Source organism: Rhodovulum sp. HP10 (genome assembly GCF_047553435.1).
Lineage (GTDB): Bacteria > Pseudomonadota > Alphaproteobacteria > Rhodobacterales > Rhodobacteraceae > Rhodovulum.
In genome coordinates, this window is record NZ_CP180201.1 from 1,071,071 (window position 1) to 1,126,233 (window position 55,163).

A 55,163-nucleotide genomic window follows, 5' to 3' on the forward strand; every position below is an offset into this window, starting at 1 on the left:
CTGGGACAGACCGGGTCGCTGTCGATTGCGGCCTCCCTGGCCGACAGCGCGCTGGATCTGATGGTGTCGCTCGGGGCTCTGGCCGCGATCTTCTATGCTGCACGTCCGCCCGATGACGACCATGCCTTCGGGCACAGTGCGGCCGAGGATCTTGCCGCGCTGGGACAGGCCGTGTTCATCCTGGCCTCGGCCAGCATCATCGCCTTCGCGGCGATGACCCGGCTTCTGGCCGCCGATCCAGAACCGCTGTCGCAGGAAGGCCCGGGGATGGTCGCCATGGCCGTCTCGATCGTGCTGACGGCATCTCTGGTGCTGTACCAGCGCCGGGTCGCGCGGAAGACGGGCAACCGGGTGGTGGAAGCCGACTCGCTGCACTATCTGGGCGATCTGCTGCCCAATATCGGGGCGATCTTCGCGCTCTGGGCCTCGGCCAATCTGGGTCTGGCGCGGATCGACGCCGTGATCGCTCTGGCAGCGGCCGGCATGCTGGCGGTCGGCGCGCTTGGCATCGGCAAGGGCGCCTGGGACGCGCTGATGGACCGCGCCGCACCGCCCGAGACCATCGCGCGGATCGAGGCGCTGGCCGGGGACTGCACCGGCGTGCGCGGTTTTCACGACCTCAAGACCCGGCGCTCGGGGCCGCGCCTCTTCGTCAACCTGCATATCGAGCTGGACGGCGCGCAAAGCCTGAACGACGCCCATGCCATCGGCGCGCGGCTGAAACATGCGATCCTCGAGGAATTTCCGGGCGCGGATGTGATCATCCATTTCGACCCGGCGACCTGAAGCCTGACCTCAGGTGGCGCCGCAATCGGGGCAGCCGGACCGGGGATGAAGCGCGATGGTGCGGCTTTCGCCATAAAGCGCGTCATAGATCAGCATCCGTCCGCCAAGCCCCTCGCCCGCGCCGGTGACGGTCTTGATCGCCTCGACCGCCATCATCGCACCGATGACGCCCGGAAGCGCGCCGACCACACCCGCCTCGGCACAGCTCGGCGCCAGCCCGGGCGCAGGCGCCTCGGGAAAGATGCAGCGATAGCAGGGCGTGCCATGGGCCGGGTCGTACAGGCTGATCTGGCCCTCCCATTGGGCGATGGCTCCGGCGATCAGCGGCTTGCCCAGACGCGCGGCCATACGGTTGACCAGATAGCGGGTCTCGAGATTGTCGGTGCCGTCGAGGATCAGATCGTAATCGGGAAAGAGCGCCTCGGCCGTGGCCTCGTCGAGCCGGCGCCTGTAGGGACGCACGGTGACGAAGGGATTCTGAGCCAGAATGGCCTTTTGCGCGGAAAACACCTTGGGCATGCCCAGGCGCGTGTCGGTGTGGATCACCTGGCGCTGAAGGTTCGAAAGATCCACATCGTCATCATCGACGATGCCGATGGTCCCGACCCCCGCCGCCCCCAGATAGAGCAGCGCAGGCGATCCGAGCCCACCGGCACCGATCACCAGAACCCGCGCCTCCTTGAGCTTGCGCTGGCCCGGTCCGCCGATCTCGCGCAGCATGATATGGCGGGCATAGCGATCGAGCTCGACCGGCTTCAGCGGCCCCTTGGGCGCCATCGGCACCACCTCGCGCGCGACCCGCCGCTTGAGCGCGCCGAGGACACCGCGATAGGCCAGGACCAGCAGCCCGACGACACCGAGCGCCGCCCAGCCCTCGGGTGTGCCACCGATGGCGTGGCGCAGGGCATGGCCCTCGGGCATGGCGATCTGCACGATCAGCACGGCCGCGTAAAGCCCCGCGATCATGCCCCAGCGCAGCTGGCGAGAAAGCCGCAGGAGCATCCCCAGCGACCAGAGAGCCAGCGCAAGGCCAAGAACCAGCCCCATCAGCCGCGCCCCGTCGAGCCGAAACCGCCTGCGCCGCGCAGGGTCTCGTCAAGCTCCCCGACCACCTCGAAGGCGGCCTGCACCACGGGCGCCACGATCATCTGCGCGATCCGCTCGCCATGGCGGATGGTGAAGGGCTCTGCTCCGAAATTGACCAAAAGTACCCCCAGCGGTCCGCGATAGTCGCTGTCGATGGTGCCGGGCGTGTTCGGAAGCGTGATCCCGTATTTCAGGGCCAGCCCCGAGCGCGGACGGATCTGCACCTCGAACCCGGCCGGGAAGGCCATCCGGAAGCCCGTGGGCACGATCCGCCGCTCCATCGGCGCGAGGGTCAGACCCTTGTCCCTGATATCGGGCGGCAGGTTCGCGCGGATATCGGCCCCGGCCGAGCCCGGCGTCTGATAGGCGGGCAGCGGCAGGTCGCGATCGGCCCAGTCTTCCCAGACGATTTGCAGACGCGGGCTCATGCCAGGGCCTCCGCGATCCGATGCGCAAGCCGGGCCGCCACTTCGGCCTTGGGCAGGCGCGGCCAGGTCTCGACGCCCGCCTCGGTGATCAGCGACACCTCGTTCTCGGCCCCGCCCATGATGCCGGTCGCGGGCGAGACGTCATTTGCGAGGATCCAGTCGCAGCCCTTGCGCGCGCGCTTGGCCTCGGCATGGGCCACGACGTCATGGGTTTCGGCGGCAAATCCCACCACAAGGCGCGGCCGCCCCTCGGCCCGCCCGGCGATGCGGGCCAGGATGTCGGGGTTTTCGGCGAAGTCAAGCTTCGGCGCCCGCCCCGAGCCGTCCTTCTTCATCTTCTGTCCGGCAGCATTGGCGACATGCCAGTCGGCGACGGCGGCGGCACAGACCGCTGCATCGGCCGGAAGCGCGGCCTCGACCGCCTCCAGCATCTCGCGCGCGGTCTCGACCCGCACGAGATCGACCCCGCCCGGCGGCGGAACCGAGGCCGGACCGGTGACGAAAACCACCTCGGCGCCCAGCGCCACCAGCGCCCGGGCCAGTGCCGTGCCCTGCGCACCCGAGGAGCGGTTGGCGATATAGCGGACCGGGTCGATGGGCTCATGCGTCGGGCCCGAGGTCACGACGATGCGGCGCCCGGCAAGCGGCCCCGCGCCCAGCGCCGTCCCGATCGCGTCAAGGATCTCGGGCACCTCGGCCATCCTCCCCGGCCCGTATTCGCCGCAGGCCATGTCGCCCTCGTTCGGGCCGACGAAACGGATACCGTCCGCTTGCAGCAGCGCCAGATTGCGCCGGGTCGCGGGATGGGTCCACATCCGCACATTCATCGCGGGCGCCAGCAGAACCGGCTTGTCGGTCGCCAGCAGCAGGGTCGAGGCCAGATCGTCGGCCAAACCGCCCGCCATCCTGGCCATCAGATTCGCCGTTGCTGGCGCCACCACCACCAGATCGGCCGCACGCGAGAGCTGGATATGCCCCATCTCGGTCTCGCGGGTCAGATCGAAAAGGTCGCGATGCACCGCCTCGCCCGCCAGCGCCGAGACCGAAAGCGGCGTCACGAAGCGCTCGGCCGCGGCCGTCATCACCGGCGTGACGGCCGCCCCCCGCTCGCGCAGGCGGCGGATCAGGTCAAGCGTCTTGTAGGCGGCGATCCCGCCCGCGATGATCAGAAGAATGCGTTTGCCGGAAACCATGCCGCCCGCGCCCCGTTCGCTGTTCCGTCTGCCTTTGGAAACCACGTCTTAGGCCGCAGACGGGGGCGAGACAAGCAAAGCCGCCGCGTCGCTAACCGCCGGTCAGCGCCGCGCAGGGATCGTCGCGCTCGGCCGCACCGGTGACCAGCCAGTAGTCATAAGGCGGCACGCCGGTGGCGGCGACCTCGATCTGCCCGACCGAAATCAGCCGCGCGCCCTTTGCGACGAGGGCAAAGGCCGCCGGCAGTCCCCAGTCGATGCGGGCATGCCCGTTGCCCGCGATCACCGCGACCGGCCCGCCGGTCTCGTCCAGCGCCTGCCGTGCGGCCCGCGCCAGCGCCGCGTCGCGCAGCCGCTGCGCCTCGACCATGCCGGGCAGAAGAGGCTCGGGCAGCGCGTTGCAATGAGCCTCGCGCTGATCGCGGATCCGCGCCTCCAGCTCGGCCGCAGGCAAGGGGGTATCAAGCCCATAGATCCCCGCCGCCGCCCCGAAGACTGCGGCCGCACCGTCGCTCACCGCCCGGCGCACCTCGTCGCGGGGCAGCGCCGCACCATAGATGCGCGCCTCGGGCGCGGCCGAGAAGATCGGGAAATACATCGCGAAATCGGGCCAGCCCGATGCCTCCCAGCCCAGCGCCTGGCCCAGCGCCACGCCGTCGAGCCGAAGCCCCGGCGTCACCTTCGCCGCCTGCTCGGGCGTCAGCATCTCGAAGACCAGCGCTTTGGGCGCCAGCGCCCGGATGGCCGCGGCCTGGTTGGCGTGCTGTTCAGGATTGTCATGGGTCTCGCCCAGCACCACCACATCGGCGGCCGGAAGCGAGACGAAAGCCGCCGGGCCGATTTCCTCGGCGCCAGCGGCAGTGGCGGTCAGGGCCGCGGCCAGCGCGGCGATTCTAGCAACATGTCTCACGCGAGGAAGTGAAACACCTCGGGCGACTGGGCTTCAAGGCTCTTGCGCATCTTGCCGAAGGCCGCGGCCTCGAGCTGACGCACGCGCTCCTTCGACAGTCCCAGCTCGTTGCCGAGACTTTCCAGCGTGCGCGGGTCGTCGCGCAGCTTGCGCTCCTTGACGATGAAGCGTTCGCGGTCGTTCAACTGGCCCATGGCATGGACCAGCCAGCCGCGCAGCTGCGCCCGGTCGCGCCCGTCCTCGACCAGATCGGCCGCCTGCGCACTGTCATCCTCGATGGTCTCGATCCATTCGCGGCCCTCGTCATCGGTCGATTGCGTCGCATTCAGCGAGAAATCCGAGCCCGACAGCCGCCCTTCCATCATCTCGACATCGTGCAGCGGCACGCCAACCTCGGAGGCGATCATCTGGCGCAGCTGGTGACGGTCGAGCGTCTCGCCCCGGCCCGCCGCCTCGCGTTCCAGCCGGGCCTGAACCCGGCGCATGTTGAAGAACAACGATTTCTGGCTCGAGGTCGAGCCGGTCCGGACCATCGACCAGTTCCGCATCACATAGTCCTGGATCGAGGCCTTGATCCACCAGACCGCATAGGTCGAGAAGCGCACGCCGCGGTCGGGGTCGAACTTGTCGGCCGCCTTCATCAGCCCGAGACTCGCCTCCTGGATCAGGTCGTTCATCGGCGCGCCGTAGCGCTTGAATTTTGCCGCCATCGAGATCGCCAGCCGCATATAGGCCGTGATCAGACGATGCAGTGCGGCTTCGTCGCGTTCGTCGCGCCAGGCATAGGCCAGCCTCAGCTCGGTCTCGGCGTCCAGAAGCTCCGCCTTCATCGCCTGACGCGACAGCGAGTTCGCATCGTATCCGTCAAGTGCCATGGCATGTTCCCGTCAGACAGAGATTTATCATTCCCTAAACTATACGCGCGCGATCTGGTTCCAGATCACACAAGAGCTTGAACTATTCGAAACATTCCCGCGCCGCTTGTGTGCATCTTCGCACAGAAGCGGCAGCGATCCGAAACCCCGATCCCGCCCATCACGAAAACGCGTTTCGAACCGGGACCGAAGCGGGATAGGCTCGCGCCATGACCTACGTTCTGTTCATAGGCGATCGGACCTATTCCAGCTGGTCCCTTCGCGGCTGGCTGATGCTGGAGAAATTCGGCCTGCCCTTCAGGGTAGAAGAGGTCGGGCTCTATACCGGAACGCTCGCCGCCGATCTGGGCCCGGTCGCGCCCGCCCGGCTCGTGCCGGCGCTCATGATGCCCGGGGGCGAGCCGCTTGGCGACACGCTGGCCATTGCCGAAACCCTGGCCGAGCGCCACCCCGAGGCCGGGCTCTGGCCCGAGGACGAGACCGCCCGGATGCGCGCCCGCTGGCTGGCGGCCGAAATGCATTCGGGCTTTGCCGACCTGCGCGCGCATTGCCCGATGGCGCTGATACGGTCCTATGACAGCGTCCGGCCGCCGCCCGAGGTGCTGGCGGATCTCGACCGGCTGCAGATGCTCTGGTCCGGCGCGCAGGAGCGCTTCGGCGCAGGCGGCCCCTGGCTTTTCGGGCGCTATTGCCTTGCAGATGTCTTCTTCGCCCCGGTCGCGGCCAGAATCGCGACCTATGGCCTGCCGGTCGGCGATGCGGCCGCAGCCTATGTCGCCCAGCATCTGGCCGACCCGGCCTTCCGCCGCTGGCGCGCCGAGGGGCTGACATACCGCTACACGCCCGAGCCCTATGCGATGGATCTGCCGCATCTGCCCTGGCCGGGCCCCGAGCCCGTGCCGGCCCGGGCCGTCCCGCATGGCCCCCCGATCAATGCCGCCTGCCCGCTCACCGGCCGCCCCCCGAGCCATTTCCTCGAAATCGAAGGCACCGTCATCGGATTTGCCAGCCTTCGCGCCCGCGACATGGTCGCGAACGACCCCGAGGCTTTCCCCGACGTCGCTGCCATTTACCATTCGGTAACCAAGGAGGCGTAGCCGTTTCCCGGTTCGAACCGGAGAGCGCGAGATGGTAGCCCGTGCCTATACCGTGGCCTTCGACGGGATCGAGGCGCGGATCGTCGAGGTGCAATGCGCCGTGGCGGCGGGCCTGCCCGCCTTCTCGGTCGTGGGCCTGCCCGACAAGGCGGTCAGCGAGGCGCGCGACAGGCTGCGCGCGGCGCTGGTGGCGATGGGCGTGGCGCTGCCTTCGAAACGGATCACCGTCAATCTCTCGCCCGCCGACCTGCCCAAGGAGGGCTCGCATTTCGACCTGCCGATCGCGGTGGCCCTGCTTGCCGCCCTCGACGTCATCCCGCGCGACATGGCCGAAGGGGTGGTGGCGCTGGGCGAGCTGTCGCTCGACGGGCGTCTGGTGCCGGTGATCGGAGCCCTGCCTGCGGCGATGGCCGCAGCCGAGGCCGGGCGCGCGCTTCTGTGCCCCAAGGCCTGCGGCGCCGAGGCCGCCTGGGTCGGGGCGACACAGGTGCTGGCCGCGCCCGACCTTGCATCGGTCGTGCGCCATTTCACCGGTCAGGCGCCGCTTGCCCCGGCCGAGCCGGGGGAGATCGCCCCCATCGCGGCCGCGCTCGACCTGTCCGACGTCAAGGGACAGGAGCGCGCCAAGCGCGCGCTCGAGATCGCGGCCGCAGGGCGTCACCATCTGCTTCTGGTGGGCGAGCCCGGTTCGGGCAAGTCGATGCTCGCGGCGCGGATCCCGGGCATCCTGCCGCCGCTTTCGCCCGCCGAGGCTCTTGAGACCTCGATGATCCAGTCGCTGGCGGGCCTGCTCGACGAGGGCGGCATCTCGCGCCAGCGCCCGTTCCGCGACCCGCATCACACCGCCTCGGTCGCGGCCATCGTCGGCGGCGGTCGCGGCGCCCGCCCCGGAGAGATCAGCCTTGCCCATAACGGCGTGCTCTTCATGGACGAGTTTCCCGAATTTCCGCGCCAGGTGCTGAACACGCTGCGCCAGCCGATCGAAACCGGCGAGGTCGTCGTGGCGCGCGCCAATGCCCATACCCGCTATCCCTGCCGGTTTCTGCTGGTGGCCGCGGCCAACCCCTGCAAATGCGGCTACCTCGCCGATCCCGCCCGCGCCTGCGCCCGTGTTCCGCAATGCGGCGAGGACTATCTCGGCCGGATCTCGGGTCCGCTCATGGACAGGTTCGATCTGCGCGTCGACGTGCCGCCGGTGGCGTTCCGGGATCTCGATCTGCCCGCCTCCGGCGAAAGCTCGGCCGAGGTCGCCGCTCGGGTCGCGGCCGCACGCATGCGTCAGAGCGCGAGATTCGCGCATGCCCCCCGCACGCGGGTCAATGCAGAGGCCGAAGGCGTCCTCCTGGAAGAGATCGCCGCCCCCGACGCCGAGGGCCGGGCGCTTCTGCTGCGCGCGGCCGAACGCTTCCGGCTGACCGCCCGCGGCTATCACCGCGTGCTGCGCGTGGCCCGGACCATCGCAGATCTGGACGGCACCGACCGGGTCGCCCGCCCGCATGTGGCCGAGGCGGTGAACTTCCGCCTCGGCATAGGAAATCTTTAGCAGCGCGCAGAAATGGCCCCGCGCCCGGGGCAACCCCTGCCTACATCGCAGAGAAGGTGGCGAAGGTGACGATCGCCACCGCCGCCACGCCCATCGCGATCAGCAATCCAAGCGGCAGGCGCGCAGATCCGGCCTGCCGTTTGCCCTGCGCGACGGCCAGCCCGCCCCCCAGCGCAAGAAGCGCAAGCCCAAGGAAGGCGCCGATCCATTCCATTCTGGCCAATGTCGTCGACATGGGTGCCGCCGCGACAGGAAAGATCGTCGCCAGATCGAGAAGGTAAACCGCCATGAAGGCAGCACCGGCGAGCGCCGGATAGATCCCCACCCGTCCGGTCCTCAGAACGCGATAGGCCAGGACCAGGCTCCCGAGACCGAGCAGCGTCAGGAAGACGTTGAATGAGGCCAGGACAGGGACGCCATATCCCGGGAAGCTGCGGGTTTCGACAAATCCCCCCGGCACCATCAGGGTCAGGTTCAGGGTGCTCAGGACGAGAAGGGCCGCGAGACCGCGTATCTTGGTCATGTGTCTGTCATTCCGGGTTATCAGGAGGAAGAAGAGGCGCCATCAGAAGAGAAAAGGCGCGCTCGGAAAAACGTGCCTCCTCGCCCTCGGCCAGGTCGGAGGCGTTCATCGCGAACCAATGGTCGACGGTGATGAGGATGTTCAGGGCGACATCCGCGAGCAGCCCGAGGGGAAGGTCGTCCCGCACCGCTCCGACCGATTGCCCCGCGGCAAGCACGCGCTCGATATGGCCTCGCAACAGCGCAAGCGGCCCGGCGAAGGCGCGCTGTGCGGCAGCTTCCCGGTGCAGGGTCCTGAGCAGCGAGGCCATGCATTCATCGCCCTGAAGCGCCCCGGCCAGCCGACGGCACAGGGCCGCAATCTGCGTCCAGTAGGTCTCGCGGTCGGCCCCGGCAATCGCTTCGGCATTCCCGCCGAGCGTGCCGAGGGGCGCCAGACGGCGTTCGAGTGTGGCCCGGAACAGGTCGCCCTTGTCGGCGAAGTAGTGATAGGTGCGTCCTTTGCTTTCTCCCGCTGCCGCGATGATGCGGTTGAGGGAGGCGTTTTCGAACCCATGGTCGCAGAACTCCAGCTCTGCCGGGTCAAGCCAGCATGCACGCGCCTGATCGCTCAGTGCGGCGAACCTGGTACGACTGGCTGGAATGGGCAGGGACAATCAGGCTCCGACAGGATGAGGAAATCAGGGATGCTGCCACATTTAGACCACCGGTCTAAAAATGTCAAATCGGCGGCAACCCGGCATAGAACCGGGATTTGCGACAGGTCATTGTGGGGACAGAGCAGGCGACGCACCCAGGGCGGGATGCCGCGGTCTTTCAAGGCATGGCGGAGGCAACAGACATGGCCGCCGCGCCCGTCCCCTGCAGGCTGCCCGGCAACGCGCCGGCGCCGGCGCCGGTGAAATCGCTGCCGCAGCGGCGGTCATTAAGAGCTTTGGCATTCCGGAACGGCACAAACCCTGGCGCTCCGTCCACAGGCGGACCTGCCCCACGGACAGCTTCCTTTGCCCTCGCCCCCCGAGTTCGCCCGATGGCGCGGGGCCCCTTTGGGCGGATACCGTCGAAAAACTCGCCGAATGGCTTCAAGAGGCCAGAACGGCGAAAAACCACTTCGCAGACACGCCGGGCCGTAAATTCCGTTCTTCAAGAGGTGAACGCTCGGAACGGTTTCCTAAATGCAGAAAGTGATTTTATGCCAGCCGAAGTTTTTCAACGGAACAGGCGGTCAGCAGAGATCTGCACCGACTCGGTGCTTCGCCGGAGGATGTCCGGTTCGTCCTGCGGTCGCGGGCGGCGCCAGGCTTGGGCATGCTCCACCAAAAGCATCACGACCTGCCCCCCCTCCGGCGCCGAGATCCGCAACGCCGCCCGTCCGATAGGAAACCGGACAAGGCGGAAGAACGGGTCGATGCCGATCCACGAAGGCGGCAACGCGATACCGCTTCAGCCGGCGCGGCGGGCCTCGATCGCCTCCCAGATCAGAGCAGCTATATTGGTCTTGTCGAAGCGCTCGAGCTCCTGGATGCCGGTCGGCGAGGTGACATTGATTTCGGTCAGATGCTCTCCGATGACGTCGATACCGACAAAGATCTGCCCGGCCTCCTTAAGGGTCGGACCGATGGCGGCACAGATCTCGAGATCGCGCGGCGTCAGTTCGGCCCGTTCGGCACGCCCCCCGACATGCATGTTGGACCGCGTCTCACCTGTGGCCGGCACCCGGTTGATCGCTCCGACAGGGGAACCGTCAACGAGTATCACCCGCTTGTCCCCCCTGCTGACAGCCGGAAGGAATTTCTGCGCGATCAGCGGCTCGCGATTCATGCCGGCGAAAACTTCATGCAAGGAGGCGAGGTTGCGGTCATCCGGACCAAGCCGAAAGATCCCGGCGCCGCCATTGCCGTAAAGTGGCTTGAGGATGATGTCGCCATGCAGATCCTTGAAGGCGCGCAGCGTCTCCAGATCGCGGGCGATCACAGTCGGCGGGATCAAATCTGGGAAACGCAGGACCAGCAGTTTTTCGGGAAAATTCCGCACCCAGAACGGGTCGTTCACGACCAGAGTGCCGGGCGTCAGCATCTCGAGAAGATGCGTCGTCGTGATATAGCCCATGTCGAAAGGCGGATCCTGCCGCAGCCATACGACATCGAAGCCGCCGAGATCGAGCTCGCGCTCTTCGCCAAGGGTGAAATGATCGCCCCTGACCCGACGCACCTCCAGCGGCCAGCCCCGCGCCATCACCCGCCCGTCGCTCCAGGACAGCCGGTCCGGGGTGTAGTAGAACAGGCTATGCCCGCGCGCCTGAGCTTCCTCCGCAATCCGGAACGTACTGTCCGCATCGATATTCACGGCCCCGACCGGGTCCATCTGAATGGCTACCTTGAGCGGCATTGCGTTCTCCCTCGCCCGGCCTTCCCAACCGCCGCCACCCTGGGCGATGCGGCATCCGCTCTGGATGACCGAGGCGCCTGGAATTTGCAACCGCGCTCAGGCGCAGAACGCGTTCTCGAGAATGTCGACTTCGCCGAAACCGTTCACAAGCGCAACGTCGAAACGGATATCGGTCAACTGCCCGCCGGGTTCGCCCGCAAGATATTCCTGCGCCGCCGTCATGACACGATCCATCTGGCGCCGCGTGACCCGCTCGGCAGCACGGGCGAAACTGCGGCTTTTCTTGACCTCGACGAAGACGAGCGCGTCGCCATCACGGGCAACGAGGTCGATCTCGCCGCCCGCCCCGCGCCAGCGCCGGGCCACGATCGCCATGCCGCGCCCCTCATACCCACGGGCAACGCAGTCCTCGGCAGACCGCCCGGCGTGATAGGAAACCGTTCCGCTCATCCCGTTCCCTCCGGCTTGGCAGCATGCCGTTCTCGCAACAACGCCGCCTGGTAAACCCGGCGCCGCGGCAGTTCGAGCGCCGCCGCCACTTCGGCCACCGCGTCCTTCACGGAAAGACGCGCCAGCGCCTCGTCAAGCGCCGCGTCGAGATCGTTCTGCTCGACAGCCCTGACAGGAGCCCGTCCGACCAACAGCACGATCTCGCCGCGAACCTCACGGTCGCGAAAGGCCTCTGCCAGTTCGGCGAGACTGCCACGCGAGACCTCCTCGAATCGCTTGGTCAATTCCCGGCAGACCGCTGCGTCGCGATCTCCTCCGAGAGATACCGCCATTTCTGCTAACAACCGGCTAATGCGTTTGGGAGATTCATAGAAAACCAGCGTCGCGGGCACATTCGAAAGCTCGTCCAGCATCCGGCTGCGCGCGCCCGACTGGGCAGGCGGAAACCCCGCGAACAGCACACGATCACTTGGCAGGCCCGCCACCACCAGCGCGGCCAGCATCGCCGAAGGTCCGGGGGCGGCATGCACCGCGACCCCGGCCGCGATCGCGGCCCGCGCCAGCGGAAAGCCCGGATCGGACACCATCGGCGTGCCCGCCTCGCTGACACAGGCGACCGACTTGCCTGCGGCCGCCATTTCAACCAGGGCATCGCGCACCGAGGCTGGGGAATGGTCATGATAGGCAATCAACGGCCGCTCGCCGAGCGCAATGCCATGGATCTGCATCAGATGACGCGCCGTGCGGGTATCCTCTGCCGCGATAGCGTCGGCCGACGCCAGAACATCGAGCCCCCTGAGCGTGATGTCGCGCGCGGCACCGATCGGCGTGGCCACGAAATAAAGCCCGGGGGCCAGCGGATTTCGGAGGATCTCCAAGGATTCTTTTACCTGTCTGACGTTTACTTGCCCCGTCGATCCGCATAGGGTCGCCGACGAGATCGCCCCAGCGAAGGAGACGTCCATGTTCGCCGTTTTTCGCGCCTGCCGCAAGCGGTTGCCAGCGGTTCGGCCGAGGGTTCTGGCATCGGTTCTGGGTCTCGGCGCACTCGCTCTGCTTGCGGCCTGCCAGCCCGGAGGTATCGGCGGCGGCCCGTCGATCGACGGATCGAAACCGGTTCCGGTGGCACTGCTGGTGCCGGGCGGCTCGGCCAATGCGGGCGACCAGGTTCTGGCGCGCAGCCTCGAAAACGCCGCACGTCTCGCGATTTCGGATCTCAAGGGTGTGAAGGTCGATCTTCGCGTCTATGAAACCGCAGGCAATCCCGATATCGCCGCCAAGGTCGCCTCCGAGGCCGTCTCGGACGGCGCCAAGATCATCCTCGGCCCGCTCTATGCACAATCCGCAAATGCGGCCGGCCTGGCCGTCGCACGGCGCGGCGTCAACGTGCTGAGCTTCTCGAACAACCCCGAGATCGCCGGCGGCAACGTGTTCGTGCTGGGACCGACCTTCGAGAACACAGCCAACCGTCTGGCGCGCTACGCCGCGGCACAGGGCCGGACCAATGTCATGATCGTGCACGATCCCGATGTGGCGGGCGAGGCCGGGCGCGCGGCAATCGCCTCGGCCGTGGCCCGCAGCGGCGGATCGGTCGCCGCGACCGGCAGTTACGAGCTGTCGCAAAACGGCGTGGTCCAGGCCATCCCCTCCCTCGCGCGCAAGGCGCGCGACTCGGCCGCACAGGCTATCTTCTTCACCGCCAGCACCGCCGGCGCCCTGCCGCTGCTGGCGCAACTGCTTCCGGAAAACCGCGTAGATCCCGCCAAGGTGCAGTTCATCGGGCTGACACGCTGGGACATCCCGCCCTCCACCCTGGCGCTTCCCGGACTGCAGGGTGGCTGGTTCGCCCTTCCTGATCCCGGCGTTTCGGACCGGTTCGAACGGCGCTACACGGCCGCCTATGGCGAGCCGGCCCATCCCGCGGCGGGCCTTGCCTATGACGGCATCGCCGCGATCGGCGCCCTTGCCAGCCAGGGCCGCAGCGACGCATTGTCGGTTTCCGCCCTGACCCAGCCTTCGGGCTTTGTCGGCGTCAACGGCGTGTTCCGCCTGCGTACAGATGGAACGAACGAGCGGGCCTTGGCCGTGGCCGAGATCCGCGACAACCAGGTGACCGTGATTGACCCCGCTCCAAGAAGTTTCGGCAGCGCAGGCTTCTAGCCCGTCCAGAGCCCGCAAGACGACCCAGGCGCCGGACAGCCTGATCTGCCCGGCCTCCGACATTTTCGATCAGACGGCCTTCGAGGCCGAACTGACCCGGCTGACGGATCAGGGCATCGACTCCAAGGCCCTGCGGGATGCCGTTGTGCATTACCTTTCCGAGGCCCGGCAGAAGGGGCGCGGCGCGATCGCTGCAGCCTTTGCCGACAGGCCATTTGACGCCGGCCCGACCGTGCGCGCCTATACCTGGCTCACCGACTGCCTGGTCCGCGCGACCCTGAGGGTCTCCGGCGAAGTCCTGCACCCGCGGCCCAACCCGACCGAAGGCGAACGGCTCGCCGTATTCGCGGTCGGCGGCTACGGCCGAAGCGAGATGGCGCCGCATTCCGATGTCGACCTGCTGTTTCTGATCCCCTACAAGCTGACCCCCTGGGCGGAAAGCGTGATCGAATCCACGCTCTACATGCTCTGGGACCTAAGGCTGAAAGTGGGGCACGCCTCACGCACGGTGAAGGACTGCCTGCGACTGGGGCGCGAGGATTACACGATCCGCACGGCCCTGCTGGAAAACCGCCTTCTCGGCGGGCATGCGCCGCTGGCCAGGGCCCTGGACAGCGCGCTTTGGGACGATCTCTTCAAGGGCACGGCGGCCGAATTCATCGAGGCCAAGCTGGCCGAACGCTCGGAACGTCACCGCAAGCAGGGTGGCCAGCGCTACGTGCTGGAACCCAATGTGAAGGAGGGCAAGGGCGGGCTGCGCGACCTGCAATCGCTCTACTGGATCGCGAAATACGTCTATCGCGTCGACCGCGCCTCTCAACTGGTCAAGCTGGGCTTCTTCACTCGCGACGAATTCACCGGTTTCGTCGCGGCAGAGCGGTTTCTCTGGGCCGTGCGCTGCCATCTGCACCTGATCGCGGACCGCGCGATCGACCAGCTGACCTTTGACATGCAGGTCGAGGTGGCGGCGCGGATGGGCTATGCCGATCATGGCGGGCGCCGCGCGGTCGAGCATTTCATGCAGGACTATTTCCGCCACGCCACCACCGTTGGCGACCTGACCCGGATCTTCCTGACCAAGCTCGAGGCCGCCCATGTCAAGAAGGAACCCGCGCTGATCGGGCTGTTCCGGCGCCGCCGGAAGGTGCCGAAAGGCTACGAGATCGTCCAGAACCGCATGAATGTCTCGGACCCCAAGGCATTCCTGGCCGACAAGCTGAACCTGCTGAAGATCTTCGAGGAAGCGCTCCGGACCGGCACGCTGCTGCATCCCGACGCGATGCGACTGATCCAGGCCAATCTGCGGCTGATCGACGAGGATGTCCGCAACGCCCCCGAAGCACAGCGGATCTTCCTCGACCTGCTGCTCAAGCACGGCAACCCCGAACGCTCGCTCCGGCGGATGAACGAGCTTGGCGTGCTCTCGGCGCTGATCCCGGAATTCGAGCCCATCGTGGCGATGATGCAGTTCAACGTCTATCACAGCTACACGGTGGACGAGCACACGATCCAGTGCGTCTCGACGCTCGCCCAGATCGAGCGCGGCGAACTGATCGAGGAACTGCCCATCGCCAGCCGGATCCTCAAGGACGGCCTGAACCGGCGGGTGCTGTATGTCGCGCTCCTGCTGCATGACATCGGCAAGGGCCGCCCCGAAGACCATTCGGTGCTGGGCGCGCAGATCGCGCGCAAGGTCGCGCCGCGGCTCGGGCTCAGGCCGGAGGAATGCGAAACCGTCGAATGGCTGGTGCGCTATCACCTGCTGATGTCGGACATGGCCCAGAAGCGCGACCTGTCCGACCCGCGCACGGTGCGCGATTTCGCCAAAGCGGTGAAAACCCGCAAGCGGCTCGACCTGCTGACGGTGCTGACCGTCTGCGACATCATCGGGGTGGGCCCCGGCACCTGGAACAACTGGAAGGCCCAGCTGATCCGCAGCCTCTACTGCGAGACCGTGCGCGCGCTGGAAGGCGGGCTGGAGGATGTCAACCGCGACCGCCGCGAGGCCGAGGCCCGGCGCGCGCTGCGCGAGGCGCTTCCGGACTGGGACGCGAAGGAGCTGCGGGCCGAGATCGGCCGCCATTACGGCCCCTACTGGCAGGGCCTGCCGACCGGAACGCATGTGGTGATGGCGAGGCTGCTGCGGGGCATCAGCGACGACGAGATCCGGATAGATCTGGCCGAGGATGCCGACCGCGACGCCACCCGGGTCTGCTTTGCGCTTTCGGACCATCCCGGCATCTTCTCGCGGCTGGCCGGCGCGCTGGCGCTGGTCGGCGCCAACGTGGTCGACGCGCGCACCTATACCACCAAGGACGGATACGCCACCGCCGCCTTCTGGATCCAGGATGGCGACGGCTCGCCCTATGACGCCTCGCGGCTGAGCCGGCTCAGCCAGATGATCGAGAAGACCCTGATGGGCGAGGTCCGCCCGCGCGAGAAGCTGGCCGACCGCGACAAGTTCAAGAAGCGCGAGCGCAGCTTCCGCTTCCCGACCTCGATCACCTTCGACAATGACGGCTCGGAGATCTACACCATCATCGAGGTCGATACCCGCGACCGGCCGGGGCTGCTTTACGACCTGACCCGGGTCTTCGCGACCAGCAACATCTATATCGCCTCGGCGATGATCGCGACCTATGGCGCGCAGGTGGTCGACAGCTTCTATGTGAAGGACAGCTTCGGGCTGAAGCTCTATGCCAGATCGCGGCAGGAGTCGCTTGAACGCAAGCTGCGCGAGGCGATCGTGAAGGGCACCGAAAGGGCGAACAGCTAATGCGCCCGATCCGGCTGGTGTCGGGCTTTATGACCGTCGGCGTCTGGACCCTGGCCAGCCGCATCCTGGGCTTCGCCCGCGACATCCTGATCGCCGCCTATCTCGGCACCGGCCCGGTGGCCGAGGCCTTCCTGGTGGCCTTCTCGCTGCCCAATATGTTCCGCCGCTTCTTCGCTGAAGGGGCGTTCAACATGGCCTTCATTCCGCTCTTCTCGAAGAAGCTCGAACGGGACGAGGGCGCGCTCGACTTCGCCCGCGACGCCTTCACCGGGCTTGCGACGATCCTGATCGGCTTTACCCTTCTGGCCCAGATCGCGATGCCTGCCCTGGTGCTGGCCATGGCGGGCGGCTTCGCGGCCGACCAGCGCTTCGACATCGCGGTGGTCTATGGCCGGATCGCCTTTCCCTATATCCTGTTCATCTCGCTGGCCGCACTCCTGTCGGGCGTGCTGAACGCCACCGGCCGCTTCGTCGCCGCGGCGGCGGCACCGGTCCTGCTGAACATTCTCCTGGTCGGCGCGATGCTGCTGGCGGCCGAAATGGGCTGGCCGGTCGGCGATGCGCTGGTCTGGACGGTGCCGCTGGCCGGGATCGCACAGATGGCGCTGGTCTGGGCGGCTGCCGCGAAGGCAGGCTTCCGTCTGACCTTCCGCCGCCCCCGCCTCACGCCCGAACTGAAGCGGCTGGCCATCATCGCGGCGCCGGCCGCACTGGCGGGCGGCGTGGTGCAGGTCAATCTGCTGATCGGACGTCAGGTTGCCAGCTTCTTCGAGGGCGCCGTAGCCTGGCTCTCCTATGCCGACCGGCTCTACCAGCTGCCGCTTGGCGTGGTCGGCATCGCCATCGGCGTGGTGCTCCTGCCCGATCTCTCGCGCCGTCTGGGCGCAGGCGACACCGCGGGCGGGCGCGACGCCTTCAACCGCGCGGGCGAATTCGCCCTCGCCCTGACCCTGCCCGCCGCGGTCGCCCTGGCCACGATTCCGGGGCCCATCGTGGCGGTCCTGTTCCAGCGCGGCGCCTTCGACCAGGCCGATGTGGCGGCCACGGCACTGGCCGTCGCGGTCTATGGCGCGGGGCTGCCGGCCTTCGTGATGCAGAAGGTCCTGCAACCGCTGTTCTTCGCGCGCGAGGATACCCGGCGCCCGTTCCACTATGCGCTCGGCGCGCTCGCGGCGAATGCGGGTATCGCCATCGGGCTGGCCCCGGTCTTCGGCTATATCGCCGCCGCCTGGGGCACGACGCTCGCGGGCTGGGCCATGGTGGCGCTGCTCTGGCGCGGATCGCGGCGCTTCGGTGCTGCCGCCGAACCCGATGCGCGGTTCCTGCGCCGGGCCGGCAGGATCGCGCTGGCCTCGGCGCTGATGGGGGCGATCCTGTGGCTCGCGGCCCGGGGCGCAGAGCCCTGGCTGGCCGGGGGCGGGCTACGCTATCCGGCCCTGGCCGGGCTGGTGGCGCTGGGCATCCTGTCCTATTTCGGGCTGGGCCACCTGCTGGGCGCGTTCCGGCTGTCGGAATTCCGCCGGGCGATGCGCCGTCAGCGCTGACGGATCTTCGCCCGCACCCGGGCCCAGCCGCCGGGGCTGACCACGAAGGACAGCAGGAAACCGGTGCAGAACCCGGCCAGATCGGCGACCCAGTCGAGCCCGCCGCCGAACAGCAGGCCGAACAGAAGCTGGATGCCCAGAAGCAGCCCGATCAGGGTGAAGGCCCGGTACTGGGTCGGGCCGGTCCCCGCGAGCCGCACCCACATCAGGAAGGTGAAGGCGCCGATCAGCCCGTAGACAGCAGGATAACCGCCGATCAGCGGCATCGGCGTATCGAGCAGAAGCCCATAGGCCAGCGCGCCGACGATGGCCGCACCGAAAAAGACCAGCAGCACCGCCCAGGCCCGGAACACCTCGCCCACCATCTTGCCCAACGCCAGGATGAAGACCACGACGAAGACCGCATGGGTCAGGCTGGCATGGATGAAGGGATAGGTGACGAAGCGGATCATCTGGTCGGCGGGAAACTGACCGCTCTGCAGCATCCAGTCGAGAACCTGCCCCGAAAAGCCGTAATCGCGGATCGCCTGCAATCGCCAGCCGACCGCGGCAGGTCCGCCCACGAGCCCGCTCGCCCCGAGGCTCAGGACCGCCTCCATCGCGATGACCGGCAGCGCCAGCAGCCAGACCACGGCGGGCAAGGGATTGATCGGCGGAGCGTTCGGATCGGACTGCATGCGACACGGGCCTCGGTTGACGCTGTTCCCCCGCATCGGTAAGCGAACGAAGCGTGAAATTCCAGACGGAGATGAACCGATGGCCGAGGTGGTCCACACACCGCGAGTCTTTTCCGGCATCCAGCCCTCGGGCGGGCTGACGCTGGGCAATTACCTGGGCGCGCTCAAGCGCTTTGGCGAAACCCAGGACCAGGGCGACATGCCCACGATCTACTGCATCGTCGACATGCATGCGATCACCGTCTGGCAAGACCCCGAGAAACTGCGCCACGCCACGCGCGAGCTGACGGCGGGCTTCATCGCCAGCGGCATCGACCCGAAGAAATCGATCCTGTTCAACCAGTCGGCAGTGCCCGGCCATGCCCAGCTGAGCTGGATCTTCAACTGCGTCGCGCGGCTCGGCTGGATGCAGCGCATGACCCAGTTCAAGGACAAGGCGGGCAAGAATTCCGAGAACGTGTCGTTGGGGCTGTTCGCCTATCCGGCGCTGATGGCGGCCGACATCCTCGTCTATCATGCCACCCATGTGCCGGTCGGCGAGGACCAGAAGCAGCATGTCGAGCTGACCCGCGATATCGCGATCAAGTTCAACAACGACTATGGCACCGATTTCTTCCCGGTCCCCGAGCCGGTGATCGAGGGCGCCGCGACCCGGGTGATGTCCTTGCGCGACGGCACCAAGAAGATGTCGAAATCGGACCCGTCCGACATGAGCCGGATCAACCTGACCGACGATGCCGATGCCATCGCCAAGAAGATCAGGAAGGCCAAGACCGACCCCGAACCGCTGCCCGAGACCCTCGAAGGGCTGGAAGGACGGCCCGAGGCGCGCAACCTCGTCAACATCTATGCCGCCCTTTCCGGCAAGACCGCAGCCGAGGTCGTGGCCGACTATGCCGGCCAGCAATTCGGCAGCTTCAAGCCCGCGCTTGCCGATCTGGCGGTCGAGCGGCTGTCGCCGATCTCTTCCGAGATGAGCCGCCTGATGCAGGACCCGGCCGGGATCGACCGCATCCTCGCCGATGGCGCCGAACAGGCCGATGCCATCGCCGCCCCGATCGTGCGGCGCGCCCGCGAGATCGTCGGGATGATCGGCGCCTGATCTACGCATATACGCACATATCGCCTGGATTTTCCGGCGATATGTGCGGCCTCTTCGGGATGCTATCTTTCGCAACGAAAGGAGACATCCCATGACCCCTCTTCCCGCCGGAACCCGCATCGGCCATATCCACCTGAAGGTCGCCGATCTCGACCGCGCCATCGCCTTCTATTCCGGCGTTCTGGGCTTCGAGCTGACCCAGCGCTACGGGCCGGGAGCGGCCTTTTTGTCGGCAGGCGGCTATCATCACCATCTCGGTCTGAACACCTGGGAAAGCCTCGGCGCCACGCCGCCCCCGCCCGGCCATACCGGGCTTTACCACAGCGCGATCCTGTTTCCCGACCGCGCGAGCCTTGGCGCCGCGCTGGCCCGGGTGCTGGCGGCCGGCATCTCGCTGACCGGCGCGGCCGATCACGGCGTGAGCGAGGCCGTCTACCTGAACGATCCCGACGGCAACGGGGTCGAGCTTTACCGCGACCGCCCCGAGGCGGACTGGCCGCGCGATGCCGAAGGCCGGCTCCGGATGGTGAACCGCCCGCTCGATCTCGACGCGCTGCTGGCAGAGGCCGGTCGCGGAGACGATGTCGAATTCACAGAACCGAAACAGGCCTGACACAAAACGGAATCGCTTGCCGCCGAGGGTCGGGAAGCCGGGTTCCGCCAGGTCCGGTTGGCCCGGGGGCCGCCCCGCAATCCCCAAGTCGGTGCATTCGCCCGTTGCGCCCGTCCCTGCGGAATACGGATCCCGAAGCGCCCCCGGCCGTCCCGCCGGGGGCGTGTTTCCCTGCGCGGGGGCGCCGCCGACCGCACGTCGTCCCTGCGACGTGCTCCGATCTGGACGGCTCTCTGCCCCGGGTCTAGGGTGCGCCAAAATTTTCCGAAAAGAGGCGCCGTCATGGCCACAGGTACGAATATCCGAACCTATTACAACGGAACCTGGCACAGGAGCGACATTCCGGTGATGTGCGCGGCCGATCACGGCGCCTGGCTGGGCACCACCGTCTTCGACGGCGCGCGCTATTTCGAGGGCATCGCGCCCGATCTTCAGGCCCATTGCGACCGGATCAACCGCTCGGCCGAGGCGCTGATGATCACCCCCACCATCGACGGGGCGGACATGACCGAGATCGTCCGCGAGGGGCTGAAGACCTACCCCGCCGATGCCGCCGTCTATATCCGGCCGATGTATTGGGCGCTCGAGGGCGACTCGCTGGGGGTCGCGCCCAAGCCCGGCGCCACCGGCTTTGCGATCTGCCTCGAAGAGATCCCGATGGCCGCGCCGGGCAGCGCCACCACGATGACCACCACCCGCTTCCGCCGCCCGACGCTGGACTGCGCCGTCGTCAATGCCAAGGCGGGCTGCCTGTATCCCAACAACGCGCGGATGCTGGCCGAGGCGCGGGCCAAGGGCTTCGGCAATGCGCTGGTCGCGGATGCGCTGGGCAATGTCGCCGAGACCGCGACCGCGAATGTCTTCATCGTGAAGGATGGCGAATTCTTCACCCCCATCGCCAATGGCACCTTCCTGGCCGGGCTGACCCGCAAGCGGCATATCTCGAACCTGACGGCGGCGGGCTACAAGGTTCATGAGGCGGTTCTGAGCTTCGAGGATGTGCGCCGCGCCGACGAGGTGTTCCTGTCGGGCAACATGATGAAGGTGACCCCGGTCAAGGCCTTCGACGACGTGCAGTACCAGCCCGGCCCGCTGACCGCGAAGGTCCGCGAGATCTATTGGGACTGGGCGCATTCGGCCGCCTGAGTCCCGCCCAGTCGAAAGCGTGAACCGGGACGGTCGCGCCATGGGTATTTGAACCAGGAAGAAGACCGAAACGCGGGCCCGCCGGCAACCGGCCGGCCCGCAGCAGGGGGAGTTGCCAGCGCCGGGCCGGTCGGTCATGCTTAGGCGCGGTTCCCGGAGGAGGACCCGATGCGCAAATTTCTTGTGGTTCTTGACGACAGTCGCGAATGTCTGAACGCGATGCGTTTTGCCGCGCTCAGGGCCGCGAAGACCGGCGGCGGGGTGCAGATCCTGTCGGTGATCGCCCCCGAGGAGTTCAACCACTGGATCGGGGTCGGCGATCTTATGCGCGAGGAAGCGCGCGAACGGATCGAGGCGCATTACGAGGTCTTCGCGAAATGGATGCGCGACCGGCAGGGGATCGACCCCGAACTGGTAATCCGCGAAGGCGAGGCGGTGCCCGAGATCCTCGCCCAGATCCGCGAAGACCCCGAGATCGGCGTGCTGGTTCTGGGAGCGGGCACCGACAGCAAGGGGCCCGGGCCGCTGGTGACCCAGCTTGCGCGCAGCTCGGGCAGCCTGCCCGTTCCGGTCACGATCGTGCCCGGCGGGCTCTCGAAGGAGCGTCTTGAAGCGGTGTGCTAAGCGATCGCTGGCCGGGCGTTGGCAGATATGTTAGAATTGCTCTAAAGTTGACAAATCGCCCGGTCGAGCGCATATCCGAGCGCAAAGCTAAGGAATAGGCACATGTTTATCCAGACCGAATCCACACCGAACCCTGCCACCCTGAAGTTCCTGCCCGGACAGGCGGTTCTGGAGACCGGCACGGCCGATTTCCCCAGCGCCGAGGGCTCGGCGAACTCGCCGCTCGCGACACGGATCTTCGGCGTGGAGGGCGTGCGCGGGGTCTTCTTCGGCACCGATTTCGTGACCGTGACTAAGGCCGACGCGGTCGAATGGGACCATATCAAGCCCGCGATCCTCGGCGCGATCATGGAGCATTTCCAGTCCGGCCAGCCCGTGATGACGGGTGAGAATGCGGATGCGGGCCATGCCGAACATGACGGCCCCGACGAGGATATCGTGCGTCAGATCAAGGAGTTGCTTGATACGCGCGTACGCCCGGCCGTGGCCCAGGATGGCGGCGACATCACCTTCCACGGCTTCGACCGGGGGGTGGTCTATCTGCATATGCAGGGCGCCTGCGCCGGCTGCCCCTCCTCGACGCTGACGCTGAAGATGGGCATCGAGAACCTGCTGCGGCATTACATCCCCGAGGTTACCGAGGTCCGTCCCGTCGCCGACGCGATGTGATGGGCGGCAGCATCGCTCCGATCCTTGCCTTCGACACCTCCGGTCCCCATTGCTGCGCGGCCCTGCTTCGGGATGGCGAGATCGTTCTGAGCAGACATCTGGAGATGGCGCGCGGCCAGGCCGAGGCCCTGATGCCGCTTCTGGAAGCCGTTCTCGAAGACGCCGGCCTTGGCTGGAAGGATCTGGCCGGGCTTGGCGTCGGCGTCGGTCCCGGCAACTTCACCGGTATCAGGATTTCGGTGGCGGCAGCACGCGGGCTGGCGCTGGCGGCGGGTCTGCCCGCCATAGGTGTCTCGATGTTCCAGGTGCTGCGCCGCAGCGCCCCCGGCCCCGACGCGGATCTTCTGAGCCTCGAGGCGCCGCGCGGTCTGGCCTATGTCCAGCCGCTGCGGGCGGGGCGGGCCGGGCCCGCGCGGATGATCGACCCCGAAGCCCCGCCACCTCTGGCCGAGATCGGGGCCGAGGGCATCGCCCATGTCACGGGCTTTGCCGCCCGACGGCTCGGCACGGCCTTCGGCACCGGCTGGCACGAGGCGGTGCCGGTCGGGATCGCCCCGGCGATCGCCCGGGAGGCGGCCGCGCTTCTGAGCGGCGGCGAGCTTCCGCCCCGCCCCGCCCCGCTTTACGTGCGCCCCGCCGATGCAGCACCTCCCGCCGACCCGCCGCCGGCCATCCTGCCATGACGCCGGCTGCACTGGCTGCACTGCATGCCCGCTGCTTCACAACGCCGCGCCCCTGGAGCGCTGCCGAATTCGAGGCGCTCCTGGCCACGCCCGGAACCTTTCTCTGCGGCGATGCGCAGGCCGTGGCCCTTGGCCGGGTCGCCGCCGGAGAGGCCGAGTTGCTGACCATCGCCGTCGCGCCCGAATGCCGAAGAACCGGGCTGGGCCGGGCAAGGCTGGCCGAATTCGAGCAGGCAGCGCGCGCCCGCGCGGCACAGGAGGCCTTTCTCGAGGTCGCCACCGACAATGCCGCCGCCTGCGGACTGTACCGGGCGGCGGGCTTCGAGCTGGCCGGTTGTCGGCCCCACTATTACGCCACCCCCGACGGCCGACGCATCGACGCTCTGGTCATGCGCAAGGCCTTCTCGTCGCAGGGTTGAAATCCGGTTGACGCCTGCCCCGGCGCGCGGCCTTAATCGGTATGGGCAGATGGCCATCGCCTCCCAACGGCCCGCCTTGCCTTCTGGCCGACACAACAATCGGGAGACAGCACGAGATGACGAAGATGCAGCAGACCATGGCGGCCGCGGCCGCTCTGGCCTTGACGGCCGGCACCGCGCTGGCCGATCCGGCGCTGATTTACGACGTCGGTGGCAAATACGACAAGTCCTTCAACGAGGCCGCCTTCACCGGCGCCGAGCGCTGGAAGGCCGAGACCGGCGGCAGCTATCGTGAGATCGAGCTGCAATCCGAGGCCCAGCGCGAACAGGCCCTGCGCCGTTTCGCCGAGGCCGGGCTGAACCCGATCGCGATGACCGGCTTTGCCTTCAAGTCGGTGCTTGAAGAGGTCGCGCCCGACTATCCCGACACCAAATTCGAGATCATCGACGAGACCGTCGAGGCCGCCAATGTCCGCTCGATTGTCTTTTCCGAACATGAGGGCAGCTATCTGGTCGGGATGATGGCCGCGATGGCGTCTGAAACGAACACCGTGGGCTTCGTCGGCGGCATGGACATCCCTTTGATCCGCAAGTTCGCCTGCGGCTATGCCCAGGGCGCGAAGGCGGTCGATGCCGATGTGACCGTCCTGCAGAACATGACCGGCACCACCGCCGATGCCTGGGCCGACCCGGTCAAGGGCAGCGAGCTGGCCCGCGCCCAGATCGGCCAGGGCGCCGACGTGATCTTCGCGGCGGCCGGCACCACCGGGCTGGGCGTGTTGCAGGCAGCAGCCGATGAGGGGATCCTCTCGATCGGGGTCGACAGCAATCAGAACCACCTGCATCCCGGGCAGGTTCTGACCTCGATGGTCAAGCGCGTCGATCTGGCCGTCTACGAGGCTTTCAGCGCCGGGGCCGGGATGGAGACGGGCAGCTTTCGCCTTGGTCTGGCCGAAGACGCCGTGGGCTATGCCATGGACGAGAACAACAGGGACCTGGTGAGCCCGCAAATGGTCGCGGCGGTCGAGGCCGCCAAGGCCAGGATCGTCTCGGGCGAGACCGTGGTGCATGATTACATGTCCGACAACAGCTGCCCGGTGAACTGACCGCCATGGCGGGGGCGGCACTTTCCGGCGCCGATGCCACCGTCCCGGCGCTGGAATTGCGGGGCATTTCCAAGGCCTTCGGGCCGGTGCAGGCGAACCGGAACATTTCGCTCCGGGTCCGGCGCGGCTCGATCCACGGCATCATCGGCGAGAACGGCGCCGGCAAATCGACGCTGATGTCGATCCTTTACGGCTTTTACCGGGCCGATGCGGGCGAGATCCTGATCGGTGGCCAACCGGTCCGGATCACCGACAGCCAGGATGCGATCCGCGCGGGCATCGGCATGGTGTTCCAGCATTTCAAGCTGGTCGAGCCCTTCACCGTGCTCGAGAATATCATCTTGGGCCGCGAAGAGGGGGCGCTTCTGTCCCGGTCGCTGGACAAGGCCCGGCGCATCCTGCGCCGGCTTGCCGCCGATTACGGGCTGGAGGTCGACCCCGATGCCCGGATCGAGGATCTGGGCGTCGGCATGCGCCAGCGGGTCGAGATCCTGAAGGCGCTCTATCGGCAGGCCGACATCCTGATCCTCGACGAACCGACAGGCGTGCTGACGCCATCCGAGGCCGACCACCTTTTCCGGATATTGGAAAACCTCAAGTCGCAGGGGAAGACCATCCTCCTCATCACCCACAAGCTGCGCGAGATCATGGCCGCGACCGACACGGTTTCCGTCATGCGGCGCGGGGAGATGACCGCCACCCTGCAGACGGCCGAGACCAGCCCCGCCGAGCTGGCCGAACGGATGGTCGGCCGAAAGGTTCTGTTGCAAACGGACAAGTCTCCGGCCCGGCCGGGGCGCCTTGTGCTGGACATCGAAGGGCTCTCGGTGATCGATGCCGAGGGTGTGCGCCGCCTCTCGGACGTCTCGCTTCAGCTTCGCGCGGGCGAGATCCTCGGCATTGCCGGCATCGCCGGAAACGGCCAGTCGCATCTGCTGGAGGTGCTGGGCGGCATGCGGCCCGCAACCGGCCATGTCCGGATCGAGGGCAAGGAGATCGACCTGTCCGGGCCGCGCAGCGACGCTCGCGCACGGCGCGCGGCCGGCATCGCCCATGTCCCCGAGGACCGGCAACGCGAGGGGCTGATCCTGCCCTTCCACGCCTGGGAAGATTCGGTCTTCGGCTATCACACCGATCCCGCACTCCGGACCCGGCTGCGCCTGATGGACAATGCCGGCATCCGCGACCGCGCCGAAGCCCAGATGGCGCGGTTCGACATCCGCCCGCCCGATCCCGTCCTTGCCGCGCAGAACTTTTCCGGCGGCAATCAGCAGAAGCTGGTTCTGGCACGCGAGATCGAGCGCAATCCCGCTCTTCTGCTGATCGGCCAGCCGACCCGGGGTGTCGATATCGGCGCCATCGAGCTGATCCACCGCCGCATTCTCGAGCTGCGCGACGCGGGTAAGGCAGTGCTGCTGGTCAGCGTCGAGCTGGACGATATCCTGGGCCTTTCCGACCGGATCGCGGTCATCTGCGGCGGGCGGATCATGGGCGAACGGCTGGCCGCCGAGACCGACGAGACCGAACTGGGCCTGATGATGGCCGGGCTCGGCGGAGAGGCCGCCTGACATGAACACGATACCGAAATGGGCCGATCTGGTCCTGATCCCGCTGATCAGCCTCGCGATCGCGGCGCTGCTTTCGGCGCTGGTGATCCTCGGCATCGGCGAAGACCCGGTGGCCGCAGTGAAGATGATGGTCTCGGGGGCGCTCGGCTCGACCTATGGCTGGGGCTACACGCTCTACTACGCGACCAACTTCATCTTCACCGGGCTTGCGGTTGCCGTCGCCTTCCATGCCGGTCTGTTCAATATCGGCGGCGAGGGGCAGGCAACGCTGGGCGGGCTGGGCGTGGCGCTGGTCTGCCTCGCCCTGCCCTGGCCGCATTGGGCGCTGGCGCTGCCTGCGGCCGCGCTGGGCGCCGCGCTGTTCGGCGCCGCCTGGGCCGCCATACCGGCCTGGCTGCAGGCCCGGCGCGGCAGCCATATCGTCATCACCACGATCATGTTCAACTTCATCGCGGCCTCGCTGCTGAATTACCTTCTGGTCAACGTCCTGCGCCCGGCGGGCGCGATGGACCCCTCGAGCGCGCGCTTCGGCGAGGGCACCCATCTGCCGACGCTGCATGATCTAGCGGCGCCCTTGGGCATCGCCTTCTCGAAGGCCGCGCCCGCCAATATCAGCTTCCTGCTGGCGCTGGCGGCCTGCCTCGCGGTCTGGCTGCTGATCTGGCGCACCCGTCCCGGCTATGAGATCCGGGCGCTCGGCCATTCCGAACCGGCAGCGATCTATGCCGGCATCCATCCGCTGCGCACGGTGATGTGGGCGATGCTGATATCGGGCGCGTTGGCCGGGCTGATGGCGGTCAACACCGTGATGGGCGAGGCCGAGCGGCTGGTCATGAACTCGGTCGGGGGGGCGGGCTTCATCGGCATCGCGGTCGCGCTGATGGGCCGGAACCACCCTTTGGGCGTCCTGCTCGCCGCGATCCTGTTCGGTTTTCTCTATCAGGGCGGCGCCGAGCTCGCGCTGTGGACCGACATCCCGCGCGAGCTGATCGTGGTGATCCAGGCGCTGGTGATCCTGTTTACCGGCGCGCTCGACAACATGGTGCGGATGCCGCTGGAACGGCTGTTCCTCGCCCTCGGCAAAGGGCGGGCGTGATGGATCTTGCAACGCTGCTGCAGGTGCTCGATTCCACCATCCGGCTGGCCACGCCGCTCTTGCTGGCCTGCCTCGCCGGGCTGTTCTCGGAACGCTCGGGCATCTACGATATCGGGCTCGAGGGCAAGATGCTGGCCGCGGCCTTCGGCTCGGCCGCGACCGCGGCGGTGACGGGCTCGGTCTGGCTGGGGCTTCTGGCCGGGATCGGTGGGTCGATGGTCCTGGCCGGGCTTCATGGGCTCTCGGCAATCACCTTCCGGGGCAACCAGCTGATCTCGGGCGTCGCGATCAACTTCCTGGCGGCCGGTCTGACCGTGGTGCTGGCCCAGGACTGGTTCCATCAGGGCGGGCGCACGCCCTCGCTGTCGGGCGGCGCGCGGTTCGAGGCCATCGCCCTGCCCTTGGCCGAGACGCTGCGCCCGGTGCCCGTCCTGGGTCCCGTCTATGCCGAGCTGATCTCGGGCCATACGCTGCTGGTCTATGTCGCCGTGGCGCTGGTTCCGGCCAGCTGGTGGGTGCTGTACCGGACGCGCTTCGGTCTGCGGCTGCGGGCCGTGGGCGAGAACCCCGAAGCGGTCGATACCGCGGGCGTCTCGGTTCCCGCCACGCGCTATGCGGCGGTCGCGATCTGCGGCGCCCTCTGCGGGCTGGCGGGGGCCTATCTGGCGACCTCGTTGCAGGCGGGGTTTTCCAGGGACATGACCGCCGGGCGGGGCTATATCGCGCTTGCCGCGCTGATCTTCGCGAAATGGCGGCCCTGGCAGGCCCTAGGGGCGACCGTCCTGTTCGGGCTGCTGCAGGCGATGGCGCTGCGCTACCAGAATATCGAGCTTGCCGGGATCGCATTTCCGGGGCAGGTGATGGACGCGCTGCCCTATATCCTGACCGTGGTGATCCTGGCAGGCTTCGTCGGACGCGCCGTCCCTCCTCGTGCGGGCGGCGAGCCCTATGTCAAGGAGCGTAAAATCTGACCCTGCCGGGCCGCGCATCCTTGCCAGGACCGGCAAAGGCGCTTTAGGGACCGGTCATGCAGATCTACCTACCCATCGCCGAAGTATCCGTGAATGCCTTCCTGCTGCTGGGGCTTGGCGGGATGGTCGGTATCCTGTCGGGCATGTTCGGCGTGGGCGGGGGGTTCCTGCTGACGCCCTTGCTGTTCTTCATCGGCATTCCCCCGGCCGTCGCCGTCGCGACCCAGTCCGCCCAGATCGTCGCCTCGTCGATCTCGGGGGTGCTGGCGCATTTCCGGCGCAAGACGGTCGATCTGCGCATGGGAACGGTGCTTCTGGCCGGAGGCATGGCAGGCGCGGTGCTGGGGGTCTGGATCTTCAACCTGATGCGCGGCATCGGCCAGGTCGATCTGCTGGTCAAGCTGTGCTATGTGGTCTTCTTGGGCATCATCGGCGCCCTGATGTTCGTCGAGAGCCTCGCCGCCATCAACCGCACCCGCAAGGGCGTCGCGCGCAAGCGCAAGCAGCGGACCTGGTTCGACGCCCTGCCCTTCAAGATGAAGTTCCGCACCTCGGGGCTGTATCTCTCGGCGATCCCGCCGCTGATCGTGGGCGCCTTTGTCGGTGTGCTGTCGGCGATCATGGGGGTCGGCGGCGGCTTCATCATGGTGCCCGCGATGATCTACCTGCTGGGCATGCCGACCAAGGTGGTGATCGGCACCTCGCTGTTCCAGATCATCTTCGTCAGCGGCTTCACCACAATCCTGCATGCGACGACCAACCATACCGTCGATCTGGGGCTGGCGCTTCTGCTGCTGATCGGCGGCGTCGTGGGCGCGCAGATCGGCACCGGCATCGGGCTGAAGATGAAGGCCGAACAGCTTCGCATCCTGCTGGCGGTGCTGGTTCTGGCGGTCTGCGCCAAGCTTGCGCTCGACCTGCTGATCGAACCGTCCGAGCTTTACTCCATCGCGGACCGGGTGCGCTGATGCTGCGTCGCCTGCCCCTTCTGCTGCCGCTTCTGCTGCTGGCCGCCCTGCCCGCCCGCGCCGAAAGCGTGGTCGCGGGCCTCAGCCAGACCCGGGTCTCGATCACAACCAATTTCGCGGGCTCCGAGATCCTGATCTTCGGCGCGGTCAAGCGCGATGCCCCGCCCCCCGAGGCCCCGCCGCTCGAGGTGGTGGTCACCGTCGCCGGCCCCTCGACGCCCGCGACCGTGCGCAAGAAGGACCGCCGCGCCGGGATCTGGATCAACACGGAATCGGTCCGGATCTCGGCCGCGCCCAGTTTCTATGCCGTGGCCACGACCGCGCCCCTGGACCGCGCGCTGTCGCAGACCGAGGATCTGCGCCACCAGGTCTCGATCCCCCGCGCGATCCGCTCCGTGGGCGTCACCGAGGAAACCCCCGAGGCGCAGAGCTTCATCGACGCGCTGATCCGCATCCGCTCCGAGACGGGGCTGTATCAGGAACTGCCCGGCGCCGTCGAACTGGACGAACAGACCCTGTTCCGAACCTCGATCGCGCTTCCCTCGAACCTGACCGAGGGCGAATATGCCACGCGGATCTTCCTGACCCGCGGCGGCGAGGTCGTCGATGCCTATGAGACCACCATCGGCGTGCACAAGGTCGGGCTCGAGCGCTGGACCTATCTGCTGGCCCATGAGCATCCGCTGGCCTATGCGATCCTCTCGCTTGCCATCGCCATCGCCGCGGGCTGGGGCGCATCGGCGGCCTTCCGGATGATGAAAAGCTGATCAGCCGCGCCCGATATAGGGCATCGTCGTCGCCATCACCGTCATGAACTGGACATTGGCCTCGGGCGGCAGATCGGACATGTGCAGGACCGCGCGCGCGGCATGGGCGACATCCATCGTGGGCTGCACCGGCCGCCCCTCGGCCCGCGCCCGTTCGGTGAGATCCTCGACCAGCGCGGTGCGGGCATTGCCGATATCGATCTGGCCGCAGGCGATGCCGAAGGGCCGGCCGTCGAGGCTGAGCGTCTTGGTCAGCCCGCTCACCGCATGCTTGGTGGTCGTGTAGCAGACCGAGCCCTCGCGCGGGACATGGGCCGAGAGAGAGCCGTTATTGACGATCCGCCCGCCCTGCGGCGCCTGCCCCCGCATCCGGGCGAAGGCCGCGCGGGCAGCCAGGAACATGCCACCGACATTGACCGACAGCACCTGTGCCCAGTCTGCCGGGTCGATCTCGTCGATCGGACCCGACGGGCCGAAGGTGCCGGCATTGTTGAACAGCACATCCAGCCGCCCGGCCCAGGCCATGAAGGCGTCGAAGGCGGCGTCAACCGCTTGGGCATCGGTCACGTCGGCGGGCAGCGCCAGCGCCGCCTCGCGTCCTGCCGCGATCTCGTCCAGAAGATCGGCCCGGCGCGCCAGCAGCCCGACCCGCCAGCCATAGTCCAGAAACAGCTCGGCCGCGGCGCGGCCGATGCCGCTGCTGGCGCCGGTGATCAGGATCGTCCTGCCGGTCATGGGCGGGCCTCCTCGGCGGTCAGGGTCAGGGGTGCGGGGGCGGCCGTCAGATCATCGGCGCTCAGCGTCCCGGAGGGTCGCGCCAGCCGGTAGCGCGTGACCCAGAGCAGCCGCTCTTCGGCGCGGGTGATCGCGACATAGGCGAGCCGCTTCCAGAGCGGCTGGCCCGCCTCGACCCGCCCCGCCCGGGCAGCCGCGTAAAGATCGGGGGCGAAGACCTGCACCGCCGGCCATTGCGAGCCCTGCGCCTTGTGGATCGTCACCGCCGCCCCGTGCAGGAAGGCCGCGCCCATGGTGGCGGCATAGGGGATGAAGGGCTCTTCCTCCTCGGGCATCTCGATCTTGACGATCGAGGCCACCGACAGCCGCGGGTCCTCGGCGCCGATCACATGCATGATCGAAAAGCCCGGCTTGCGGCCGGGGCCGACATAGATCACCTGCGCGCCCTTGATCAGCCCGCGCGCCTCGAGATCGATCCGCTTCTTGCGGTGCTTGAGCGGCAGCTCGATCCCGTCGCAGATCAGCGGCTCGCCCGGCAGAAGCGCATCGGCCGGCGCGCCATGGGCATGGCGGAAGGCATGGATCAGCCGGATCCGTGTCGCATTGCGCCAGACCAGCACCGGCGAGCGCGCCATCAGATCGGAATCGACCCGGGGTGCCAGTTCGACCCGGCTGTCGCGGGCAGCAGCCTGTTCGACCATCCGCTCGAAGCGGTCGAAATCGACCTCGGGGTCGGCCAGCGCATGGGCCAGATCGAGGATCGGGTTATCGGTCTCCTGACGGTGGATGCGGTGCAGTTCCATCGTCTGCGGTCCGGCCAGCCGGTCGAACACCATCTTGCCCGACTGGTTGACCGGCGCCAGCTGCGCCGGATCGCCGAACAGCACGAGCGCGGGGAAAAGTTCGCGCAGATCGTCGAACTGGCGTTCGTCCAGCATCGAGGCCTCGTCGACGAAGCCGATATCGAGCGGGTCCTCGCGCCGTTTCCAGCCATTGATGAAATCACTGCCCTTGAGCCCGGCCGCAGCCAGCGCCCCGGGGACCGACGCGACCGAGGCATAGAAGGCCTGCGCCCGGTCGAGCGCGGCCTCGGTCAGCCCCTCGATCTCGGGACGTTCGCCCTCGCCGGTCAGCCACTCGGCGATCTTCTCGTATTCGGGGTCGTAGACGGGGGTGTAGATGATGCGGTGGATCGTGGTCGCCGGCACGCCGCGCTGGCGCAACACGCTGGCCGCCTTGTTGGTCGGCGCCAGCACTGCCAGGGTCCGGCGTTCCTTGCGGCGCTTGCTCTCGTAATCGCCCGAGACGATCTCGACGCCTGCCTCGACCGCAGCGCGCACCAGCTCGGCCAGCAGCAGCGTCTTGCCCGACCCGGCCTTGCCGGTGATGGCCAGAACACCGGTCTTGCCTTCGGTCCGGTTCGCGAGGCAGCCCTCATCCAGATCGACGCCGAAACCGCGCAACAAGTCCGTCACGCGGTCATGGGCTTCGGCCTGATCGTCGGAAAAGCGCAGCTCGGGCAAGGTCATGAGCGCAGCCTACAGGCCGCGCCCGGCAGGTGCCAGCGCGATCAGGCGACGGCAAGCTCGCGCGGGGCCGTGGTCGGCGCCGAGAACGAGGCCCGGAACCAGTCGAGCGAGGTCTCGCGGCCGATGCCGAGCCGGGCCAGGGTGCGCGGCCAGGCCGCCTCCTGCATCTCCCAAAGGCCAAGTCCGATCAAGTTGCGGCCGTGACCCGCCCTGCCGATCACGTCGGGTTCGACCCCCATCAGGCGATAGATCCGTTCCATCCGCAGATCGAAGACGGCAACGAAATGCCGGACCGCGAAATGGGCCATCACCTCGCCCGCGCCGAGAACCAGCCCGGCGGTCACCTCGCGTCCGGCATCGGGCGCAAGGCAGAAGCGGGTGCATTCCCAGATCAGCGGGCTTTCGATGCGGACGCCGCCGGTGACATGAAGGAAATGCTCGTTGACCATCGTCCGCCCGGTGGTCGGTAGAAACCGCATCGACCCGCCATGTTGGCCATCCGCCTGTTCCCAGATGACATAAAGCGGGTTGAGCCCGTCATACTGGTCGCGCTCTTCCCCGCTGTCATCGACCGTCACCGCCCAGCCGAGACGATCGTGGAACTGTCGCGCCCGATCCCGGAACATGGTGTCGCGCAGAAGCGGAAACTTGTGAAGGTCGACGCCGTAGATGTAACGCAGCATGATTTTTAGCCCTCTGCCGATCACTTTATCGGGTCAGGCTAAGGAGCGCTTGGTTACCAACGCGCTAAACAGAAGCGCGCCGGGGTCACGTTGCTTCGATATTTTTTAATTTCAACAAGGGCTTAATAATAAGACCACGATCAGACCACGATCAGACCCGAGCTCAGGGCGCGGGCGACGGCATGCGTGGTGTTGAGCGCACCGAGCTTGTGCCGCGCGGTTTCGACATAGACCCGCAGGGTATGCTCTGAGATCGACAGCTCCTGCGCGGCCTGCGCCCGGCTCATGCCCTTGGCCAGAAGGGTCATCGCACTCAGCTCCCGCGGCGAAAGCGCAGCGCGCGGCGCCGGATCGGACCATTGCTCGAATTCCAGCGCCTTCTTGTTGAAATCATGCGCAATCAGGATCAGGTCGCGCAGGTTGACCTGCTTGAACATCTCCCATTCCGCGTCCGAGCAGCTGTCATTGACGGTGAACAGCGCGAACTGGCCCTTAGGTCCGTGCAGCGGGATCGAGACGCCCTGATTGCCGAGCCCGTAGGACATCGCGTCGCGCAGGAAGGCCCGCGCCTGTTTCGAGGACCAGTCCAGCTCTTTCCAGTCGACCGGATGAAACCGGCTGTAACAGCCGAAGATCACCGGGTCGATCATCAGGTAATCGCATTCGAGATAGCGGTCGACCCATTCGGTCGAGTAGGTGCCTGCGCCATAGCGTTCGCCGACGCTGTTGACCCAGTGATAGACGATGTGCAACACGCCATAGCGGTCGCGCAGATCCTCGGTGACCCGATAGAGATCCTCAAGCGTCGTTGCCCGTTGCAAACGGTCCAGGAACGATTCTAAGCCTCCTTGCATCACATGAATCTGCATCACCCCACGCCGTCATCGACGACGCTCTCTCCCCAACCTGACCTCGTGCACGACCTGCCTCGAGGGAGGAAATCTCGACCGCGGCCATAGCCTGACAGGTGAGAAGCTCCTCGGACAGTGCTGTCAGTCCGTTCTTTCTCGCGTAGTTCTTGAGGTCGCCAAGAATGTCGATCAGCCATTCGTGCTTCATGGTCGTTGTCCATTCCTAGTGGTTAATGAAACGTTAAAATAACTCTAGCATAGGACATAAAACCGAGAAATTCGCGTATTTACCCTCCCCGAAAATGGGGAGGGGGCCTGAAGCCAAGCTATTGTTTTCTGGAAAGCGGCAGACCGATTCGCATCAGGAGACGCGAGACTCGCAGAAAGCACGCAATGCGTGCTTTCTGGAATCAATCACAACCTTAAATTGAAATCAAGCCGAGGGGCCGGCCTCCAGCACATCGGCGAAAGTCCGCAGACCGGTCCGCGGCGCCTGAACCAGAACCGACATGTTCCCGGGCTTGTGCTCGTTGCGCAGCATCTTCAGATGCGCCTGCGGGATCTCGGCCCAGGGGAAGACCTCGGACATGCAGGGATCGAGCCGGCGCTGACACATCAGCCGGTTCGCCGCCGCGGCCTGCTTGAGATGGGCGAAATGGCTGCCCTGGATGCGCTTCTGATGCATCCAGACATAGCGCGCATCCATGGTCAGGTTGAACCCGCTGGTGCCCGCGCAGATCACCACCATGCCGCCGCGCTTGACCACGAAGGTCGAGACCGGGAAGGTCGCCTCGCCGGGATGCTCGAACACCATGTCGACATTGACGCCCTTGCCGGTGATCTCCCAGATCGCCTTGCCGAACTTGCGGACCTCGCCGAACCAGGCCTTGTATTCGGGCGTGTTGACCTTGGGCAGCTGGCCCCAGCAGTTGAAGTCCTTGCGGTTGATGACCCCCTTTGCGCCCAGATCCATGACGAAGTCGCGCTTGCTCTCATCCGAGATCACGCCGATGGCATTGGCACCTGCGGTGTTAATGAGCTGGATCGCGAAGGAGCCGAGCCCGCCCGAAGCGCCCCAGACCAGCACGTTCTGGCCGGGCTTGAGCTCATGCGGATGGTGGCCGAACAGCATCCGGTAGGCGGTGGCCAGCGTCAGCGTGTAACAGGCCGACTCCTCCCAGGTCAGGTGCCTGGGTCGCGGCAGAAGCTGCTGGGCCTGGACCCGGGTGAACTGGGCGAAGGAGCCGTCGGGTGTCTCGTAGCCCCAGATCCGCTGGCTGGGCGAGAACATCGGATCGCCGCCATTGCATTCCTCGTCATCGCCATCGTCCTGGTTGCAGTGGATCACGACCTCGTCGCCCACCTTCCAGGTCTTCACCGCCGATCCGACGGCCCAGACGATCCCCGAGGCATCGGACCCCGCGATGTGAAAGGGGGCGCCATGACCGTCGAAGGGAGAAACCGGAATGCCGAGGCCGGCCCAGATGCCGTTATAATTGACGCCGGCAGCCATCACCAGGACCAGCACCTCATGGCTGTCGATGACGGGGGTCTCGACCACCTCGGCCTGGAAGGACTTGTCGGGCTCGCCATGACGCTCGCGCCGGATCGCCCAAGCGTACATCCTGGGCGGAACATATCCCAAAGGCGGCATCTCGCCGATCTCGTAAAGCTCTTTCTCGGGCGCGTCATAGGGCGCGATCGACGGGTTGGTATCGAGTGCCATGGGGGCCTCCATGTCGGTCCTTGCTCTTCGCCGCATCGCAGAATCGAACGGCTCTTTCCGCTGAAATAGATCTGGTCGCGCAACTTTTCAACGTAATTTGCCGCCTTCCTGGTAATTTTATGTCTCCTTCGATCCGACGATGCCGCGACGCAGCGAATTGACATCGCCAGATTCTTTCCCTTATCTGCTATACAGTGAAATATTGTTGCAAACCGATCTGCGAGCCGAGCCATGACCGAGACGACCAAAGACCGACCCTGGCTGTTCCGCACCTATGCCGGCCATTCGACCGCCGAGGCCTCGAACGCGCTTTACCGGTCCAACCTCGCCAAGGGGCAGACCGGGCTGTCCGTGGCCTTCGATCTGCCGACCCAGACCGGCTATGACAGCGATCACGAGCTGGCCCGCGGCGAGGTCGGCAAGGTCGGCGTGCCGATCGACCATCTGGGCGACATGCGGACGCTGTTCGACCGGATCCCGCTGGAACAGATGAACACCTCGATGACCATCAACGCGCCCGCGCCCTGGCTGCTGGCGCTCTATATAGCCGTGGCCGAGGAACAGGGCGCCGATGTCTCGAAGCTGCAGGGCACGGTGCAGAACGACCTGATCAAGGAATATCTGAGCCGCGGTACCTATATCTGTCCGCCGAAGCCCAGCCTTCGCATGATCACCGATGTCGCGGCCTATACCCGCGAGCATCTGCCGAAATGGAACCCGATGAACGTCTGTTCCTATCACCTGCAGGAAGCGGGCGCGACACCCGAGCAGGAGCTGTCCTATGCGCTGGCGACCGCGACTGCGGTGCTCGACGATCTGCGCGGGAAGGTGGCGCCCGAGGACTTCCCGGGCATGGTGGGGCGGATCTCCTTCTTCGTGAATGCGGGCATCCGCTTCGTCACCGAGATGTGCAAGATGCGCGCCTTCGTCGAGCTCTGGGACGAGATCTGCCAGGAACGCTACGGCGTCGAGGACCCCAAGCACAGGCGTTTCCGCTACGGGGTGCAGGTCAACAGCCTCGGCCTGACCGAGCAGCAGCCCGAGAACAACGTCTACCGCATCCTGATCGAGATGCTGGCGGTGACGCTGTCGAAATCTGCCCGCGCCCGCGCCGTGCAGCTTCCGGCCTGGAACGAGGCGCTGGGCCTGCCGCGCCCCTTCGACCAGCAATGGTCGATCCGGATGCAGCAGATCCTGGCCTACGAGACCGACCTTCTGGAATACGAGGACCTGTTCGAGGGCAACCCGGCCGTCTCTGCCAAGGTCGAGGAGCTGAAGCGGAACGCCCGGGCCGAGCTCGCCCAGATCGACGCGATGGGCGGCGCGGTGGCCGCGATCGAGCATATGAAATCGCGCCTCGTCGAAAGCAATTCCGACCGCATCGGCCGGGTCGAGACCGGCGCCACGGTGGTTGTCGGCGTGAATGCCTGGACCGAGGGCGAGCCCTCGCCGCTGACCTCGGGCGAGGATGCGATCATGGTGGTCGACCCGGATGTCGAGGCCGACCAGATCGCCCGGCTGACCGCCTGGCGCGAGAACCGCGACAGCGCGGCGGTCGAGGCCGCTCTGGCCGCGCTGCGCGAGGCGGCCGCGACGGGGGCGAACATCATGCCGCCCTCGATCGCAGCTGCCAAGGCCGGCGCCACGACCGGCGAATGGGGCGACGTGCTGCGCGCGGTCTTCGGCCAGTACCGGGGCCCGACCGGCGTCGCGAAGAACCCCTCGAACCGGACCGAAGGGCTCGACGAGATCCGCGCCGAGGTCGACGCGCTGGCCGCACGGCTCGGACGGCGGCCGAAGTTTCTGGTCGGCAAGCCCGGGCTCGACGGCCATTCGAACGGCGCCGAGCAGATCGCGGCCCGCGCCCGCGATTGCGGCATGGACATCTCCTATGAGGGCATCCGCCTCACGCCCTCGGAAATCGTGGAGGCGGCCAGGGCCGAAGGCGTTGACGTCGTCGGGCTGTCGATCCTGTCGGGCAGCCATATCCCGCTGATGGAGAGCCTGATGCGGCTGATGAAGGAGCACGAGCTGACCCATATTCCGGTGGTGGTGGGCGGCATCATCCCCGAGGAGGATGCAAGGCGGCTGCGCGCGATGGGCGTGGCCAAGGTCTACACGCCCAAGGATTTCGAGCTGAACCGGATCATGTTCGACGTGGTCGGCCTGATCTCGCCCGAACGGGTGGCGGCGGAATAGCCAGCGGCTATAACGGGGCTCTCAGCGGTTGAGGAGACCCCCATGAGCCTTCATATCGGCGCGAAGCCCGGCGAGATCGCCGAGACCGTCCTGCTGCCCGGCGACCCGCTGCGCGCGGAATGGGCGGCCCGGACCTTCCTGACCGACCCGGTCTGCGTCAACCGGGTGCGCGGCATGCTGGGCTTCACCGGGCTCTGGCGCGGCCATCGGGTGACGATCCATGGCAGCGGCATGGGGATGCCCTCTATGTCGATCTATGCCAACGAGCTGATCCGCGAACATGGCGCGAAGACGCTGATCCGGATCGGCTCGGCCGGCGCGATGCAGGACCATGTCGAGCTGCGCGACATCGTTCTGGCGATGACAAGCTCGACGCTGTCGACGCCCTCGCGCGGCACCTTCCGCGAGCTGAATTTCGCGCCTTGCGCCGATTTCGGGCTTCTGGCGGCGGCGTACGGGGCGGCGCAGGCGAAGGGCGCCCGGCCCCATGTCGGCGGGATCTATTCGGCCGATGTCTTCTATGACGAACGCCCCGATCTCAATGCCGAGCTGACCCGACATGGCGTTCTGGCGGTCGAGATGGAGGCGGCCGAGCTGTATATCCTGGCCGCGCGGCACGGAGCGCGGGCACTGACGGTGCTGACGGTGTCGGACCATCTGCTGAGCGGGGCGGCGCTTTCGGCCGAGGACCGGGAAACGGGCTTTGGCGAGATGGTCGAGATCGCGCTGGAAGCGGCGTTTACCTGACCATGTTTCCCAGAGCCGGAGGCAGCGCCTCGGGCTGGCGTTGCGGTTTGGGTATTTTCACCAGGAAGAAGATCAGAGCCCGTGCGAGCGGTCGTAGGGCGCGGGTTCGGGCGGCGTCCAGCCGTCGAGCGCGCCCGGAGCGGGGGCGAAGATCTCGACGCCCAGCGGATGGCAGCGCGCATGCTCCGTCGAATTGCCCCTGCAATCGCCCCAGGGGCAGGCACTGAGCGCGCAGAGAAGGTCGATCTCGGCGAAAAGATCAAGGTGGTCGCCCGGCCGGACAGGGCTTGCCTTGGTGAAATAGCGCTGGCTGTCGCGGGTGAAGCCCGTGCACATGAAGACGTTCAGCACGTCATGGATATGGGGCTCGGCCGCCGCCGGGCTGAGGCCGGTGTCGGCGGCGACCGCCCGGATCAGGTTCGAATGGCAGCAGCGGTGGAAGGGCGCGCCACCGAGCCGGGCATTGGTATAGGGATCGCAGCGGGTGCCGATCACGTCATGGACACCCGCGCCATCGGCATCGATGCCGTACCAGCCGAGGCTGTCGGCGATCACGGTGGCCATCGGGCGCAGATGCGGAAAGCCCGACCAGAGCCGGTCGCCGGTGGTGACATGGGTGCCGTGCAAGGCCCGGGTCTTGCCGGAATAGAACCTCTCGGACAGCTCATGGGCGTTCCAGAGGTTCAGATCGCCGACCTGTGGCCCCTCGATGCAGGAGATCCGCAGCACATGGCCCGCCGGAACGCGGAAGGCCCGGGCGTCGCGCGCGGGGATCCTGAGCTGCGCAAGCGGGGTCATGCCAGCCCGGAGCCGGTCATAAAGCGCCATGGGCGGCGCGGGCAGGCTCTCGGGCGGGTAGCAAACGACCGGGGCCGCGGCCCGGCGCCGGGCGGCATCGGCGGGCTCGGATAGAGGCTCTGTCGGCATCGGGGGCTCCTTATTCAACCGGGCGGCCGAGTACCGCAATGGCGAGCCCCAGCACGGCCAGGGCCGCAAAGCCCGCGGCACGGCCCCCCTGCCCCGCCCGGCGCGCGGCCAACGCCGCGATCACGGCTTCCAGCGCATAGTAGAGCGCGAAGGCCCGCGAGGCATAGGAGATGATCGCGAAGACATCCGCCGTCCAGGTCAGCACGATACCTGCCGCGACCAAGACCGCATAGGCCGCGCGGTTGCCGATGAGGCCCTTCGAGCGTTCGGCGACCAGCCCGCCCGCGCCGGTGGTATCGGCGACCGAGGCGCTGAACTGCGCGGCCAGTGCCGCCACCGTCAGCACCAGCGGCAAGAGTGGCGAGACCGCGGATGTCATGCCGATGATCGCGGTATCGTCGAGCGCGCCCGTGCCCGGCGCGAAGCACAGGACCAGGAGCGTGACATAGACCAGATAGATCGCGGTCGAGACATATTGCGCGCCCCGCATCGATCGGATCCTCAGATCCGCGTCATACTCGGCACCCAGATAGCGCGAGGTCTCGAAGCCCTGCACCGTCACGATCAGCCCGAAGAACAGCGTCAGCGCGGCCCAGGGGCTCACGCTGGCGAGCGTCAGCACCGGGCCGGTCGTGGCGGCCGTCTCGCCGAAGAAGAGCCCGAGCCCGACCAGCAGCCCGCAGATCGCCGCGAGATTGAGGCTGACCGCGTATTTCTCGAGCCCCTCGAGCGCCTTGAACCCTTTGGTGAGGCCGGTCGCGAGGATCAGCAGGAAGACCGCCGTGGTCACCCCCCGCGCGGCCAGCGGCGTATCGAAAGGGGTCAGGCGGACCGCGAAGGCGCCCAGAAGGTTCAGGTAATAGGCAACCGAGATGACGTAGGAAAAGGCCAGCATCCAGCCTGCCGCCATTTCGGTCAGGGCACCGAGACGGCCGGGCGGGCTGCCATGGGCGCCCGCGGCGATGCTGTAGCGGATCGCGCCGCCGAAGCCGAAGGCGATCAGGGCCAGAACCGCCATCGCGGCGGGGGACCAGATCCCGAGGCTCTGGTTCAGGATCGGCCCCAGCACCAGGAAGCCAGAGCCGATGATCGAGGCAAGCGGCGTCACCATCGCCCGCCAGAACCGCCAGCGCCGCATCGGCGGCGACAGGATCAGGAGTAGTCCCGCCGCCGCCGTGCCGAGGATCAGGATGTCGCGCAGCACCTGGCGCGCGCGTCAGACCGCGCGCTCGACCATCATCTTCTTGATCGAGGCGATGGCCTTGGCCGGGTTCAGCCCCTTGGGGCAGGTCTTGGTGCAGTTCATGATGGTATGGCAGCGATAGAGCTTGAACGGATCTTCCAGCGCATCGAGCCGCTCGCCCGTCGCCTCGTCCCGCGAGTCGATGATCCAGCGATAGGAGTGCAGGAGCGCGGCCGGGCCGAGATACTTGTCGCCGTTCCACCAGTAGGAGGGGCAGGAGGTCGAGCAGCTGGCGCACATGATGCATTCGTACAGCCCGTCGAGCTTCTTGCGGTCCTCGATCGACTGGCGCCATTCCTTGGCAGGCGTGTTCGATTCCGTTTCCAGCCAGGGCATGACGCTGGCATGCTGGGCGTAGAAATGGGTGAGATCGGGCACCAGATCCTTGACCACCGGCATATGCGGCAGCGGGTAGATCTTCACGTCGCCCTTGATCTCGTCCATGCCGCGGGTACAGGCCAGCGTGTTGACCCCGTCGATATTCATCGCGCAGGAGCCGCAGATGCCTTCCCGGCAGGAGCGGCGGAAGGTCAGGGTCGGGTCGATCTCGTTCTTGATCTTGATCAGCGCGTCGAGAACCATCGGCCCGCAGCTGTCGAGATCGACGAAATAGGTATCGACCCGCGGGTTCTCGCCGGTATCCGGGTCCCAGCGATAGATCCGGAAGGTCCGCAGGCTCTTGGCGCCCTCGGGCTTCGGCCAGGTCTTGCCCTTGCGGATAGTCGAGTTCTTGGGGAGCGTGAGTTGGACCATCGTTTCACCTTCCAGTCAGGTTTGCGAAGCGCAAGGTTTCGGCGGTTGTCCGCGTCCCTTGACCTTGAACGCATAAGACAGAATTTCCTCGTTGACCTCCGGAGGGTTCGTCTGGGTGAACCCGTGGAAAATCGTCTCTTCGTAATCGACCTTGCCCAGCCATTTCGCGGGCTTGGGCAGGGCGATCGGCGTGATAGAGCGCTCGAAGCACCAGCGCGCCAGACGCACATCGACGAATTTCTGGCTGTCGCGCATGAACTCGAAGGACGGGAAATCCTCGGCATGCATGATGGCCGCGCAGGTCGCGATCTGATCGACGACAATGGCACTCTGCAGCTTCGAATGAAAGCGGAACCCCTGACGGAAATCGGCGATGCGGTCCCGGTCATAGGAGAGTGCGCGCACAAGTTTGCCCCGGCGCATGAGGTCCCAGCGGGTCAGATAGAGCGAGCCGTGATATCCGCCCAGGTGCCCGCGACCGAAGGGCATGAACAGGTCCAGCGTGCGTTCAACGAATTCCGGGGGATAATCGATATCGTCATCGACCATCAGCACATAATCCGCGCCGGACACATCCGGGTAGAACTTTCCGGTATCCTTGGTATCGGCCTCCGGAACGATCTGGTTCACATTTGCGAAGGCCGCAAGCTCCTCCAGCGGCGCCTCATACTGGTTCAGAACCAGATTGAGCCGGTCCACCTGCGGCGCAAGCTGGGCAACGGCCTTCGCCAGCCCCGCACGCCGCGGCGGATAGGTTGCCATATTTGCCACAATCCTCATGGCTGCACCTGCTTTCGTTCATAGGTCTTTATCCGGGCGCAAACCTGCTCTGCGCTCATCCGGACGGGCTCCCGCCTGAAGGCAACTGGCGGCGTCCCACATGCCACACCCGTCGCAACATAGCCCAGGTCCGCCCGAAGCACATGAGAACTGTCGAAGGTCCCGATGCGCGGCGCCCTGGCCACGGCATGGGGAACGCTCTTGCGGCAGTTTCCTACGACAAGCATCCCGGAGACCAAGGCCTTCTCCGCGCGATCCGGCGAGACGGAACCGGCATCGCTGCGTTGCGGCAGGACGGACACCGCGCGAGCCCCGTGCCCCGCGGCTTCCGGCGCCGGTGCAAAGGACCGGTCGCCCCGGATCATGTCCGGGCGCAGATCCGGGCAGGGCCGACAGAAGCGAATATCTCGGGTCATGCTTCAGAAATTCCCACGGGAATCACCTTCCGCACTCGAAGGGCTGACCGGCACGCGGGTTCCTGAGAGCGTATTCCTGAATTTCTCTGGTCACAACGTCATGACGCTTGGTCGTAAAACCGGTATAGATAGTCTCTTCATGCTCCACCAGACGAAGATACCCGGCGGGCCGAGGCAGACAGACCTGGGTGATGCCGTTCTCGAAACACCAGCGCGCCATGCGCACGTCGATAAATTTCTGCGCCGACCGAACGCTTTCGAAATCGGGGAGATTCTCGGGTTTCGAGATCATCACGCCCGTTCCGAGTTCATCCACGACAATCGCCTGCGGCAAACCCGCATCGACTTTCACGGAATCCCGGACCTGACCGCGACGGCGGAAGAGCTCCTTGCGGTAACGGTTCAGACCGCTCAGCGTCTTCTGTCGCAACTGCGGCTTGCGGTACACCGCACCGTAATAGCTCCCGACGAGGCGCCCGGGGCCAAGGGCCCGCATCGCCGCGATACTGTCCTTCACGTAATGCTCGGGAAAGACGATGTCGTCATCCAGCAGGAACACCCATTCCGCGCCCCGGTAATCCGGAAGGAACTTACCGGTGTCCTTGGTATCCTCGTCCGGACGGATCGCATTGACATTGCCGAAGGACAGCAACTCCGCCGGAACGGAGGCATATTCGTTCAGAACGACATTCAGCACATCAAGCTGCGGAGCAATCCGCGCCACCGTCGCCAGCATGCTGCGCTGCCGCGGCGGGTAGGTTGCCATCGTGCCGACGATCATGCCTTAACCTTCCATCCCTGAAACGATGCCCGGAAAACCGAAAGGGGCCGCAGCTACCGGCCCGGTTCCTGGCCGCCCCGACGGGCAAGGCGGCCAGTGTCGCTCAATACACCCGCGCCTTGGGCGCGATCTTCTTCATGTCGATACCGCCCTCATCGGTGGTGCTCAGCGGGTCGAGATGAACCGGCCGGTAGGCCAGTTCGACCTTGGTGCCCTCAACCTTGGCCAGCGAGTGCTTGCGCCAGTTGACGTCGTCACGGTCGGGATAGTCCTCATGGGCATGCGCCCCGCGGCTTTCCTTGCGGGCCTCGGCCGCGACCACCGTGGTCAGGGCGTTCGGCATCAGGTTGGTCAGCTCGAGCGTTTCCATCAGGTCCGAGTTCCAGATCAGCGACCGGTCGGTGACCTTGATGTCCTCGAGCTTGCCCGCGACGGCAGTCATCTTCTCGACGCCATCGGCCAGCGACTTGTCGGTGCGGAAGACGGCCGCATCGGCCTGCATCGTCTTCTGCATCTCGAGCCGCAGCTCGGCCGTCGCGACCGAGCCCGTGGCATGGCGCAGCCCGTCGAACCGGCCCAGCGCCTGGTCGATCGCCGCTTTCGGAGGCGCGGGCACCGCGGTTTCGGGATCGACGATCTGGCCCGCGCGGATCGCGGCGGCGCGCCCGAAGACGACAAGGTCGATCAGCGAGTTCGACCCCAGCCGGTTCGCGCCATGGACCGAGGCACAGCCCGCCTCGCCCACGGCCATCAGCCCCGGCGCCACGCGGTCGAAATCGCCCTCGACCGGGTCCAGCACCTCGCCCCAGTAGTTGGTCGGGATGCCGCCCATGTTGTAATGCACCGTCGGCAGCACCGGGATCGGCTCCTTGGTGACATCGACGCCCGCGAAGATCCGGGCCGATTCCGAGATGCCCGGCAGGCGCTCGGCCAGGGTTTCGGGCGGTAGGTGGCTGAGGTTCAGGTGGATGTGGTCCTTGTTCGGCCCGACGCCCCTTCCCTCGCGGATCTCGATGGTCATGCAGCGCGAGACGACATCGCGCGAGGCCAAGTCCTTGTAGGTCGGCGCGTAGCGTTCCATGAACCGCTCGCCTTCCGAGTTGGTCAGATAGCCGCCCTCGCCGCGCGCGCCCTCGGTGATCAGGCAGCCCGCGCCGTAGATGCCGGTCGGGTGAAACTGCACGAATTCCATGTCCTGCAGCGGCAGCCCGGCCCGCGCGATCATGCCGCCGCCATCGCCGGTGCAGGTATGAGCCGAGGTCGCGCTGAAGAAGGCCCGGCCATAGCCGCCGGTCGCCAGCACCACCATCTTGGCCGAGAAGACATGCATCGTGCCGTCATCGAGCTTCCAGGCCAGGACGCCCCGGCATTGCCCGTCCTCGGACATCAGCAGGTCGATGGCGAAATACTCGATGAAGAACTCGGCCTTCTGCTTGAGGCTCTGGCCGTAAAGCGTGTGCAGGATGGCATGGCCGGTCCGGTCGGCGGCGGCACAGGTGCGCTGCACCGGCGGGCCTTCGCCGAATTCGGTGGTATGGCCGCCGAAGGGACGCTGATAGATCCGCCCCTCTTCGGTGCGCGAGAAGGGCACGCCGTAATGTTCCAGCTCGTAGACCGCCTTCGGGGCCTCGCGCGCCAGGTATTCCATCGCATCGGTATCGCCCAGCCAGTCCGACCCCTTGACGGTGTCGTACATGTGCCACTGCCAGTGGTCGGGGCCCATATTGCCGAGGCTCGCGGCGATGCCGCCCTGGGCCGCGACCGTATGCGACCGGGTCGGGAAGACCTTGGTCACGCAGGCGGTGCGCAGGCCCTGCTCGGCCATGCCCAGCGTGGCGCGAAGACCGGCGCCGCCGGCCCCCACCACAACCACGTCATATTCATGCGTCTCGTATTCGTAAGCGGCCATGTGTCCTGCTCTCCGTTGTCTCAGACCGCGATCCGCACGACCGCGTACACGCCCGCCGCCATCACCGCATAGCTCAGGCAGGTTGCCCCCCACAGCAGCGCCTTGCGGGTCATGCCGTCACAGTAGTCCTCGATCAGCATCTGAACGCCGCGGCGGAAATGCAGCATGCCCGCCGTGATGGTCAAGAGCGCGACGACCGCCGGGAACGGCCGCGAGAAGGTGGCGATCACCTCGTCATGCGGGGCCCCGAGCGAGGTGCCGACAAAGAACACGAAAAGCGGCACCAGCAGCGTCAGGCCGACGCCGCTGACATTCATGGACCAGTGGTGATGCGTGCCTGCCTTGGCGGCGCCGAGCCCCTGGGCGCGCTTGCGGTCGGTGATATAGCGCATGATGCGGGCCTCCCTCAGAAGATCCAGAGGATCAGGACGGTCAGGACGGTCAGCACGCCCGAGCCGATGATGCAGGCCCAGCCGAGCTTCTCGGCGGTCTCGAGTTCGAGCCCGTAGCCGCTGTCCCAGATGATGTGCCGGATGCCCGCCAGCGTGTGATACCACAGCGCCCAGAGCGAGCCGAACATCACCAGATTGCCGAGCCAGGAGGTCAGCACCCAGTCGGCGCGGGCAAAGGCCTCGGGTCCGGCCCCGGCGGCCAGCAGCCACCACACGATCAGCACCGCGCCGAGGATCAGCGCATTGCCGGTCACGCGGGTCAGGATGGAGGTCACCGAGGTGAGCTGCGGGCGGTAGATCTGAAGGTGGGGGGAAAGCGGGCGGTTTCCCCGTTCGATGTCAGCCATGGGGTCCCTCTCGTGCTGGGGCTGTGCTGTCGGGCGATGTGATAGCGGATTTTGGGGCGGAGTCACGCTGTGAACACCGAATTGCGCAGGTTTTTCCGCTGCAAGCGCAAAAAAAATGGGTTTTGTGATCACGGTTCAACAGCTCGTGATCACAGTTTCAGATCTGATCCTTGTGGTCCGAGATGCAGCGCCAGCGAAAGCGGTAGCTCCCCTTGTCCAGGCGCCGCACCAACAGCAGGCGGCAGGTATCGGCGCCGCTGTCATAGGTCAGGAACTTGCCTACCCCCACCGCGTGGTCCTGTCCGTCGAAGGACAGATTGGCAAAGCCCGTGGCGCCGCCCCGGACAGTCAGCGGGATAATGCGCCCGTCGCTGGCCTCCACGTCCCAGGTCTGAAGCAGGGGCAGATCGAAGACGCCGAAGCTGACATGGGCGATGACGGCGGTTGCGTCGTCGAGCGGCCGCGCCGCCACGGCCGCCACCCGCGCCGCCTCGGTCACGATGGCCGCGCGCGCTGCGGTGTCGGTCGTATCCCCCACGATCCGGTCCATGCCATCGGCGATCCGGGCCAGTTGGGCCACGGCTTCTTCGGCGGTCCGGGGCACAGGGTCGTGAAGGAAAGCGTAAAAGCCCAAGGCCGCCAGGCCCATGGTCGCGGCGCCGCCGACAAAGGTTCCGATCGAAGCAAGCCTGTTCAACATCCGCATAAAGGAAAACGAGGGCCCGAAGACCCTCGCATCCTATCACGAACCGGCCATCTTCCCTATACCGGCATCAACGCCCAGTAATCGAGGTCCAGCAGAACCTCGGGGCGGTACTTGCCGTCCTCGCCGCGCAACTGCCCCGGCACACCGCCTGCCTTGACCGCCACCAGCCGCAGCCGGATCGCGCCGACGCCCGGTGCCGCGGTCTCGGCCTTGTCCAGCACCTCGGACCAGGCGCGCACGGTATCGCCCGCGAAACAGGGATTGGCATGGGCGCCGCCATTCAGCCCGACGATCATCTGCGCATTGGCCAGCCCGTTGAAGGACAGCGCACGGGCCAGGCTGATGACATGGCCGCCATAGATCAGACGCCGCCCGTCCTCGCGGAAAGTGGCGTCGAAATGCACCTTGGCGGTGTTCTGCCAGAGCCGGGTGGCCTGCATGTGCTCGGCCTCCTCGACGGTCACACCGTCGACATGGTCGATCACCTCGCCGATCCCGTAATCGGCCATCCGGTGCGGCTCGCCCGCCAGGGTGAAATCGTAGCCGGTGAAATCGAGCCCCTCTGGCAGCACCAGATCGCCCGCCGCCACCACCTTGGCCAGGTCGGGCATCACGGTCTCGGGCGCGGGGGCCTCGAGGTCGCGCTTGCGCACCATCACCCAGCGCACATAGTCGAGCACCAGTTCGTCGCGCTGATCAAGCCCCCGGGTCCGGACCCAGACCACGCCTGATTTGCCGTTCGAGTTCTGCCTGAGCCCGATCACCTCGGATTCGGACCGCAGCGTGTCGCCCGGCCGGACGGGACGGTGCCAGCGCCCCTCGGCATAGCCGAGATTGGCCACCGCATTCAGCGAGATGTCGGGCACGGTCTTGCCGAAGACGGTATGGAACGCGATCAGATCGTCGAGCGGAGCCGCCCCCAGACCGCAGGCCGCCGCGAAGGCATCCGAGGAATAAAGCGCATGCCGCGCCGGATAGAGCGCGTGATAGAGCGCGCGCTCGCCCCCCGACAGGGTGCGCGGCACCGCATGCGGGATCACCTGGCCGACCGCGTAATCCTCGAAGAAGCGCCCCGGATTGGTCTTGGCCATGGCTCAGAGTTCTCCCAGTTTCAGGTCGGGGCTGTAGTCGCCCTCGACATCCTTCACCACCGCCTGGGCACAGCGCATCTTGCCGCTCGCCGGGTCATGGGCATAGGCGGGCGAGCCGTGAAGCTCCCAGCCCCCGGCCAGCGCCGCGCTCACCCTGTGGCAGAAGACGGCGGTGTCTTCATCGGTCAGCAGCCGGTAGACACGCATCACGACACCATCGGCAGCGGCGGGACGCCGGCCCAGAAATGGACGAGGATGATCGCGACATACAGCGCGATGGCGATCCCCCCGAGCCGCAGGTCTCCCTTGAGCGAGCCGCCGGTATAGCGGGTGACGCCCTTCTCGGACCGGTTGATCAGCACGATCTCGGCCACCGCCCAGGCACCGAGCCCGCCGAAGAGAACGATCGAGGCAAGGTCCCAGTTCACCAGCAGATGCGCCACCGCCCAGGTGAGGAAGCCGTACAGCATCGGGTGGCGGAACCATTGCCGCGCATGGCTTTTCGAGCTGCCGACGCCGAATAGCGCGACCGCGCCCAGCATCAGCGTGTTGTTCACATGGATCAGCCAGGACGGCCCGGCAAAGCGCTGCGGCAGCCCCGCCGTCTGGTAACCGATCACCATCAGCACGACCGAGACCACCAGCGGCACCGCGAAGAGCGCCTTCGAGGCCATGCCCAGCCTGTCGTCCAGCATCGCGCGGACGCCCGGGAACAGCCGCTTGAACAGATGCGCAAAGCTCCAGAGAGCCACGCCGAGGATAAGAAGAAACATCAGACCGCCTCCAGTTCTGCAATCGCGGCCGCCTTGGCCAGCGTCTCCCTCGCCGTAACGATATGCAGGTTCTCGACAATGCGGCCATCCACCACGGCGACGCCCTGCCCGGCCCGTTCGGCCTCCTGGAAGGCAGCGATCTGGCGGCGGGCAAGCTCGATCTCGGCCTCGGTGGGGGCGAAGGCGGCATTGGCGACGGCGATCTGCGCCGGGTGGATCAGGGTCTTGCCGTCAAAGCCCAGATCGCGGCCCTGCGCGCATTCGGCCGTCAGCCCGGCCTCGTCCTTGAAGGCGTTATAGACCCCGTCGACCGCGACGATGCCATGGGCGCGCGCGGCCAGCAGGCAATGCGTCAGGCTCGTCATCAGCGCCAGCCGGTCGGGCCGGAACCTGCAGCCCAGCTCCTTGGCCAGATCGTTGGTGCCCATCACGAAGCCCTCGAGCCGCGGATGCGCAGCCAGCGCCGCGGCGTTCAGGATGCCCTTCGGGGTCTCCATCATCGCCCAGAGCGGCACATCCGGGATCGCTGCGGCCAGGTCGTCCAGCTGGGCCGTGGTCTCGACCTTCGGCAGCAGCACCGCATCGGCCCCGGCGCCCGCGATGGCCGCGACATCATCCCGCCCCCAGGGCGTGTCGAAGCCGTTCACCCGGACGATCCTGAACCGGCTGCCATAGCCGCCCGCCTTCAGCGTCTCGGCCAGCAGGGTGCGGGCCGCGGGCTTTTCCTCGACCGCGACGGCATCCTCGAGATCGAAAATGATCGCGTCGACCGGCAGGCCCCGCGCCTTGTCGAGCGCGCGGTCCTTCGAGCCGGGAATGTAAAGCACCGAACGGAAGGGACGGGCACGCGGGTCCATTGATTCTCCTCCAGAGTCATTTTGTTGCGCAAGCCAACACGGCAGAGTCAGAATGCGCAACCCCTTTTGCGCCGCAGCGCAGAAAATGCAACGCGCGGCGCGCTAGCCCGGTCTTGGCGAAGCTCAAGCAATCTTCGGCGCATGCCTTCGGGTCCCCCCGCCCCCCATTCAGTCGCCACAGGAGCCTGCCATGCGCGCCCCCCGCCCCTTCCGCCATCCCGCGACCCTGCCCGTCCTTGCCGCCCTGACGATCCTGCTGCCGCAGCTGGCGCTGCCCCAGAACCAGAGCCAGTCTCAGCCCCCGGTTCAGGCTCAGGCTCAGGCTCCAGCTCCGGCGGCCGGGCGCCAATGCGGCCAGCGAGAGGACATCCTCAATCAGCTCCGCAACCGTTATGGCGAGTCGCGCCAGGCGCTGGGACTGGCCGGGAACGACGCCGTGGTCGAAGTCTTCGCCAACACCCGGACCGGCACCTGGACCGTGACCGGCACCTTCGCCAATGGCCTGACCTGCCTTCTGGCCAGCGGCGAAGCCTATGAGCCGGTCGCAGAGCCGCCGGGCCAGGGGATCTGACCGGCTCAGGTCAGCCCGTCCCAGAGAAGCTTGGCCCCGGTCAGCGCAAGCGCCACATAGGTGATACCGAAGAACCAGCGCTCCGGGACCAGCCGGTGCGCCCGGACCCCCAGCCAGACCCCGAGAACCGCGACCGGGGCCAGCAGCAGCACCGCCAGCCAGGTATCGGCGGTGAAGATGCCGAGAAAGGCATAGGGGCTGAATTTCAACAGGTTGATGGCCCAGAAGACCAACACGGTGGTCGCCTGGAAGGTGGTCTTGTCCAGCCGCTGCGACAGCAGGTAGACGGCGACCGGCGGCCCTCCGGCATGGCTGACGAAGCTGGTGAAGCCCGCCACCGCGCCCGAAACCGCGCCTGCCGGGCGCCCGAACGGGCGCTGCCGCGCCGGGATCAGCTTCATCCGCACCGCCAGCTGGAAGCCCACGAATCCCAGCGCAACCAGCCCGATCAGCACCCGGAACACATCGGGATCGGTCAGGTGGAACACCGCCGCCGCCAGCGCGATGCCCGGCACCGCGCCAAGGATCAGCACCCGGGCCGAGGCCCCGTCCCAGCGCCGCCAATAGGGCCGGAGCGCGGTCACATCCATCAGCATCAGAAGCGGCAGCGTCACTCCCAGCGCCACGGCCGGGCCCAGAATCACCACCATCACCGCCGAGCCCGCGAAGGCCACGCCGCCGCCGAAACCGCCCTTGGACACACCGGCGAACAGGATCGCCGGGATTGCCACGGCGAAGAAAAGCGGACCGAATTCGATCACGACAGGGCCTCCGGATACAACTGGTCCGGACCCGTCTAGCCGATCGCGGCGCGATCAGGAACCGTCTGGACCTGCGCCCGGCCTTGCGGCAGCCTTGCACCGAAGGCGCCAAAGGACTACGCATCGCGCCGGAACCAACCAATCGGGGAACAATCAGACATGGCCAGACCCAAGATCGCTCTTATCGGCGCGGGGCAGATCGGCGGCACGCTCGCCCATCTCGCCGCGATCAAGGAACTGGGCGACGTCGTTCTTTTCGACATCGCCGATGGGGTGCCTCAGGGCAAGGCGCTCGACATCGCCGAATCCGGCCCCTCCGAGGGCTTCGATGCGGGCCTGAAGGGCACCAACGACTATGCCGACATCGCCGGCGCCGATGTCTGCATCGTCACCGCCGGCGTGCCGCGCAAGCCGGGCATGAGCCGCGACGACCTGCTGGGCATCAACCTCAAGGTCATGAAATCGGTCGGCGAAGGCATCCGCGACAACGCGCCCGATGCCTTCGTGATCTGCATCACCAACCCGCTCGACGCGATGGTCTGGGCGCTGCAGCAATATTCGGGCCTACCGCCCGAGAAGGTCGTCGGCATGGCCGGCGTTCTGGACAGCGCGCGCTTCCGCCACTTCCTGAGCCTCGAATTCAATGTCTCGATGAAGGACGTCTCGGCCTTCGTGCTGGGCGGCCATGGCGACACCATGGTGCCGCTGACCCGCTATTCCACCGTCGGCGGCATCCCGCTTCCCGATCTGGTGCAGATGGGCTGGACCACCCAGGACAAGCTCGACGCCATCGTGCAGCGCACCCGTGACGGCGGTGCCGAGATCGTCGGCCTGCTGAAAACCGGCTCGGCCTTCTACGCCCCCGCCACTTCGGCGATCGAGATGGCCGAGGCCTATCTCAAAGACCAGAAACGCCTGCTGCCCTGCGCGGCCTGGGTTGACGGCGCGCTGGGGCTCAAGGGCCTATACGTGGGCGTGCCCACCGTGATCGGCGCGGGCGGCATCGAGCGCGTGGTCGACATCAAGCTCGACAAGCCCGAACAAGAGATGTTCGACAAGTCGGTCGACGCCGTGCGCGGCCTGGTCGAGGCCTGCAAGGCCATCGACAACAGCCTGAACTGAGGTCTCCGCCGCCAAAAGGCGCAACGACACCGGCCTGCGCCGCCTCAAGGGCGGCGCGGGTTTTTTCTTGCCTGCTTCAGGCAGCCGCCCCCCACGCGGTGCAGTCATTCTTCCGCCCCTTCGGATCGACGCACGATCGACGCGGCGGCGGCGGTCGGCCCCTGTCCCGGACCGCGCGGATCGTTTCTGCCAGTCGACAGAAGATTTCGGAAACCTCGTCTTAAGTGTCCCGGTCTAAGAGGGTCGATGTCGGCCCCGCAGAAAAACCGTCGCGGGCGCCTCGCATCGCGAAGGACCAGAGATGAGCTCGAACGCCGAAGCCGCTCAAGACAAAGCAGATTTCCAGACCGCCCTTGCCCAGGCGCTCGGGGCGCAGATCCTCGACGAGGCCCATGTTCTGAGCTTCGACATGGAAACCAGGACCCTGGTTTCGGCCAGCGAAGCGACGATCTTCCTGCTCGAACTCTCCGGGGACACGCTCGGTGTGCACGATTTCGACAGCCTGATCGCCTCTCCCGGCCAAACCTCGGACGATCTCTGGAATCGTGCCGTCGCCGGAACCGGGCAGGTCTGGTCCGGCAGCTTCGCCACCAGCCGCTCGGGCAGCGCCCATCCGATGCAGATGCGCAGCGTCGTATCGGTCTGTCCCGATGGCAGCCTGCGGCTGTCGGTGGTGGGCGAGCCCGCCAGCGCCGGCCTGCCCGCAGCCGGCTCTGGCAGCGCCGGGGCCGGGCATCCCCTCGCACCGCTCTGCGACAGCGCGCTGACCAGCGCCCGCTACGATGCCGAAGGCCATATTCAAGAGGTTTCGGCACCGATGTGTGCGCTGTTGGACCAGACGCCCGACGACCTGATCGGCCAGCACATGCGCCGCCAGCTCGACGCCGAGTTCAGCCGAGGAAAGGCCTGGACCGAGGCCTGGGCCGGACTGGCCCGGGGCGAATGCGCGGTCCTCGACATCCCGCGTCGTCATGGCGGCCGCGGCATCGTCTGGACCCGATCCCATCTTCTGCCGCTCACCGAAGCCGGGGGAGGATTTTCCGGCGCGCTGGAAATTGCCGTCGACATCACCAGGGAGAGGCGCGATCTCGACCGGATGCGGGCGCGGCAATCCGCGCTCGGCAGCCGCCTCGCCACCGCCGAATTCCGCACCGACGGCACGATCCTCGAGGCCAGCGCAGGGTTCTGCAAGCTGCTCGGGCTGACACAGGCCGATCTCGAGAGCGCCAGCCACAAGACCCTCATGCCCGCCGAACTCGCCGGGGCGCGCCGCCATGACGATTTCTGGGACCGTCTGTCCCGTGGTGAGCCGGTTTCGGGCCTCTTCCGCCACGAGAGCCCCGATGGGCGCATCGTCTGGCTGTCGTCGTGCTACCTGCCACTGGCCGGCGCCGGGACGGAGGAGGTGCAGTCGGTGCTGTTCGTCGGCCATGACGTGACTGCGGCCCGCAAGGCCGAGGCCGAGGCCGAGAACAGGCTCGACGCGCTCGACCGGGCGATGATGGTCGCCGAATATGACGGCGCCGGCCGGATCCGCTCTGCGAATGGCGGATGGCTCGACCGCATGGGACATCGCATCGAGGACATTCTCGGCCGTGGCCTCGACATTTTCCTCGACAAAGACAGCGTCAAGGATGGCAGCGCGGCCCGCTTCTGGGAGGATCTTCGCGAAAACGACGGCTTCTCGGGCGAGCTCATGTGGGTCGATGCCGACGGCCACGAAGTCTGGCTTTACACCGTCTTCCACCCCGTCACAGACCCCGAGGGCCACGCCGACCGTGTCATCCAGATTGCGGTCGACATCACGGATACAAAGCGCCGGATGCTCGATCTCGACGGCAAGTGGCAGGCGGCACTGAACCATCAGGCGGTGGTCGAATTCGACCCCGACGGCAAGATCCTCGAGGCCAATGAGGGCTTCCTGCGGCTCGTCGGCCATTCGCTGCGCGAGGTCCGGGGCCAGTCGCACAGCTCGTTCTGCCCCGGCGACTACATCCGGTCCTCCGCCTATACCGATTTCTGGGTGGCGCTGCGCAAGGGCGAGGCACAATCCGGCCGCTACCGCCATGTCGCCCGCTTCGACCGCGACCTGTTCCTGCTGGCCCATTACACACCCCTGACCGATTTCCGCGGCGAGGTCGACCGAGTGGTGATGTGCGGATATGACATCTCTCCCCAGATCGAGCTGGAACGCGCCACCGCCGCCCGGGCACAGGACCTCACCACCGAAATCGACGGCCTGCGCGAGGTCAATGACATGCTGCGCGGCGATGCCGACCTGCTGGCTCGCACCAACGAGAGGCTGCAGGACAGCGCCCGCAATGGCGACCGCCTGCTCGATGGCGCGCTGAGCGAGATGCGCACCGCGCGGGAAGCCGCCGACAAGGTCACCGAGATCGTCGACCTGGTCGGCGACATCGCGGTTCAGACGAACCTTCTGGCCTTCAACGCCGCCATCGAGGCGGCCCGCGCGGGCGAGCATGGCGCGGGCTTTTCCATCGTCGCGGACGAGGTGCGCAAGCTTGCCGAACGCAACGGCGAGGCCGCACGCGAGATATCGCGCCACATCGAACGGGCGAATGACAGCATTCTGCGATCGGCCGATGGCACCGAACAGACCATCGAACGTATCCGCGCCATCGGCAGCATGGCCGAGGAGGCCTGCGGCGGGCTGACACAGGTGCTTGCCCATGCCGGGGCGGGCGAAGCCGCGGCCGTGACCCTGGCACGCCTGGCGGAAGAGCTGGGCCAGGCGGCAGGACCAAAGGAAAGCTGATGCAAACCGCATCCCAGCTCCGCCGCGAAACGACATATGCCCTGATGGAGGTGGAGGGCGGCGTGATCGGCATCGATATCGAGCATCTCTCCGAGGTCGCTCCGATCGACGCGCTCTCGCCGCTTCTGATCGCTCATCCCGCATTGATGGGCGCAATCCGGCTGCGTGGTCATATCATCCCGGTGGTCGATCCGCGCAGCATCTCGGGCATCGACCCGGTCGGCGCTCCTCCCGGCATCGCCGCGATCCTGAACCAGGGCG

Annotated in this window: 56 protein-coding genes (2 of these 56 running past the window's edge); 25 read left to right on the plus strand and 31 right to left on the minus strand. The window is 66.8% G+C overall.

Annotated features, from left to right (window positions below; translation table 11 throughout):
- Positions 1–786: the 3' portion of a cation diffusion facilitator family transporter gene (locus tag ACK8CO_RS04885; protein WP_414898349.1), read on the plus strand. Its footprint begins 87 nt before the window's first position; only the last 786 of its 873 coding nucleotides appear in the window; the start codon falls outside the window, past its left edge; it ends in the stop codon at positions 784–786.
- 9 nt (positions 787–795) lie between these two features.
- On the opposite strand, the gene ACK8CO_RS04890 is transcribed toward ACK8CO_RS04885, so the two are convergent.
- The 5 genes from ACK8CO_RS04890 to ACK8CO_RS04910 form a co-directional block, all read right to left on the minus strand.
- Positions 796–1,833 carry a HesA/MoeB/ThiF family protein gene (locus tag ACK8CO_RS04890; RefSeq protein WP_414898350.1) on the minus strand — a complete coding sequence of 346 codons (1,038 nt, stop codon included), beginning with the start codon at positions 1,831–1,833 and terminating at the stop codon, positions 796–798.
- Positions 1,833–2,300 carry a dUTP diphosphatase gene (gene dut, locus ACK8CO_RS04895; protein WP_414898351.1) on the minus strand — a complete coding sequence of 156 codons (468 nt, stop codon included), beginning with the start codon at positions 2,298–2,300 and terminating at the stop codon, positions 1,833–1,835. Before dut ends, ACK8CO_RS04890 begins: the two co-directional genes overlap by 1 nt.
- On the minus strand, positions 2,297–3,493 hold the full coding sequence (coaBC, locus tag ACK8CO_RS04900; protein ID WP_414898352.1) for a bifunctional phosphopantothenoylcysteine decarboxylase/phosphopantothenate--cysteine ligase CoaBC: 1,197 nt from the start codon (positions 3,491–3,493) through the stop codon (positions 2,297–2,299). The genes dut and coaBC overlap by 4 nt, the downstream gene beginning before the upstream one ends.
- Positions 3,494–3,584: 91 nt before the next feature.
- Entirely contained in the window at positions 3,585–4,403 is an 819-nt protein-coding gene (locus tag ACK8CO_RS04905; RefSeq protein WP_414898353.1) for a ChaN family lipoprotein, read from the minus strand.
- Positions 4,400–5,278 carry an RNA polymerase factor sigma-32 gene (locus ACK8CO_RS04910; protein WP_080615524.1) on the minus strand — a complete coding sequence of 293 codons (879 nt, stop codon included), beginning with the start codon at positions 5,276–5,278 and terminating at the stop codon, positions 4,400–4,402. The genes ACK8CO_RS04905 and ACK8CO_RS04910 overlap by 4 nt, the downstream gene beginning before the upstream one ends.
- 209 nt (positions 5,279–5,487) lie before the next feature.
- On the opposite strand from ACK8CO_RS04910, the gene ACK8CO_RS04915 reads away from it, so the two are divergent.
- The gene (locus ACK8CO_RS04915; RefSeq protein WP_414898354.1) at positions 5,488–6,375 is read left to right on the plus strand and encodes a glutathione S-transferase; all 888 of its coding nucleotides are present in this window, start codon (positions 5,488–5,490) and stop codon (positions 6,373–6,375) included.
- A 31-nt stretch (positions 6,376–6,406) separates the two neighbouring features.
- Positions 6,407–7,918: a YifB family Mg chelatase-like AAA ATPase gene (locus tag ACK8CO_RS04920; RefSeq protein WP_414898355.1), complete on the plus strand. Its 1,512-nt coding sequence runs from the start codon at positions 6,407–6,409 to the stop codon at positions 7,916–7,918.
- 40 nt (positions 7,919–7,958) lie between these two features.
- Here the strand turns inward: ACK8CO_RS04920 and ACK8CO_RS04925 are convergent, their stop codons facing one another.
- The 5 genes from ACK8CO_RS04925 to rsmI all read right to left on the minus strand — a co-directional run bounded on the left by ACK8CO_RS04925 (position 7,959) and on the right by rsmI (position 12,243).
- A complete protein-coding gene (locus ACK8CO_RS04925) occupies positions 7,959–8,441 on the minus strand; it encodes a hypothetical protein (protein WP_414898356.1) in 483 nt (160 codons plus the stop codon).
- 7 nt (positions 8,442–8,448) lie between these two features.
- Entirely contained in the window at positions 8,449–9,096 is a 648-nt protein-coding gene (locus ACK8CO_RS04930) for a TetR/AcrR family transcriptional regulator (RefSeq protein WP_414898357.1), read from the minus strand.
- 787 nt (positions 9,097–9,883) lie between these two features.
- Entirely contained in the window at positions 9,884–10,828 is a 945-nt protein-coding gene (gene gshB, locus ACK8CO_RS04935) for a glutathione synthase (RefSeq protein ID WP_414898358.1), read from the minus strand.
- A 96-nt stretch (positions 10,829–10,924) separates the two neighbouring features.
- Positions 10,925–11,278 (minus strand): YraN family protein, encoded by a 354-nt coding sequence (locus tag ACK8CO_RS04940; RefSeq protein ID WP_414898359.1) that lies wholly within the window; start codon positions 11,276–11,278, stop codon positions 10,925–10,927.
- Positions 11,275–12,243 carry a 16S rRNA (cytidine(1402)-2'-O)-methyltransferase gene (gene rsmI, locus ACK8CO_RS04945; RefSeq protein ID WP_414898360.1) on the minus strand — a complete coding sequence of 323 codons (969 nt, stop codon included), beginning with the start codon at positions 12,241–12,243 and terminating at the stop codon, positions 11,275–11,277. Before rsmI ends, ACK8CO_RS04940 begins: the two co-directional genes overlap by 4 nt.
- Between rsmI and ACK8CO_RS04950 the strand changes: the two genes are divergently transcribed.
- The 3 genes from ACK8CO_RS04950 to murJ are packed head-to-tail and all read left to right on the plus strand — an operon-like array spanning position 12,242 to position 17,758.
- Positions 12,242–13,438 carry a penicillin-binding protein activator gene (locus tag ACK8CO_RS04950; protein ID WP_414898361.1) on the plus strand — a complete coding sequence of 399 codons (1,197 nt, stop codon included), beginning with the start codon at positions 12,242–12,244 and terminating at the stop codon, positions 13,436–13,438. The genes rsmI and ACK8CO_RS04950 overlap by 2 nt on opposite strands.
- Positions 13,398–16,214: a [protein-PII] uridylyltransferase gene (locus ACK8CO_RS04955; RefSeq protein ID WP_414898362.1), complete on the plus strand. Its 2,817-nt coding sequence runs from the start codon at positions 13,398–13,400 to the stop codon at positions 16,212–16,214. The genes ACK8CO_RS04950 and ACK8CO_RS04955 overlap by 41 nt, the downstream gene beginning before the upstream one ends.
- The gene (gene murJ / locus ACK8CO_RS04960) at positions 16,214–17,758 is read left to right on the plus strand and encodes a murein biosynthesis integral membrane protein MurJ (protein WP_414898363.1); all 1,545 of its coding nucleotides are present in this window, start codon (positions 16,214–16,216) and stop codon (positions 17,756–17,758) included. Before ACK8CO_RS04955 ends, murJ begins: the two co-directional genes overlap by 1 nt.
- Here the strand turns inward: murJ and ACK8CO_RS04965 are convergent.
- The gene (locus ACK8CO_RS04965; RefSeq protein ID WP_080615512.1) at positions 17,749–18,435 is read right to left on the minus strand and encodes a rhomboid family intramembrane serine protease; all 687 of its coding nucleotides are present in this window, start codon (positions 18,433–18,435) and stop codon (positions 17,749–17,751) included. The two genes, murJ and ACK8CO_RS04965, sit on opposite strands and share 10 nt — an antisense overlap.
- A gap of 79 nt (positions 18,436–18,514) precedes the next feature.
- Between ACK8CO_RS04965 and trpS the strand changes: the two genes are divergently transcribed.
- From trpS to ACK8CO_RS05030, 13 genes are all read left to right on the plus strand, one after another.
- Positions 18,515–19,537, plus strand: coding sequence for a tryptophan--tRNA ligase (trpS, locus tag ACK8CO_RS04970; RefSeq protein ID WP_414898364.1), 1,023 nt, complete (start codon positions 18,515–18,517; stop codon positions 19,535–19,537).
- 91 nt (positions 19,538–19,628) lie between these two features.
- Entirely contained in the window at positions 19,629–20,150 is a 522-nt protein-coding gene (locus ACK8CO_RS04975) for a VOC family protein (protein WP_414898365.1), read from the plus strand.
- A 282-nt stretch (positions 20,151–20,432) separates the two neighbouring features.
- The gene (locus ACK8CO_RS04980) at positions 20,433–21,296 is read left to right on the plus strand and encodes a branched-chain amino acid aminotransferase (protein ID WP_414898366.1); all 864 of its coding nucleotides are present in this window, start codon (positions 20,433–20,435) and stop codon (positions 21,294–21,296) included.
- Between the two features lie 168 nt (positions 21,297–21,464).
- Entirely contained in the window at positions 21,465–21,920 is a 456-nt protein-coding gene (locus ACK8CO_RS04985) for a universal stress protein (protein WP_080615508.1), read from the plus strand.
- 102 nt (positions 21,921–22,022) lie between these two features.
- Complete coding sequence (locus ACK8CO_RS04990) at positions 22,023–22,589, plus strand: NifU family protein (RefSeq protein ID WP_080615507.1); 567 nt, start codon at positions 22,023–22,025, stop codon at positions 22,587–22,589.
- The gene (gene tsaB / locus ACK8CO_RS04995) at positions 22,589–23,272 is read left to right on the plus strand and encodes a tRNA (adenosine(37)-N6)-threonylcarbamoyltransferase complex dimerization subunit type 1 TsaB (RefSeq protein WP_414898367.1); all 684 of its coding nucleotides are present in this window, start codon (positions 22,589–22,591) and stop codon (positions 23,270–23,272) included. Before ACK8CO_RS04990 ends, tsaB begins: the two co-directional genes overlap by 1 nt.
- Positions 23,269–23,691: a GNAT family N-acetyltransferase gene (locus ACK8CO_RS05000; RefSeq protein ID WP_414898368.1), complete on the plus strand. Its 423-nt coding sequence runs from the start codon at positions 23,269–23,271 to the stop codon at positions 23,689–23,691. The genes tsaB and ACK8CO_RS05000 overlap by 4 nt, the downstream gene beginning before the upstream one ends.
- Before the next feature lie 116 nt (positions 23,692–23,807).
- Positions 23,808–24,797 carry a BMP family lipoprotein gene (locus tag ACK8CO_RS05005; RefSeq protein WP_080615504.1) on the plus strand — a complete coding sequence of 330 codons (990 nt, stop codon included), beginning with the start codon at positions 23,808–23,810 and terminating at the stop codon, positions 24,795–24,797.
- A 5-nt stretch (positions 24,798–24,802) separates the two neighbouring features.
- On the plus strand, positions 24,803–26,365 hold the full coding sequence (locus ACK8CO_RS05010; protein ID WP_414898369.1) for an ABC transporter ATP-binding protein: 1,563 nt from the start codon (positions 24,803–24,805) through the stop codon (positions 26,363–26,365).
- A gap of 1 nt (position 26,366) precedes the next feature.
- Entirely contained in the window at positions 26,367–27,461 is a 1,095-nt protein-coding gene (locus ACK8CO_RS05015) for an ABC transporter permease (RefSeq protein ID WP_414898370.1), read from the plus strand.
- The gene (locus ACK8CO_RS05020; protein WP_414898371.1) at positions 27,461–28,432 is read left to right on the plus strand and encodes an ABC transporter permease; all 972 of its coding nucleotides are present in this window, start codon (positions 27,461–27,463) and stop codon (positions 28,430–28,432) included. The genes ACK8CO_RS05015 and ACK8CO_RS05020 overlap by 1 nt, the downstream gene beginning before the upstream one ends.
- A gap of 56 nt (positions 28,433–28,488) precedes the next feature.
- Complete coding sequence (locus ACK8CO_RS05025) at positions 28,489–29,400, plus strand: sulfite exporter TauE/SafE family protein (RefSeq protein ID WP_080615500.1); 912 nt, start codon at positions 28,489–28,491, stop codon at positions 29,398–29,400.
- The gene (locus tag ACK8CO_RS05030; protein WP_414898372.1) at positions 29,400–30,167 is read left to right on the plus strand and encodes a TIGR02186 family protein; all 768 of its coding nucleotides are present in this window, start codon (positions 29,400–29,402) and stop codon (positions 30,165–30,167) included. Before ACK8CO_RS05025 ends, ACK8CO_RS05030 begins: the two co-directional genes overlap by 1 nt.
- Here the strand turns inward: ACK8CO_RS05030 and ACK8CO_RS05035 are convergent, their stop codons facing one another.
- The 6 genes from ACK8CO_RS05035 to ccrA all read right to left on the minus strand — a co-directional run bounded on the left by ACK8CO_RS05035 (position 30,168) and on the right by ccrA (position 35,691).
- Positions 30,168–30,902 (minus strand): SDR family oxidoreductase, encoded by a 735-nt coding sequence (locus tag ACK8CO_RS05035; RefSeq protein WP_414898373.1) that lies wholly within the window; start codon positions 30,900–30,902, stop codon positions 30,168–30,170. It lies immediately after the preceding gene.
- Positions 30,899–32,431, minus strand: a complete 1,533-nt coding sequence (locus ACK8CO_RS05040; protein WP_414898374.1) for an ATP-dependent DNA helicase — start codon at positions 32,429–32,431, stop codon at positions 30,899–30,901. The genes ACK8CO_RS05035 and ACK8CO_RS05040 overlap by 4 nt, the downstream gene beginning before the upstream one ends.
- Positions 32,432–32,472: 41 nt before the next feature.
- Positions 32,473–33,114 carry an acyl-homoserine-lactone synthase gene (locus ACK8CO_RS05045; protein WP_414898375.1) on the minus strand — a complete coding sequence of 214 codons (642 nt, stop codon included), beginning with the start codon at positions 33,112–33,114 and terminating at the stop codon, positions 32,473–32,475.
- Between the two features lie 140 nt (positions 33,115–33,254).
- Positions 33,255–33,968, minus strand: a complete 714-nt coding sequence (locus tag ACK8CO_RS05050) for a helix-turn-helix transcriptional regulator (RefSeq protein ID WP_080617948.1) — start codon at positions 33,966–33,968, stop codon at positions 33,255–33,257.
- Positions 33,913–34,173, minus strand: coding sequence for a hypothetical protein (locus ACK8CO_RS05055; protein ID WP_196774414.1), 261 nt, complete (start codon positions 34,171–34,173; stop codon positions 33,913–33,915). The genes ACK8CO_RS05050 and ACK8CO_RS05055 overlap by 56 nt, the downstream gene beginning before the upstream one ends.
- 225 nt (positions 34,174–34,398) lie before the next feature.
- Positions 34,399–35,691, minus strand: coding sequence for a crotonyl-CoA carboxylase/reductase (ccrA, locus tag ACK8CO_RS05060; RefSeq protein WP_414898376.1), 1,293 nt, complete (start codon positions 35,689–35,691; stop codon positions 34,399–34,401).
- A 231-nt stretch (positions 35,692–35,922) separates the two neighbouring features.
- On the opposite strand from ccrA, the gene ACK8CO_RS05065 reads away from it, so the two are divergent.
- Both ACK8CO_RS05065 and deoD read left to right on the plus strand, forming a co-directional pair.
- Complete coding sequence (locus ACK8CO_RS05065; protein WP_414898377.1) at positions 35,923–37,890, plus strand: methylmalonyl-CoA mutase family protein; 1,968 nt, start codon at positions 35,923–35,925, stop codon at positions 37,888–37,890.
- Between the two features lie 42 nt (positions 37,891–37,932).
- A complete protein-coding gene (deoD, locus tag ACK8CO_RS05070; protein ID WP_414898378.1) occupies positions 37,933–38,637 on the plus strand; it encodes a purine-nucleoside phosphorylase in 705 nt (234 codons plus the stop codon).
- A gap of 72 nt (positions 38,638–38,709) precedes the next feature.
- On the opposite strand, the gene ACK8CO_RS05075 is transcribed toward deoD, so the two are convergent.
- The 13 genes from ACK8CO_RS05075 to ACK8CO_RS05135 all read right to left on the minus strand — a co-directional run bounded on the left by ACK8CO_RS05075 (position 38,710) and on the right by ACK8CO_RS05135 (position 49,672).
- On the minus strand, positions 38,710–39,564 hold the full coding sequence (locus ACK8CO_RS05075) for an urea carboxylase-associated family protein (protein WP_414898379.1): 855 nt from the start codon (positions 39,562–39,564) through the stop codon (positions 38,710–38,712).
- A gap of 10 nt (positions 39,565–39,574) precedes the next feature.
- Positions 39,575–40,768 carry a hypothetical protein gene (locus ACK8CO_RS05080; protein ID WP_414898380.1) on the minus strand — a complete coding sequence of 398 codons (1,194 nt, stop codon included), beginning with the start codon at positions 40,766–40,768 and terminating at the stop codon, positions 39,575–39,577.
- Positions 40,769–40,780: 12 nt separating this feature from the next.
- Complete coding sequence (locus tag ACK8CO_RS05085) at positions 40,781–41,560, minus strand: succinate dehydrogenase iron-sulfur subunit (protein ID WP_414898381.1); 780 nt, start codon at positions 41,558–41,560, stop codon at positions 40,781–40,783.
- A gap of 15 nt (positions 41,561–41,575) precedes the next feature.
- Positions 41,576–42,322: a hypothetical protein gene (locus tag ACK8CO_RS05090; protein ID WP_414898382.1), complete on the minus strand. Its 747-nt coding sequence runs from the start codon at positions 42,320–42,322 to the stop codon at positions 41,576–41,578.
- A gap of 456 nt (positions 42,323–42,778) precedes the next feature.
- Positions 42,779–43,537 carry a hypothetical protein gene (locus ACK8CO_RS05095; protein ID WP_414898383.1) on the minus strand — a complete coding sequence of 253 codons (759 nt, stop codon included), beginning with the start codon at positions 43,535–43,537 and terminating at the stop codon, positions 42,779–42,781.
- A gap of 103 nt (positions 43,538–43,640) precedes the next feature.
- Positions 43,641–45,446: a succinate dehydrogenase flavoprotein subunit gene (gene sdhA / locus ACK8CO_RS05100; protein ID WP_080615488.1), complete on the minus strand. Its 1,806-nt coding sequence runs from the start codon at positions 45,444–45,446 to the stop codon at positions 43,641–43,643.
- A 20-nt stretch (positions 45,447–45,466) separates the two neighbouring features.
- The gene (sdhD, locus tag ACK8CO_RS05105; protein ID WP_414898384.1) at positions 45,467–45,838 is read right to left on the minus strand and encodes a succinate dehydrogenase, hydrophobic membrane anchor protein; all 372 of its coding nucleotides are present in this window, start codon (positions 45,836–45,838) and stop codon (positions 45,467–45,469) included.
- 14 nt (positions 45,839–45,852) lie between these two features.
- Positions 45,853–46,245, minus strand: coding sequence for a succinate dehydrogenase, cytochrome b556 subunit (gene sdhC, locus ACK8CO_RS05110; RefSeq protein ID WP_080615486.1), 393 nt, complete (start codon positions 46,243–46,245; stop codon positions 45,853–45,855).
- A 157-nt stretch (positions 46,246–46,402) separates the two neighbouring features.
- Positions 46,403–46,825 (minus strand): hypothetical protein, encoded by a 423-nt coding sequence (locus ACK8CO_RS05115; protein ID WP_414898385.1) that lies wholly within the window; start codon positions 46,823–46,825, stop codon positions 46,403–46,405.
- A 182-nt stretch (positions 46,826–47,007) separates the two neighbouring features.
- Positions 47,008–48,042, minus strand: a complete 1,035-nt coding sequence (locus ACK8CO_RS05120) for a MaoC family dehydratase (RefSeq protein WP_414898386.1) — start codon at positions 48,040–48,042, stop codon at positions 47,008–47,010.
- A 3-nt stretch (positions 48,043–48,045) separates the two neighbouring features.
- Positions 48,046–48,249, minus strand: a complete 204-nt coding sequence (locus tag ACK8CO_RS05125; RefSeq protein WP_414898387.1) for a DUF1737 domain-containing protein — start codon at positions 48,247–48,249, stop codon at positions 48,046–48,048.
- A complete protein-coding gene (locus ACK8CO_RS05130; protein ID WP_414898388.1) occupies positions 48,249–48,815 on the minus strand; it encodes an NnrU family protein in 567 nt (188 codons plus the stop codon). Before ACK8CO_RS05130 ends, ACK8CO_RS05125 begins: the two co-directional genes overlap by 1 nt.
- Positions 48,815–49,672 carry an HpcH/HpaI aldolase/citrate lyase family protein gene (locus ACK8CO_RS05135; RefSeq protein ID WP_414898389.1) on the minus strand — a complete coding sequence of 286 codons (858 nt, stop codon included), beginning with the start codon at positions 49,670–49,672 and terminating at the stop codon, positions 48,815–48,817. Before ACK8CO_RS05135 ends, ACK8CO_RS05130 begins: the two co-directional genes overlap by 1 nt.
- 190 nt (positions 49,673–49,862) lie before the next feature.
- Here ACK8CO_RS05135 and ACK8CO_RS05140 point away from each other — a divergent pair, with 190 nt between their 5' ends.
- Positions 49,863–50,243 carry a hypothetical protein gene (locus tag ACK8CO_RS05140; protein ID WP_414898390.1) on the plus strand — a complete coding sequence of 127 codons (381 nt, stop codon included), beginning with the start codon at positions 49,863–49,865 and terminating at the stop codon, positions 50,241–50,243.
- A 5-nt stretch (positions 50,244–50,248) separates the two neighbouring features.
- Here ACK8CO_RS05140 and ACK8CO_RS05145 read toward each other — a convergent pair whose 3' ends face one another.
- A complete protein-coding gene (locus tag ACK8CO_RS05145; RefSeq protein ID WP_414898391.1) occupies positions 50,249–51,004 on the minus strand; it encodes a sulfite exporter TauE/SafE family protein in 756 nt (251 codons plus the stop codon).
- 159 nt (positions 51,005–51,163) lie between these two features.
- Between ACK8CO_RS05145 and mdh the strand changes: the two genes are divergently transcribed.
- The 3 genes from mdh to ACK8CO_RS05160 form a co-directional block, all read left to right on the plus strand.
- Positions 51,164–52,126 (plus strand): malate dehydrogenase, encoded by a 963-nt coding sequence (mdh, locus tag ACK8CO_RS05150; RefSeq protein ID WP_414898392.1) that lies wholly within the window; start codon positions 51,164–51,166, stop codon positions 52,124–52,126.
- A gap of 301 nt (positions 52,127–52,427) precedes the next feature.
- Positions 52,428–54,902, plus strand: a complete 2,475-nt coding sequence (locus ACK8CO_RS05155) for a PAS domain-containing protein (RefSeq protein WP_414898393.1) — start codon at positions 52,428–52,430, stop codon at positions 54,900–54,902.
- Positions 54,902–55,163 carry the 5' end (the start) of a chemotaxis protein CheW gene (locus ACK8CO_RS05160; RefSeq protein ID WP_414898394.1) on the plus strand. 1,331 nt of this gene lie beyond the right edge of the window, so only the first 262 of its 1,593 coding nucleotides appear in the window; its start codon is at positions 54,902–54,904; the stop codon falls past the right edge of the window. The genes ACK8CO_RS05155 and ACK8CO_RS05160 overlap by 1 nt, the downstream gene beginning before the upstream one ends.

What these genes read in the sequence shown, in the direction of transcription:
- ACK8CO_RS05085 (WP_414898381.1), bottom strand. Translation starts at nt 41,560, where the DNA reads ATGGTCCAACTCACGCTCCCCAAGAACTCGACTATCCGCAAGGGCAAG.
- ACK8CO_RS05000 (WP_414898368.1), top strand. Translation starts at nt 23,269, where the DNA reads ATGACGCCGGCTGCACTGGCTGCACTGCATGCCCGCTGCTTCACAACG.
- ACK8CO_RS05020 (WP_414898371.1), top strand. Translation starts at nt 27,461, where the DNA reads ATGGATCTTGCAACGCTGCTGCAGGTGCTCGATTCCACCATCCGGCTG.
- ACK8CO_RS05065 (WP_414898377.1), top strand. Translation starts at nt 35,923, where the DNA reads ATGACCGAGACGACCAAAGACCGACCCTGGCTGTTCCGCACCTATGCC.
- ACK8CO_RS04980 (WP_414898366.1), top strand. Translation starts at nt 20,433, where the DNA reads ATGGCCACAGGTACGAATATCCGAACCTATTACAACGGAACCTGGCAC.
- ACK8CO_RS04975 (WP_414898365.1), top strand. Translation starts at nt 19,629, where the DNA reads ATGACCCCTCTTCCCGCCGGAACCCGCATCGGCCATATCCACCTGAAG.
- ACK8CO_RS05055 (WP_196774414.1), bottom strand. Translation starts at nt 34,173, where the DNA reads ATGAAGCACGAATGGCTGATCGACATTCTTGGCGACCTCAAGAACTAC.
- ACK8CO_RS04920 (WP_414898355.1), top strand. Translation starts at nt 6,407, where the DNA reads ATGGTAGCCCGTGCCTATACCGTGGCCTTCGACGGGATCGAGGCGCGG.
- ACK8CO_RS05050 (WP_080617948.1), bottom strand. Translation starts at nt 33,968, where the DNA reads ATGCAAGGAGGCTTAGAATCGTTCCTGGACCGTTTGCAACGGGCAACG.
- dut (WP_414898351.1), bottom strand. Translation starts at nt 2,300, where the DNA reads ATGAGCCCGCGTCTGCAAATCGTCTGGGAAGACTGGGCCGATCGCGAC.
- ACK8CO_RS04890 (WP_414898350.1), bottom strand. Translation starts at nt 1,833, where the DNA reads ATGGGGCTGGTTCTTGGCCTTGCGCTGGCTCTCTGGTCGCTGGGGATG.
- ACK8CO_RS05140 (WP_414898390.1), top strand. Translation starts at nt 49,863, where the DNA reads ATGCGCGCCCCCCGCCCCTTCCGCCATCCCGCGACCCTGCCCGTCCTT.
- ccrA (WP_414898376.1), bottom strand. Translation starts at nt 35,691, where the DNA reads ATGGCACTCGATACCAACCCGTCGATCGCGCCCTATGACGCGCCCGAG.
- ACK8CO_RS04965 (WP_080615512.1), bottom strand. Translation starts at nt 18,435, where the DNA reads ATGCAGTCCGATCCGAACGCTCCGCCGATCAATCCCTTGCCCGCCGTG.
- tsaB (WP_414898367.1), top strand. Translation starts at nt 22,589, where the DNA reads ATGGGCGGCAGCATCGCTCCGATCCTTGCCTTCGACACCTCCGGTCCC.
- ACK8CO_RS05035 (WP_414898373.1), bottom strand. Translation starts at nt 30,902, where the DNA reads ATGACCGGCAGGACGATCCTGATCACCGGCGCCAGCAGCGGCATCGGC.
- ACK8CO_RS05125 (WP_414898387.1), bottom strand. Translation starts at nt 48,249, where the DNA reads ATGCGTGTCTACCGGCTGCTGACCGATGAAGACACCGCCGTCTTCTGC.
- rsmI (WP_414898360.1), bottom strand. Translation starts at nt 12,243, where the DNA reads ATGGACGTCTCCTTCGCTGGGGCGATCTCGTCGGCGACCCTATGCGGA.
- murJ (WP_414898363.1), top strand. Translation starts at nt 16,214, where the DNA reads ATGCGCCCGATCCGGCTGGTGTCGGGCTTTATGACCGTCGGCGTCTGG.
- ACK8CO_RS05130 (WP_414898388.1), bottom strand. Translation starts at nt 48,815, where the DNA reads ATGTTTCTTCTTATCCTCGGCGTGGCTCTCTGGAGCTTTGCGCATCTG.
- ACK8CO_RS04985 (WP_080615508.1), top strand. Translation starts at nt 21,465, where the DNA reads ATGCGCAAATTTCTTGTGGTTCTTGACGACAGTCGCGAATGTCTGAAC.
- gshB (WP_414898358.1), bottom strand. Translation starts at nt 10,828, where the DNA reads ATGCCGCTCAAGGTAGCCATTCAGATGGACCCGGTCGGGGCCGTGAAT.
- ACK8CO_RS04925 (WP_414898356.1), bottom strand. Translation starts at nt 8,441, where the DNA reads ATGACCAAGATACGCGGTCTCGCGGCCCTTCTCGTCCTGAGCACCCTG.
- sdhA (WP_080615488.1), bottom strand. Translation starts at nt 45,446, where the DNA reads ATGGCCGCTTACGAATACGAGACGCATGAATATGACGTGGTTGTGGTG.
- ACK8CO_RS05090 (WP_414898382.1), bottom strand. Translation starts at nt 42,322, where the DNA reads ATGGCAACCTATCCGCCGCGGCGTGCGGGGCTGGCGAAGGCCGTTGCC.
- ACK8CO_RS05075 (WP_414898379.1), bottom strand. Translation starts at nt 39,564, where the DNA reads ATGCCGACAGAGCCTCTATCCGAGCCCGCCGATGCCGCCCGGCGCCGG.
- ACK8CO_RS05015 (WP_414898370.1), top strand. Translation starts at nt 26,367, where the DNA reads ATGAACACGATACCGAAATGGGCCGATCTGGTCCTGATCCCGCTGATC.
- ACK8CO_RS05030 (WP_414898372.1), top strand. Translation starts at nt 29,400, where the DNA reads ATGCTGCGTCGCCTGCCCCTTCTGCTGCCGCTTCTGCTGCTGGCCGCC.
- ACK8CO_RS05155 (WP_414898393.1), top strand. Translation starts at nt 52,428, where the DNA reads ATGAGCTCGAACGCCGAAGCCGCTCAAGACAAAGCAGATTTCCAGACC.
- mdh (WP_414898392.1), top strand. Translation starts at nt 51,164, where the DNA reads ATGGCCAGACCCAAGATCGCTCTTATCGGCGCGGGGCAGATCGGCGGC.
- trpS (WP_414898364.1), top strand. Translation starts at nt 18,515, where the DNA reads ATGGCCGAGGTGGTCCACACACCGCGAGTCTTTTCCGGCATCCAGCCC.
- ACK8CO_RS05025 (WP_080615500.1), top strand. Translation starts at nt 28,489, where the DNA reads ATGCAGATCTACCTACCCATCGCCGAAGTATCCGTGAATGCCTTCCTG.
- sdhD (WP_414898384.1), bottom strand. Translation starts at nt 45,838, where the DNA reads ATGCGCTATATCACCGACCGCAAGCGCGCCCAGGGGCTCGGCGCCGCC.
- ACK8CO_RS04940 (WP_414898359.1), bottom strand. Translation starts at nt 11,278, where the DNA reads ATGAGCGGAACGGTTTCCTATCACGCCGGGCGGTCTGCCGAGGACTGC.
- sdhC (WP_080615486.1), bottom strand. Translation starts at nt 46,245, where the DNA reads ATGGCTGACATCGAACGGGGAAACCGCCCGCTTTCCCCCCACCTTCAG.
- ACK8CO_RS04990 (WP_080615507.1), top strand. Translation starts at nt 22,023, where the DNA reads ATGTTTATCCAGACCGAATCCACACCGAACCCTGCCACCCTGAAGTTC.
- ACK8CO_RS04910 (WP_080615524.1), bottom strand. Translation starts at nt 5,278, where the DNA reads ATGGCACTTGACGGATACGATGCGAACTCGCTGTCGCGTCAGGCGATG.
- ACK8CO_RS04950 (WP_414898361.1), top strand. Translation starts at nt 12,242, where the DNA reads ATGTTCGCCGTTTTTCGCGCCTGCCGCAAGCGGTTGCCAGCGGTTCGG.
- deoD (WP_414898378.1), top strand. Translation starts at nt 37,933, where the DNA reads ATGAGCCTTCATATCGGCGCGAAGCCCGGCGAGATCGCCGAGACCGTC.
- ACK8CO_RS05010 (WP_414898369.1), top strand. Translation starts at nt 24,803, where the DNA reads ATGGCGGGGGCGGCACTTTCCGGCGCCGATGCCACCGTCCCGGCGCTG.
- coaBC (WP_414898352.1), bottom strand. Translation starts at nt 3,493, where the DNA reads ATGGTTTCCGGCAAACGCATTCTTCTGATCATCGCGGGCGGGATCGCC.
- ACK8CO_RS05135 (WP_414898389.1), bottom strand. Translation starts at nt 49,672, where the DNA reads ATGGACCCGCGTGCCCGTCCCTTCCGTTCGGTGCTTTACATTCCCGGC.
- ACK8CO_RS05120 (WP_414898386.1), bottom strand. Translation starts at nt 48,042, where the DNA reads ATGGCCAAGACCAATCCGGGGCGCTTCTTCGAGGATTACGCGGTCGGC.
- ACK8CO_RS05045 (WP_414898375.1), bottom strand. Translation starts at nt 33,114, where the DNA reads ATGCTGCGTTACATCTACGGCGTCGACCTTCACAAGTTTCCGCTTCTG.
- ACK8CO_RS05095 (WP_414898383.1), bottom strand. Translation starts at nt 43,537, where the DNA reads ATGATCGTCGGCACGATGGCAACCTACCCGCCGCGGCAGCGCAGCATG.
- ACK8CO_RS05040 (WP_414898374.1), bottom strand. Translation starts at nt 32,431, where the DNA reads ATGACCTTGCCCGAGCTGCGCTTTTCCGACGATCAGGCCGAAGCCCAT.
- ACK8CO_RS05005 (WP_080615504.1), top strand. Translation starts at nt 23,808, where the DNA reads ATGACGAAGATGCAGCAGACCATGGCGGCCGCGGCCGCTCTGGCCTTG.
- ACK8CO_RS04915 (WP_414898354.1), top strand. Translation starts at nt 5,488, where the DNA reads ATGACCTACGTTCTGTTCATAGGCGATCGGACCTATTCCAGCTGGTCC.